General features: G+C 71.5%; 40 protein-coding genes, 1 tRNA gene and 1 pseudogene (1 of these 42 only partly in view). 17 read left to right on the top strand and 25 right to left on the bottom strand.

Annotated elements, in window-relative coordinates:
* Window positions 1-187 precede the first annotated feature (187 nt).
* From ACFV1J_RS27400 to ACFV1J_RS27370, 7 genes are all read right to left on the bottom strand, one after another.
* Window positions 188-1,393: a serine hydrolase domain-containing protein gene (locus ACFV1J_RS27400; RefSeq protein ID WP_385862338.1), complete on the bottom strand. Its 1,206-nt coding sequence runs from the start codon at window positions 1,391-1,393 to the stop codon at window positions 188-190.
* 144 nt (window positions 1,394-1,537) lie between these two features.
* Window positions 1,538-2,323 (bottom strand): energy-coupling factor ABC transporter ATP-binding protein, encoded by a 786-nt coding sequence (locus ACFV1J_RS27395; protein ID WP_385862336.1) that lies wholly within the window; start codon window positions 2,321-2,323, stop codon window positions 1,538-1,540.
* Window positions 2,311-3,072 (bottom strand): cobalt ECF transporter T component CbiQ, encoded by a 762-nt coding sequence (cbiQ, locus tag ACFV1J_RS27390; RefSeq protein WP_385862334.1) that lies wholly within the window; start codon window positions 3,070-3,072, stop codon window positions 2,311-2,313. The genes ACFV1J_RS27395 and cbiQ overlap by 13 nt, the downstream gene beginning before the upstream one ends.
* A gap of 1 nt (window position 3,073) precedes the next feature.
* Window positions 3,074-4,225 (bottom strand): energy-coupling factor ABC transporter permease, encoded by a 1,152-nt coding sequence (locus tag ACFV1J_RS27385; RefSeq protein ID WP_385862332.1) that lies wholly within the window; start codon window positions 4,223-4,225, stop codon window positions 3,074-3,076.
* Between the two features lie 144 nt (window positions 4,226-4,369).
* The gene (locus tag ACFV1J_RS27380; protein ID WP_385862330.1) at window positions 4,370-5,398 is read right to left on the bottom strand and encodes a methyltransferase domain-containing protein; all 1,029 of its coding nucleotides are present in this window, start codon (window positions 5,396-5,398) and stop codon (window positions 4,370-4,372) included.
* Window positions 5,399-5,544: 146 nt separating this feature from the next.
* A complete protein-coding gene (locus ACFV1J_RS27375; protein ID WP_267887940.1) occupies window positions 5,545-5,679 on the bottom strand; it encodes a hypothetical protein in 135 nt (44 codons plus the stop codon).
* Between the two features lie 282 nt (window positions 5,680-5,961).
* Window positions 5,962-6,171 carry a hypothetical protein gene (locus ACFV1J_RS27370; protein WP_385862327.1) on the bottom strand — a complete coding sequence of 70 codons (210 nt, stop codon included), beginning with the start codon at window positions 6,169-6,171 and terminating at the stop codon, window positions 5,962-5,964.
* A 186-nt stretch (window positions 6,172-6,357) separates the two neighbouring features.
* Between ACFV1J_RS27370 and ACFV1J_RS27365 the strand changes: the two genes are divergently transcribed.
* Together ACFV1J_RS27365 and ACFV1J_RS27360 are read left to right on the top strand one after the other, a co-directional pair.
* Window positions 6,358-7,611, top strand: a complete 1,254-nt coding sequence (locus tag ACFV1J_RS27365) for a helix-turn-helix transcriptional regulator (RefSeq protein WP_385862326.1) — start codon at window positions 6,358-6,360, stop codon at window positions 7,609-7,611.
* A gap of 13 nt (window positions 7,612-7,624) precedes the next feature.
* Complete coding sequence (locus ACFV1J_RS27360; protein WP_385862324.1) at window positions 7,625-7,990, top strand: hypothetical protein; 366 nt, start codon at window positions 7,625-7,627, stop codon at window positions 7,988-7,990.
* A 92-nt stretch (window positions 7,991-8,082) separates the two neighbouring features.
* Here ACFV1J_RS27360 and ACFV1J_RS27355 read toward each other — a convergent pair whose 3' ends face one another.
* Window positions 8,083-8,601 carry a DUF6879 family protein gene (locus ACFV1J_RS27355; RefSeq protein WP_385862322.1) on the bottom strand — a complete coding sequence of 173 codons (519 nt, stop codon included), beginning with the start codon at window positions 8,599-8,601 and terminating at the stop codon, window positions 8,083-8,085.
* Window positions 8,602-8,927: 326 nt separating this feature from the next.
* On the opposite strand from ACFV1J_RS27355, the gene ACFV1J_RS27350 reads away from it, so the two are divergent.
* Entirely contained in the window at window positions 8,928-12,293 is a 3,366-nt protein-coding gene (locus ACFV1J_RS27350; protein WP_385862348.1) for a S41 family peptidase, read from the top strand.
* Between the two features lie 43 nt (window positions 12,294-12,336).
* Here ACFV1J_RS27350 and ACFV1J_RS27345 read toward each other — a convergent pair whose 3' ends face one another.
* Complete coding sequence (locus ACFV1J_RS27345; protein WP_385862320.1) at window positions 12,337-13,350, bottom strand: RICIN domain-containing protein; 1,014 nt, start codon at window positions 13,348-13,350, stop codon at window positions 12,337-12,339.
* 245 nt (window positions 13,351-13,595) lie between these two features.
* On the opposite strand from ACFV1J_RS27345, the gene ACFV1J_RS27340 reads away from it, so the two are divergent.
* Window positions 13,596-14,225: a hypothetical protein gene (locus ACFV1J_RS27340; RefSeq protein ID WP_385862318.1), complete on the top strand. Its 630-nt coding sequence runs from the start codon at window positions 13,596-13,598 to the stop codon at window positions 14,223-14,225.
* Between the two features lie 137 nt (window positions 14,226-14,362).
* Here ACFV1J_RS27340 and ACFV1J_RS27335 read toward each other — a convergent pair whose 3' ends face one another.
* The 4 genes and pseudogenes from ACFV1J_RS27335 to ACFV1J_RS27320 form a co-directional block, all read right to left on the bottom strand.
* The gene (locus tag ACFV1J_RS27335; RefSeq protein WP_385862316.1) at window positions 14,363-14,608 is read right to left on the bottom strand and encodes a hypothetical protein; all 246 of its coding nucleotides are present in this window, start codon (window positions 14,606-14,608) and stop codon (window positions 14,363-14,365) included.
* Window positions 14,609-14,733: 125 nt separating this feature from the next.
* Window positions 14,734-15,645, bottom strand: coding sequence for an SDR family oxidoreductase (locus tag ACFV1J_RS27330; protein WP_385862313.1), 912 nt, complete (start codon window positions 15,643-15,645; stop codon window positions 14,734-14,736).
* A gap of 185 nt (window positions 15,646-15,830) precedes the next feature.
* Window positions 15,831-16,778: pseudogene (locus ACFV1J_RS27325) on the bottom strand (alpha/beta fold hydrolase); the annotation flags it as partial.
* A complete protein-coding gene (locus tag ACFV1J_RS27320) occupies window positions 16,775-18,313 on the bottom strand; it encodes a flavin-containing monooxygenase (protein ID WP_385862309.1) in 1,539 nt (512 codons plus the stop codon). The pseudogene ACFV1J_RS27325 and the gene ACFV1J_RS27320, both read right to left, overlap by 4 nt.
* Window positions 18,314-18,544: 231 nt before the next feature.
* On the opposite strand from ACFV1J_RS27320, the gene ACFV1J_RS27315 reads away from it, so the two are divergent.
* From ACFV1J_RS27315 to ACFV1J_RS27305, 3 genes are all read left to right on the top strand, one after another.
* Entirely contained in the window at window positions 18,545-19,366 is an 822-nt protein-coding gene (locus tag ACFV1J_RS27315; RefSeq protein ID WP_385862307.1) for a MerR family transcriptional regulator, read from the top strand.
* 99 nt (window positions 19,367-19,465) lie between these two features.
* Entirely contained in the window at window positions 19,466-20,002 is a 537-nt protein-coding gene (locus tag ACFV1J_RS27310) for a hypothetical protein (RefSeq protein WP_385862304.1), read from the top strand.
* Window positions 20,003-20,075: 73 nt separating this feature from the next.
* The gene (locus ACFV1J_RS27305; RefSeq protein WP_385862303.1) at window positions 20,076-20,987 is read left to right on the top strand and encodes a hypothetical protein; all 912 of its coding nucleotides are present in this window, start codon (window positions 20,076-20,078) and stop codon (window positions 20,985-20,987) included.
* Between the two features lie 756 nt (window positions 20,988-21,743).
* On the opposite strand, the gene ACFV1J_RS27300 is transcribed toward ACFV1J_RS27305, so the two are convergent.
* The 4 genes from ACFV1J_RS27300 to ACFV1J_RS27285 all read right to left on the bottom strand — a co-directional run bounded on the left by ACFV1J_RS27300 (window position 21,744) and on the right by ACFV1J_RS27285 (window position 24,524).
* Window positions 21,744-22,598, bottom strand: a complete 855-nt coding sequence (locus ACFV1J_RS27300) for a helix-turn-helix domain-containing protein (RefSeq protein WP_385862300.1) — start codon at window positions 22,596-22,598, stop codon at window positions 21,744-21,746.
* A gap of 28 nt (window positions 22,599-22,626) precedes the next feature.
* Entirely contained in the window at window positions 22,627-23,154 is a 528-nt protein-coding gene (locus tag ACFV1J_RS27295) for a DUF6879 family protein (RefSeq protein ID WP_385862298.1), read from the bottom strand.
* On the bottom strand, window positions 23,132-23,359 hold the full coding sequence (locus ACFV1J_RS27290; RefSeq protein ID WP_261950953.1) for a hypothetical protein: 228 nt from the start codon (window positions 23,357-23,359) through the stop codon (window positions 23,132-23,134). The genes ACFV1J_RS27295 and ACFV1J_RS27290 overlap by 23 nt, the downstream gene beginning before the upstream one ends.
* A gap of 361 nt (window positions 23,360-23,720) precedes the next feature.
* Window positions 23,721-24,524, bottom strand: a complete 804-nt coding sequence (locus ACFV1J_RS27285) for an exodeoxyribonuclease III (RefSeq protein WP_385862296.1) — start codon at window positions 24,522-24,524, stop codon at window positions 23,721-23,723.
* Between the two features lie 127 nt (window positions 24,525-24,651).
* Here ACFV1J_RS27285 and ACFV1J_RS27280 point away from each other — a divergent pair, with 127 nt between their 5' ends.
* The 8 genes from ACFV1J_RS27280 to ACFV1J_RS27245 all read left to right on the top strand — a co-directional run bounded on the left by ACFV1J_RS27280 (window position 24,652) and on the right by ACFV1J_RS27245 (window position 31,078).
* Window positions 24,652-25,170, top strand: coding sequence for a GNAT family N-acetyltransferase (locus tag ACFV1J_RS27280; protein WP_385862294.1), 519 nt, complete (start codon window positions 24,652-24,654; stop codon window positions 25,168-25,170).
* Window positions 25,171-25,294: 124 nt separating this feature from the next.
* Window positions 25,295-26,227, top strand: coding sequence for an ABC transporter ATP-binding protein (locus ACFV1J_RS27275; RefSeq protein ID WP_385862292.1), 933 nt, complete (start codon window positions 25,295-25,297; stop codon window positions 26,225-26,227).
* Window positions 26,224-27,213 (top strand): ABC transporter permease subunit, encoded by a 990-nt coding sequence (locus tag ACFV1J_RS27270; protein WP_385862290.1) that lies wholly within the window; start codon window positions 26,224-26,226, stop codon window positions 27,211-27,213. The genes ACFV1J_RS27275 and ACFV1J_RS27270 overlap by 4 nt, the downstream gene beginning before the upstream one ends.
* 151 nt (window positions 27,214-27,364) lie before the next feature.
* On the top strand, window positions 27,365-27,760 hold the full coding sequence (locus ACFV1J_RS27265; protein WP_385862288.1) for a GntR family transcriptional regulator: 396 nt from the start codon (window positions 27,365-27,367) through the stop codon (window positions 27,758-27,760).
* Between the two features lie 122 nt (window positions 27,761-27,882).
* A complete protein-coding gene (locus tag ACFV1J_RS27260) occupies window positions 27,883-28,668 on the top strand; it encodes a MerR family transcriptional regulator (RefSeq protein ID WP_385862286.1) in 786 nt (261 codons plus the stop codon).
* A 122-nt stretch (window positions 28,669-28,790) separates the two neighbouring features.
* Window positions 28,791-30,059, top strand: coding sequence for a glycosyltransferase (locus tag ACFV1J_RS27255; protein ID WP_385862284.1), 1,269 nt, complete (start codon window positions 28,791-28,793; stop codon window positions 30,057-30,059).
* 124 nt (window positions 30,060-30,183) lie between these two features.
* Window positions 30,184-30,714, top strand: a complete 531-nt coding sequence (locus ACFV1J_RS27250; protein WP_385862282.1) for a murein hydrolase activator EnvC family protein — start codon at window positions 30,184-30,186, stop codon at window positions 30,712-30,714.
* Window positions 30,715-30,898: 184 nt separating this feature from the next.
* On the top strand, window positions 30,899-31,078 hold the full coding sequence (locus ACFV1J_RS27245) for a hypothetical protein (RefSeq protein ID WP_385862280.1): 180 nt from the start codon (window positions 30,899-30,901) through the stop codon (window positions 31,076-31,078).
* Between the two features lie 76 nt (window positions 31,079-31,154).
* Here ACFV1J_RS27245 and ACFV1J_RS27240 read toward each other — a convergent pair.
* The 7 genes from ACFV1J_RS27240 to galU form a co-directional block, all read right to left on the bottom strand.
* Window positions 31,155-31,227, bottom strand: a tRNA-Ala gene (locus ACFV1J_RS27240).
* Between the two features lie 91 nt (window positions 31,228-31,318).
* Entirely contained in the window at window positions 31,319-32,365 is a 1,047-nt protein-coding gene (locus tag ACFV1J_RS27235) for a hypothetical protein (RefSeq protein WP_385862279.1), read from the bottom strand.
* 151 nt (window positions 32,366-32,516) lie between these two features.
* Complete coding sequence (locus ACFV1J_RS27230) at window positions 32,517-33,143, bottom strand: GNAT family N-acetyltransferase (RefSeq protein ID WP_385862276.1); 627 nt, start codon at window positions 33,141-33,143, stop codon at window positions 32,517-32,519.
* Between the two features lie 14 nt (window positions 33,144-33,157).
* A complete protein-coding gene (locus ACFV1J_RS27225) occupies window positions 33,158-33,661 on the bottom strand; it encodes a molybdenum cofactor biosynthesis protein B (protein ID WP_385862275.1) in 504 nt (167 codons plus the stop codon).
* Window positions 33,658-34,140: a cyclic pyranopterin monophosphate synthase MoaC gene (gene moaC / locus ACFV1J_RS27220; protein WP_385862273.1), complete on the bottom strand. Its 483-nt coding sequence runs from the start codon at window positions 34,138-34,140 to the stop codon at window positions 33,658-33,660. The genes ACFV1J_RS27225 and moaC overlap by 4 nt, the downstream gene beginning before the upstream one ends.
* 87 nt (window positions 34,141-34,227) lie before the next feature.
* Complete coding sequence (glp, locus tag ACFV1J_RS27215) at window positions 34,228-35,544, bottom strand: gephyrin-like molybdotransferase Glp (protein ID WP_385862271.1); 1,317 nt, start codon at window positions 35,542-35,544, stop codon at window positions 34,228-34,230.
* Between the two features lie 4 nt (window positions 35,545-35,548).
* On the bottom strand, window positions 35,549-36,451 hold the full coding sequence (gene galU, locus ACFV1J_RS27210; protein WP_385862269.1) for a UTP--glucose-1-phosphate uridylyltransferase GalU: 903 nt from the start codon (window positions 36,449-36,451) through the stop codon (window positions 35,549-35,551).
* 111 nt (window positions 36,452-36,562) lie between these two features.
* On the opposite strand from galU, the gene ACFV1J_RS27205 reads away from it, so the two are divergent.
* On the top strand, window positions 36,563-37,165 hold the full coding sequence (locus ACFV1J_RS27205) for a 5-formyltetrahydrofolate cyclo-ligase (RefSeq protein WP_385862267.1): 603 nt from the start codon (window positions 36,563-36,565) through the stop codon (window positions 37,163-37,165).
* A 128-nt stretch (window positions 37,166-37,293) separates the two neighbouring features.
* Here ACFV1J_RS27205 and ACFV1J_RS27200 read toward each other — a convergent pair whose 3' ends face one another.
* Complete coding sequence (locus ACFV1J_RS27200) at window positions 37,294-40,017, bottom strand: penicillin acylase family protein (protein ID WP_385862265.1); 2,724 nt, start codon at window positions 40,015-40,017, stop codon at window positions 37,294-37,296.
* Window positions 40,018-40,204: 187 nt separating this feature from the next.
* On the opposite strand from ACFV1J_RS27200, the gene ACFV1J_RS27195 reads away from it, so the two are divergent.
* Window positions 40,205-41,263 carry the 5' portion of a potassium/proton antiporter gene (locus tag ACFV1J_RS27195; protein WP_385862263.1) on the top strand. The gene runs 489 nt beyond the window's last position, so only the first 1,059 of its 1,548 coding nucleotides appear in the window; it begins with the start codon at window positions 40,205-40,207; its stop codon lies beyond the right edge, outside the window.

Below are 41,263 nucleotides of genomic sequence, written 5' to 3'. Positions count from 1 at the left end.
CCGGGGGGGGGGCGCCCCCCCGTACGCAGGGGGGCGGACCGGAGGCGCCTGTTGTGTGGACGTAAAGCGAAGCAGTCCACACAACAGGCGCCGGAGGGCCGAACCCGCAACCCAAAACCCACCAGGCGCCCCCGGCCCAACAACCCCACCCCGCCGAAGGCGGAAGAACAGCATCCCCCGCGGCGGGTCAGCCGACTACGTGGGCGACAGCCCCCAGCAGGGCCCGCGCTCGTGGGTCCGCCGTGACCCCCGGCTGCATCCCGTTCGTCACATAGCCGAAGGCGACCCCGCTCTCGGGGTCCGCGCAGGCAAGCGCGCCGCCGCGGCCGGGGTGGCCGAAGGAGCCGGGGGAGAGCAGCGGCGAGGCCGGGCCGTGGAGCATGAAGCCGAGGCCGAAGCGGGTGGAGACCAGGAGCGTGCGGTCCAGGCCCGCGGACTCCTCGGTGCGGGCGAGGGTGAGGGTCGCGGGGGCGAAGAGCCGCGGATGCCCGTCGACCGCGCCGATCAGCGCCGCGTAACAGCGGGCCAGCGCCCGGGCCGTGGCGACGCCCGCCGAGGCGGGCAGTTCGGCGGCGCGGTAGGCGGGGTCGTTCTCGTCGGGGCCCGGTGAGATCGCGGCGAAGGCCCGGCTCGTGAGGGAGGTCGGGTCCTCGTACGCCGCGGCGACGGTCCGCTTGGGGCGGACACGGAGGCCGCTGGCGGCGGGCGGCTGCGGGGGTGTGACGGGGGCGAGCCGGCCGACCCGGGACTGTTCGGCGTCCGGCAGGCCGATCCACAGGTCCAGGCCGAGCGGCCCGGATATCTCCTCGGCGACCCACGTGCCGAGGGTGCGGCCGGTGACCCGCAGCACCAGTTCGCCGAGCAGCCAGCTGTAGGTCTGGGCGTGGTAGCCGTGGTCCGTGCCCGGCTCCCAGGCGGGTGCCTGGGCGGCGATCGCGGCGGGGCCGCTGGTGCCGTCGAGGGCCTGGGCGGGGGTGAGCGGGGTGTCGAGGACGGGCAGTCCGGCGCGGTGGGAGAGGAGGTGGCGGACGAGGACGCGTTCCTTGCCGGCGGCTTTGAACTCGGGCCAGTACGTGCCGACCGGCGCGTCCAGGTCGAGCTGTCCGCGCTGGTGCAGCAGCAGCGGGACGACGGCGGCGATGCCCTTGGTCGCGGACCGGATCACCTGGGCGGTGCCGGCCTCCCAGGGTGCGGCCGTGCCGTCCGGCGCGCCGTCACCGTCCTTCGTACCGCCCCACAGGTCGACGACCTTCCGCCCGTGCCGGTAGACGGCGACCGCCGCCCCCCGCTCTCCGCGTCGCGCGAAGTTGGCCATGAAGGCGTCCCGGACCGGCTCGAAGCCGTCCTCGACCGTGCCCTGGACGTCCACCACTGATTCCCGCTTCCCATTCATCCGTCGCTTTGGTGACCCATCAATGGTGCAACGCGCGGATCGGTGCTGATGACCAGGGCCTCGGCCCGTGGCGTTCGTCACAGGGGAGCGGTGCCCGGAGGCGTCCTCACTGCGGGCGGGGGCTTCACTACGGACCGGGGGGCTTCACTGCGGGACGGTGACCGAGCGCGGGTCGAAGCCGAACGGCAGCTCCAGGCGGTGGCTGCGCATCAGCTCGTCGTCACACAGCAGCTCCTGGGTGGTGCCGTCGGCGACCAGCACGCCACCGGAGAGCACGACGGACCGCGGGCACAGCTCCAGCGCGTACGGCAGGTCGTGGGTGACCATCAGCACGGTGACGTCCAACGACCGCAGGATGTCGGCGAGTTCGCGACGGGAGGCCGGGTCGAGGTTGGAGGACGGCTCGTCGAGGACGAGGATCTCCGGGCGCATGGCCAGGACGGTGGCGACGGCCACCCGGCGGCGCTGGCCGAAGGAGAGGTGGTGCGGCGGGCGGTCGGCGAATTCGCCCATGCCGACGCGGTCGAGCGCCTCGGTGACCCGGGCGTCCAGTTCGGCGCCGCGCAGGCCCGCGGCGGCCGGGCCGAAGGCGACGTCCTCCCGGACGGTGGGCATGAACAGCTGGTCGTCGGGGTCCTGGAAGACGATGCCGACCCGGCGGCGGATCTCCGCGAGGTGCTGCTTGGCGACCGGGAGCCCGGCCACCGCGACGCTGCCGGCGCCGGCTTCGAGGATCCCGTTGAGGTGCAGGACCAGGGTGGTCTTGCCGGCGCCGTTGGGCCCGAGCAGGGCGACGCGTTCGCCGCGGGCGACGGTCAGGTCGACGCCGAAGAGCGCCTGGTGGCCGTCGGGGTAGGCGTAGGCGAGGCCGGAGACGGCGAGCGAGGGGGCGGGCGCGGCGGCGGGTGTTGCGGTGCTCAAAGGGTCCATCCCAGGAGGCAGACGGCGAGCGCGGCCACGGGGAGAGCGGCCGCGCGGGTCCATTGTGTGCGGGTGGCGGTGACGGCGTCGATGACGGGCATGGTGCCGGTGTAGCCGCGGCTGACCATGGCGAGGTGGACCCGTTCACCGCGCTCGTAGGAGCGGATGAACAGCGCTCCGGCGGACTTGGCGAGCACGCCCCAGTGGCGTACGCCGCGGGCCTCGAAGCCGCGGGAGATCCGGGCGATCCGCATCCGCCGCATCTCGTCGGTGATCACGTCGCCGTAGCGGATCATGAAGGAGGCGATCTGGACGAGCAGCGGCGGCATCCGCAGGCGCTGCAGGCCGAGGAGGAGTTCGCGCAGTTCGGTGGTGGCCGCGAGCAGCACGGACGCGGCGACGCCCAGCGTCCCCTTGGCGAGGATGTTCCAGGCGCCCCAGAGACCGGACCCGCTCAGGCTCAGCCCGAGCGCGTGGATCCGCGGGCCCTCGGCGACGAACGGCATCAGCACGGCGAAGGCGACGAACGGCACCTCGATCAGCAGCCGCTTGAGCAGGAACCCGGCCGGGACCCGGGCCGCCCCGGCGGCGGCCGCGATCAGCAGCGCGTAGAGCCCGAAGGCCCAGACCGCCTCGCGCGGGGTGGAGACGACGATCAGGACGAAACAGAAGACCGCGGCGATCTTGCAGTGCGCGGGCAGCCCGTGCACGGGCGAGTGCCCGTGCCGGTAGAGCTTGTGCGCGTGGCCGGCGCCCATGTCAGACGCTCCCGGTGCGCTCGGCGGCCGGCACGGCGCCCTTGCCCGGCGTTGCCTCGTTGCCCGGCGTTGCCTCGTTGCCCGGCACGGCGTTCTTGCGGCGGCGTACGACGACGAAGACACCGGTGCCGACGGCCAGGGTGGCGCCGACCCCGATGACCCCGGCGAGGCCGCCGGCCAGCCGCGGGTCGGTGATGTCCTTGACGCTGTAGTCGGCGAGCGGCGAGTCCTTGGTGGCGTGCTCCTCGGTCTTGGCGTCGATGCCCTGGTCGTGGGCGACCTTCTCCAGGCCGTCGGGGCTGGCGGAGGCGTAGTAGCTGAGACCGCCGGCGCACACCAGCGCCGCGGCGACCCCGGCCAGCCACACACGGCGAACGGAACGGCGCGGTGCGGCGGTCGTGGCGGCAGCGGCGGCCGGTACGGGTGTGCCCGCGCCCTCCGGGGCCAGCGGCGAGGTCCGCAGCTCCAACGGCTTGGCGAGACCACGCGCCCCGTACACCAGGTCGGGCCGCACCGCGATCACCGCACCCACCGTCAGCGCGGTGATCACCGCCTCACCGATCCCGATCACCACATGCACGCCGACCATCGCGGCGAACACCTTCCCGATCGGCACCTCGGCGGTCCCCCCGAGCGCGTAGACCCCGGTGAAGGCGATCGCGGCAGCGGGCACGGAAACCAACGCCGCAACGAACGAAGCCACGGTCACCGAGCTGCGCCGTCGCGGCAGCACCTTCACCAGCAGCCGGAACACCGCATAGGCGACCACGGTCGTCACGATCGCCATATCGGTGATGTTCACGCCCAGCGCGGTCAGCCCGCCGTCCGCGAAGAGCACCCCCTGCATGAGCAGCACGACCGAGACACACAGCACCCCGGTGTACGGCCCGACGAGGATCGCGGCGAGCGCCCCGCCGAGCAGATGCCCGCTGGTACCGGCCGCCACGGGGAAGTTCAGCATCTGCACGGCAAAGATGAACGCCGCCACCAGCCCGGCCAGCGGCGCGGTCCGCTCCGCCCCCGCCCCGACGCCCTGCCCCGCCCCCGCCAGCTCCCGCCGCGCCCCACGCAGGCTGACCGCAACCGCCACCGCAGCAACGGCGCCGGCCGCCACCGACACCGGCGCATTGATGAATCCATCGGGTACGTGCATCTCAGGCTCTCCGCTTCAGGGTCTACAACCAGCCAATGGTGGTGGTTACTGCAACCAAGTTGCAAGAGCGCCCGGGATGCGGAACGGGAGTGGGCACCCGGAGCGGGCGCCCACCTTGCCCTTACGTGGCCCCTCTCGGGAACGTCAGCCGAACGGGAGGGCCTGTGTCGGCCGCTCGAACCACGGGTGGAAGGTTCCGTCCGACGCGATCGTCAGCCCGAAACGATCAAGGCTGGGCTTGCCGCGATCACTCCACCAAGCGAGAGCTTGCTCCACCTCGTCCCAGAGGCGCCGGGGTCCCGACTGGTACACCACGGCGTCCGGCGTACCGCTCCGGAACTCGACGGCCGCCCACGACCGACTCGCCAGGTCGAAGAACCAAGCCTTCCCGGTCTCCTCGTCCGAGCGGTTGACGACGTGGGCGCAGCCGGGGACACACAACCCCGTTACGAACCGCACGGTCTCGTAGCGGTCCCCCAGGTCGACCAGGGCGATCCGAGTCCGTGACACGTCCGCTTCCCCGGGGAACTCCGGTACGTAGTCGTGGAACCGGCTCCAGTCGAGGCGCTGGTCCCGCAACTTCATGAACTCCACCATGCGGAGGAATGGCCCACTCGCACTTCCGTCCTCCCTCACGGACAGCCGGACCAATGCGTCCTGATCGGTGTAGTGGGTCCCCCATGGGGCGAGGATGATGCCGCCCGGCCCGGTCTGCTCCAGCCAGTCCGACGGAATCCCTCGTACGCCTGCCGTGACGATCACGCGGTCATACGGCGCCCCCGCCGACCACCCCGCCCGGCCGTCGCCATGGATCACCTCGGGGCTGAGTCCGGCGCGCTTGAGCGCGGCGCGGGCCCGCTCGGCCACGGTGGCGTCGATCTCGACGCTGACCACGTTGCTGCCGCCGAGCCGGTGGGCGAGCAGCCCGGCGTTCCAGCCGGTGCCGGTACCGATTTCGAGCACGCGCATACCGTCGGTCACGTCGAGATCACGGAGCATCGAGACCACGACCGACGGCATGCTCGCGGAACTGGTCGGCACACTGCCCGGCTGAGTGCCCGTATGCCTGCCGTCGTCCCACTGAGTGACGAGAGGAACGTTCGCATAGGCGGCGCGCTCCCACTCTTCCGGATCGTCGCTACGGGAAATGGGGACATTGCGGCCGGTGGCCATGTCATGTGACCAGACGAGATCCGGCAGGAACAGCGCGCGCGGTACTTCCCTGAAGGTCTCCGCCCACTGGGGCGTCAGGGCTCCGGACTCTACGAGAGACCGCGCCAGCTCGTCACCGGCGCGGCCTTCCTGCTCAGGGGTGCGCCTCACTTGCGGTGCTTCCCGTCGCCCTCGGGCATTTCACCGTCCGGGGGTGGCGGTGGAGGAGGTTCCCAGGGCTGACCGGGATGGCCGTCCCCGTTGCCGCCCTCACCGCCGTTCCACACGATCGCTCCCGTCATCACCGGATCCTCCTTCGACTCGTACGGAAACCGTCGGGCAGGACGCCCAACGGGGTCGTGCTGCCCCACCCTGACCGGGGCGGGAGTCTCACCACGGGTCACCTTCCGCGCTCCGCTGCTCCCGCGTCCGGACCACCCTCAGGCTTTCGAGATCTTCAGCCGGCCACTCCCGGCGTCCGGCGCACCGCAGGTAGGGAATGCCCTTCCTGATGTCTGTCACGATTGCGGAGCGACCGACGTCGTACTCGACCTCATCGCCGACCTCCGGCCACTGGCCAGTGCTCATCGGGGCATCCCTTCCCGCGCCGCCTTCCGCTTCGCAATGGCCCGCTCCAGCTGGAGCGCATACAGCTCCAGCTGTCCCGGGTCCATGACGAGAACGGCAGGTTCTGCAACGCCATGGCGGTGATGAACGGTCACGGGCAGGCCGGCCTGATGTGCTCGTTCGTCGTAGACGATGTCTCGTCGATCGGGCGTGATGTGCGAGATCACGGTGTAACTCCTCGAAGGGTTGAGGGAAGAGCCCGCCAACCCATCTCACCGGGGCTGGTGCTCACACCAACAAGGGAACCGCGATGACCCACACCACTCCACGGCATCCATGCGGCAGTCTTGAGGCATACCCGATGCACGCGGTGCACCTCGCCGAGGAGCGGGACGGACGAGAAGGGGGTCGGCGTGGGTCTTGCTGAACGACGGAAGGCCCTGGGCTACAGTCAGGAATCGTTGGCTCACACACTCGGCGTCGACCGCACAACGGTTGGCCGCTGGGAGAACGGAAAGACGGAGCCTCAGCCGCAGTTACGACCGAAACTGGCCGAGGTACTACACGTCGACCTTGGTGAACTTGACGTTCTGGTGGCCCAGTTACATGTCTCCCCACAGGAGTCCGCAGGGTTGCCGCCCCGCGACCCCTACGGCTCTAGGGACACCGACGACATGATCCGACGCGAATTTCTCCGTGCCGTAGCTGTGACCGGCGCACTGTCAGCTCTCCCCGTTGAAGAAGCGGACGCACTCGAAAGCGCAACACGCCGGCGATCCGCAGCAAGCTTCCTGCGCATGAACGACCACCTCTGGCAGGTGTACCAACTCGCCCGTACCAAGGGGTCGGTCCAACTGGTCGTTCGTGACCAGTTGGTGGCTCTCAACGCGGCTCTTGATGAGCGATCTGGCGGGGAGGGACGTGCGCTGTGCGGCGCTGCGGGTGAGCTGTTCCAGCTCGCCGGGGAGCTGGCCTTCGACAACAACCGCTACACAGACGCGGCAGCCTCCTACACTCTCGCCGCGACAGCCAGCAAAGAGGCCGGTGCGTATGACCTCTGTGCCTGCGCCCTGGTGCGGCTTGCCTATGTCGACGTGTACGAACGTCGGTACCGACAGGCCGTCGACATCCTTTCTGCCGCTGAGAAAGTCGCCAGGCGTGGAGACAGCACTCTCCCCACGCGGTATTGGATTGCTTCCGTCAAGGCAGAAGCACAGGCAGGGATGGGCGACTTGACGGCATGCGAGCAGGAACTCGACACGGCCGAGAAGGTCCTGGCCCTTGGCCCTGGCCGCAACAGGGGTTGGCTTCGGTTCGACGGCTCACGGCTGGCCGAGGAACGAGGAGCTCGCTATGTACAGCTGGAACGTCTCGACCTTGCCGAGAAAGCCCTCACCTCCGCCCTGGAACAGGATGGCCTTGCCGAGGGGCAGTCGTTTCGACGCCGCGGTGCCGTATTTGCCGATCTTGCAGCGATCGCCGCCAAGCGCCGCGACTGCGACCAACTTCTCGCCTTCGGCAGCACGGCCGTGCAACTCGCTCGTGCGTCCTCGTCAGGGTATGTCGCCCGTAGACTCCAAGGGCTGCGAGCTGAGTTCGGCCCTCTGGCCAGGAATGTTCGAGTGGCCGAGCTGAAGGCGGAGATAGACGCATTGAGCACGACGTGACGAGAGGGTAGGTATGTCACAGGTTGAAGGCGCGCGCCTGTTCCGTGAGGCATGGATCGCCGGTGTGCGAGAGCACTTTCCCGGCGAGCCGAAGCCCGGCTACGTGACTCCTTGGGAGGACACCCCGGAGTGGGAGCGTCAGGCTGCGGGCGCCGCCTACGAGCAGGTGCGCCAACTGCTGGAGGTGAGCGCCGGCCACGCGTCGCGGCTGACCCCCGAGCAGAAGAGCCGATTCGTCGCGACGTGCTGGACCGCTCAGATGTTCAAGCACTTCGAGGACCCGAAGCCCGGGTACGTGGCTGACTGGAGCGATCTGCCGGAGTGGCAGCAGAAGACCGACACGGACATCTTTGAAGCCATCGAAAAGTCACTGAACTGATCAACAGCGCTGGCCTCAGCGCCTATGGAGATCAGCAGAGAGTGAAGGAGCCCCTTCTCGCGGTGATGCCGTGAGAAGGGGCTTTTTATGGGTCAGACGGGCTTGTACTCCTCGTGCGGAATGGCTCGCTCCCACACCGCTTCGAATGCCAGACTCACGAACTCGATGACAGCTGGTTCGGTGCGCCATTCTCGGTCGACTACGTCGCCTGCACCTGAGAAGTACGTGAAGAGGACGGATTTCCTGTCGAACATCCACAGGTCAGTGCCGGGCAGCGGAATGTCAGCGGCCTTGCGGCGGGGGAGCCATCGGACCAGCTCGCCTGCCGCAACGTTGGCGAATGACATGTCGTGCTCGTACCGGATGTAGTCGGTGACTGGCTCCGAGACAATCCGGGCTCGCCTGATGACGACTCCGCGCGCTGTCGTCCCAGTCACCAGGTCACCCCACGATCCCCAGCAGTCCGGCAGCTTCGTCGGGTCGCTGTCGTACCGGTGGCCAGCTCGCCAACGTGCGAACTCGGGATCATCTGGCGTGTAGATGTCGCGCATCTCCAAGTGCACGGCGGAGTGCTGCGCCTTGGCGAGCCCTTCACGTACGGGGTACTTCACCGTCTCAGTCCTCCGATCGAGGGATGTACTTCAGCATCACGTGGGGGGTGGGGAGCCTGCTCGCTCCGCGCTCGCGGCTCCAGTCGCCCTCGGCCCGTACTCGTTCTCACCGGGCCGAGCCCCCCGCACGTACACCCAGCCGGGTCGCCCGCCCCCCGACCCGGCCGAGTCGCCCGTCCCCCGACCGGCCGTATCCCCGTCCCCCACCCGGCCGAGTTGCCACCCACTCCCCCGCCCGAAACCATGGGTGCGTGAGCGATGAACCCGAGGCCGTCGGGCCTCGCCAGGGGACGGATGTCGTCGAGACGGAGGGGCGGCTGCGTCGGGTGCCGGCCGGGCCGGGGGCGCAGCCCGGGGCGTACCTGCGCTTTCCGCATCTGCACGGGGATCTGCTGTGCTTCGCCGCCGAGGACGACCTGTGGGTGGCGCCGCTGGCCGCGGAGGGGGAGGAGCCGGGGCGGGCGTGGCGGCTGACCGTGGACCGGACCCGGGTCGGGCATCCGCGGTTCTCGCCGGACGGGAGACATATCGCCTTCACCACGTGGCGCAGCCTCGATCCGGAGGTGCATCTCGCACCGGTCGACGGGGGGCCGGCGCAGCGGCTGACGTACTGGGGCAGTACCGATGCCCGGGTGTGCGGGTGGACGCCGCCGGACCATGAGGGGCAGGCGCACATCCTCGCGGTGTCCTCGCACGGGCAGCCGTTCTCGTACTACTCGTGGGCCTACAGCCTGTCCCCCGACGGCAGCCCGGGCGGGAAGCTGCCCTGGGGCCCGGTCTCCGACATCGCGGTCGCCGACTTCGAGGGGGAGCGCCGCACGCTGCTGCTCACCGGCAAGCCGCCGCACGAACCCGCATCCTGGAAGCGCTACCGGGGCGGGGCGATGGGCCGGATGTGGCTGCACGGGACCCGGCTGCTGCCGGATCTGTACGGGCATCTGGACTCGGTGATGTTCGTGGGCGGGCGGATCGCGTTCCTGTCGGATCATGAGGGTGTCGGCAATGTCTATTCGTGCCTGGCGGACGGGACGGATCTGCGGCGGCACAGTGATCACGCCGATTTCTACGCCCGGCACGCCTCGACCGACGGCGAGCGGATCGTCTACCAGTGCGCCGGGGACCTCTGGCTGATCGACGACCTGGGGCCGGACGCCGTACCGCGGAAGCTGGCGGTGCGGCTGGGCGGGCCGCGGGCCGGCCGGCGCAGCTACCAGGTCCCGGCCGCCTCGCACGTCACCTCGCTCGCGGTGGACGCCACCGGGCGGGCCAGTGCGATCGGGGTCCGCGGCAGCCTGTACTGGCTCACCCACCGCGACGGCCCGGCCCGGGCGATCCACGACACCCCGGGCGTCCGCGTCCGGCTGCCCGAGATGCTGGGCTCCAGCGGCCGGATCGCCTACGTCACCGACGCCGAGGGCCCGGACGCCATCGAGATCGCCAATCTGCCGCGGGCCAGTGATCCGGGGCGGCCGCGCCGGCTGGCCGCCGGTGAGCTGGGCCGGGTCCACGAGATGACGTCGTCGCCGGACGGCGAGCGGCTGGCGGTGGCCTCCCACGACGGCCGGCTGCTGCTGGTGGACGTGACCCGGCCGGACGAGGAGACGACCGAGGAGGACCGTTCGGCGGAGGAGGAAGCCGCAGGTCCGGGCGGTGTCACCGAGCTGATCCGGTCCACCAACGGCCCGGTCCGCGACCTGTCCTTCTCCCCCGACTCGCGCTGGCTGACCTGGTCGCACCCCGGTATCGGCCGTTCGCTGCGGAAGATCAAGATGGCCCGGCTCTCCGACCGGCTCGTGGTGGACGTCACCAACGGCCGCTTCGAGGACGAGCAGCCGGTGTTCACCCGCGACGGCCGCTATCTGGCGTTCCTGTCCTGGCGCGGTTTCGACCCGGTCTACGACGTGCACACCGGCGATCTGTCGTTCCCGCTGGGCTGCCGTCCGCATCTGGTGCCGCTGTCGTCGGCGACGCCGTCGCCGTTCGCGCTGTCGCCGGAGGGCCGGCCCGCGGCGGGCGGGCTGGACCCGGACGAGAGTCCGCCGCCCACCGGCGAGGGAACGGTGCTGGTGGAGGTCGAGGGGCTGGAGAACCGCGTCACGCCGTTCCCGGTGGCCGCGTCCAAGTACTCCCACCTGGAACCGGTCAGCGGCGGCGGGCTGGTCTGGCTGCGCTGGCCGATCTCCGGCGCGCTGGGCGAGACCTTCGCCAGCCCCGACAACACCTCCGGCAAGCCGACCCTGGAGCACTTCGACCTGACCAAGGCGCGGCGCACCGAACTCACCAGCGCGATCGACGAGTTCGCACTCAGCGGCGACGGCTCGCGGCTGGTCGTCAACGACGACGGCGAACTGCGCGCGGTCCCGGCGACCGAGCTGGCGGACAGCGATTCGACGGTCTTCCTGGACCTGCGGCGCATCCTGCACGACGTCGATCCGGGCGCGGAGTGGCGGCAGGCGTACGAGGAGGCGGGCCGGCTCACCCGGGCGTACTTCTGGGAGCCGCGGATGTGCGGCATCGACTGGGACGCGGTGCTCGCGCAGTACCGGCCGCTGGTCGAACGGGTCGCCTCACCGGACGAGTTCGCCGATCTGCTGCGCGAGGTACTGGGCGAGCTGGGCACCTCGCACGCGTACGTCACCGGCGCCCGGCGCAACGAGGGGCCGCCGCACTACCAGCGCGCGATCGGTCTGCTCGGCGCCAACTTCGTGTGCCGGGACGGGCGGTGGGTGGTGCAGCGGATCCTGCCCGGTGAGTCCTCCGACCCCAAGGCCCGCTCCCCGCTGGCCGGTACGGGCATCCGGGAGGGCTCGGCGCTCACCCATGTCGACGGGCGGCCGGTGGACCCGGTCACCGGGCCGGGCCCCCTGCTGGCCGCGGCCGGCGGCACCACCGTCGAGCTGACCTTCGCCCCCGCGGAGGGCAATGGGCACGCCCGCCGGGTCGCGGTGGTGCCGCTGGTCGACGAACGGCCGCTGCGCTACCAGGACTGGGTGGCCAAGCGCCGTGCGGTGGTGCGGGAGCTGAGCGGCGGCCGGTGCGGCTATCTGCACATCCCGGACATGGGCGGCTCCGGCTGGGCGCAGTTCAACCGCGATGTGCGGATGGAGATGTCGATGCCCGCGCTGATCGTGGACGTACGGGGCAACGCCGGCGGCAACATCTCGGAGCTGGTGATCGAGAAGCTGACCCGCACCATCATGGGCTGGGACCTGACCCGGGACGCCGAGCCGGTGTCGTACACCAGCAACGCCCCGCGCGGCCCGGTCGTGGCGGTCGCCGACGAGATGACCTCGTCCGACGGCGACATGATCACCGCGGCCTTCAAGCTGCAGGGCATCGGCCCGGTGGTGGGCATGCGCACCTGGGGCGGGGTGGTCGGGATGACCGGCCGGCACCGGCTCGGTGACGGCACCACGATCACCGTCCCGATGAACGCGGCGTGGTTCCGGCTCTACGGCTGGGGCGTGGAGAACCACGGTGTCGAGGTGGACATCGAGGCGCTGCGCTCGCCGCTGCACTGGGCCGAGGGCCGGCATCCGACGCTGGGCGTGGCGGTGCGCACGGCACTGGAGCTGCTGGAGCGGCATCCGGCGGCGACGCCCCCGGACCTCTCGGACGTACCGGACCGGCGGCGTCCGGCGCTGCCGCCGCGGGGCGCGGGCGGCGGTGCCGAGGAGGCGGCGGGGGCCTGACTCACCCCGGGCCGTTCCTGACTCACCCCGGGCCGCATCCGACTCACCCCGGGCCGATCAGGAAGGTCTGGTCGTCCGCGTCGGTGCGGCACGGGACGCCGACGGCCGGGGTGCCCACCGCCCGGCCGCTGAGGCCGACGCACCGGTCGCCGTCGCGGAGCCGCAGCCGGTACGCCGGCCCGCCGCCGTCGGTCCGCCCGTCGACCGGTTCGATCCGGAACCGCTGTGCGGGCCCGTCCGCCGTGCAGTCGTTCTGCGGCTCCAGCAGCCCGGCCAGGCCCGGTGCGCGCAGCAGGACCAGACAGCCGGTGCCGTGGTCCGGGTGTGACCACTGGACGAGGTGACGGCCGCCGCCGGCCGCCGTCAGCCGGGTGTGCGGGGGCACCGCCTGCGCGCAGGGCCGCACCACCGCGACCGTGCGGTACTCGTGCGCCCTCAGCACCCGCCCGTCCGTCAGGCACAGTCCGGGCGCCCGCAGCGGACGGATCCGTACCTCGCCGGTGGGTAACGCGGTGGCGGCCGCCGCCCCGGGCTGCGCATCGCCGTCCCCGACCAGCAGCGGGATGCCGACGGCGAGCAGTACGGCGCCCAGCAGCGCGGCACCGGTCAGCAGCCGCCGCCGGCGGCCCGGGCGGCGGGCGGGGCCGGAGGAATGGGGTGCGGAAGCGGGCTCGGCAGCGGACTCGGGAGCGGACTCGGGAGCGGACTCGGGATCCGGAACGACGTCCGGCACCGGCTCCGGCTCGGCGGCGGGCGGGGCCGCCGTGCCCTCCTCGATGCGTCGCCGGGCCGTGAGCCACTCCTCGACCTCGTCCTCGGTGCGGCCGCAGGCCCGCAGGAACGCGCCGAGCACCTCGGCCCGCGGCAGGTACTTCCGGTTGAGCACGTCCGCGAGGGTGCTGCGGGCGAGCACCTCGCCGCGCTCGGCCGCCCGCTGTTCCAGCTGACGATAGGTCAGTTCACTGTCGTCCTTGAGGCGTTGCATCAGTGCGACGAGTGCGGCGGCGTCATGGGCCGCCGCGGGCCCCGCACCGCCGGTTCCCCCCGTGCGTGTCATGCCGGTCATTGAACCGTCGCCCGGCCACCGCCACAACACCCCCTCCGGTCAGTCCCGGACAAGCGCCCGTCACCCGTCGGACACACGCCGCATCCCCCGTCCGACCTGCCCGGACAGCGAGCGGCCTGTCCGGGATGGCCGGAGGGCCTTGCCGGACACCGGCCGGTCCAGCAAGGTCGTGTTCTGCCCGGCCGGGGCACACCGCAACAGCCACCAACTACCGCTCACCCAACGGGAGATGTTCGATGCGCATCCGTCACCGGATCGTTCCGCTCGCGGCCGCGGTCGCCCTCACCGGCGGCCTCGCGGCCACCGAGGCCGCCCCCGCGCTGGCCGCCCACCCGGCGCCCGGGAAGGCGCCATGGCGTGCCGCGGCCGGCGGTACGTACCTGTACTTCAACAAGAACTGGAGCAACCCCAGCAAGTCCAAGCTCTGGCTGGTGAAGAGCATCCCGAACGCCAAGGACAAGGTGCTCGCCAAGTACCGTGCCGGCTCCGGCAACGGCGGCCGCAACGGCACGAACGAGTGCGCCAGCATGCAGGGCTGGCTGCCCACCGGCAACTACCGGGTGCTGAACCACACCAAGCACCACAACGGCGGCCGCAGCGGCATCAACGGCTATGCGATCCAGGTGCAGGACAAGCTGTGCAAGAACCACCGGACCAAGCGCACCGAGCTGTTCGTGCACAGCGAGATGAACGTCAACGGCACCCAGGGCCCCCGCAAGCCCGGCCAGGACAGCCCCTACCGCTGGGACGGCGACAGCGACTACTACTCGCTGGGCTGCATCAAGCTGGCCCCGACGGACATCAAGAAGCTCTTCGCCAACGCGGCGCGCTACGGCTGGCCGACGAGGCTCAAGGTCGTCAACTGACCTCGTAGGGCACGACGGGGGACCACGGGGGACCACGGGGGAACAACGGGGGAAGCAGTTGGGGCGCACCCGGTCGACCGGGTGCGCCCCGCGCGCATGGCGCGTACGCCGCCACGCGTCACCTTCAGGACCGCGGATCAGCTCTGGAAGCGGTCCCGCTCGTCGCGCAGTTCGTCCATCGGGTCGGGGGCGGGGCGACGGCCCTGCTGACCGCGCTCACGCGCCTGCTGACCGCGCTCACGACCCTCCTGGCCACGCTGACGGGCGCGGTCCTGGCCCTGCCGGCCGCGCTCGTCCGCCTCTTCGCGAGCGCTGCCCATGGCCTTCTGCGCCTGGTCCTTGAGCTCGTTGGCCTTGTCCTGGAACTGGTCCTTGATGCCCATGCTGTTCACTCCTAGTGGGGCGTAGGGGGTGGGCCCCGGACCAGAGTGACACGCCCGGACATCGCTCGCATTTCGATCACGTTCGACTACCGGGAGTCACAAGCCCCTGGCCGGCGGGGGTCCGCCTACCGGCCCGCGCGGGCCTTCTCGTCCGCCTCACCGCCCGCGCGGGCCTTCTCGTCCGCCTCGCCGCCCGCGCCGACCAGACCGACCCGCATACCGTCCAGCCGGTCCCCGAACCGCCGCATCTCCCGCTGCCCCACCGATCCGATCACCGACGGCAGGTATCCGCGCAGCGACTGCATCCCGCGCAGCCACCACTGCCCGTAGACGTGCGCGGAGCGGCGTTCGATGCCCGCCACGATCCGGTCCACGGCGGGCCCCAGCGGATAGGTCTTGTTCGACGGCCAGGGCAGCCGGGAGCGCAGTTCGCGCATGATGTCGTCCTGGTCGGCGCCGCGCACCATGTCGGTGTCGGTCCAGCTCAGATAGCCGACCCCGACCCGTACGCCCTTGTGGCCGACCTCGGCGCGCAGGCTGTGCGCGAACGCCTCGACGCCCGACTTGGAGGCGCAGTACGCGGTCATCATCGGCGCCGGGGTGATCGCGGCGAGCGAGGCGATCTGCAGGAAGTAGCCGCGGGACTCCATGAGTACGGGCAGGAAGGCCCGGCCGGTGACCGCACCGCCTATGAGGTTGACCTCGATGACCCGCCGCCAGGAGACCGGGTCGGAGTCGACGAACGGGCCGCCGGTCGCCACCCCGGCGTTGGCGACGACCACGTCGACCTTGCCGAAGTGGTCCTTGACCTCGGCCGCGACCCGGGCCATCGCCTCGTGGTCGGTGACGTCGGCGTGCCAGTGGTGCGCCGGGCCGTGCAGCGCGGCGGCCACCTTCGCCAGCTCGTCCGGTTCCAGTCCGACCAGCGCCAGCGTCGCGCCGCGCGCCGACAGCTTGCGGGCCAGCAGCGCACCGACCCCGCGCGCCGCGCCGGTCACGACGACGACCTGCCCGTCCAGGCTCCTGCTCCCGCTCATGCCGTCTTCTCCTTCTTCTGCTTCTTCTGCGCGGACTGCGGCGCGTGGTGCTGCGCGTCGTTGCGCGGTGCGTCGTTCTGCGGTGCGTCGTTCTGCGGTGCGTCGTTCCGCCCGTCGTTCTGCGTCGGGTCCTGCTGCCGGGTGTTCTTCCGCGCCGCGTCCCGGGGCTTCTGGGCGGGGACGGCGGCGCCGGCGGTCGTCGCCGCGGAACGGTCGCCGTCGGCCCGGAGGTGGTCCCGGACGAGGTCCCGCAACAGGCCGGCGACCGCGCCGGGGTCCTCGATGGGCGTCATATGGCCCTTCCCCGGCAGCTCGGTCAGGCCGCGGAAGTCCGGGAGCACGGAGGCCAGCCGGCGGGACTGCACCGGCGGGGTCAGGCGGTCGGCGGTCCCCGCGAGCACCACCGTCGGGACCTCCAGCCGGCTGACGCCACCGGTCAGTTCGAGCACGGAGAGCACCTTCCCCCAGCGGGCCCGTACGGCCGGCGGGCAGGCGTGCACGATACGGGCGCACGCCTCGACCTGCTCGGGAGTGGCCTCGGGGCTCATGGTGGCGTACTTCAGCGCGCGCCGGGTGAGCGGCGAGACCGGGCCGAGCGGGGCCCGGGAGCCCAGCAGCAGCCGGTGCGCGAGACGCCGGGCACCCTCGCTGCGGAACGGGAACACCTGGGATGCGGCGGGCAGCCGGGCGCAGCCCGTACTGCACAGCATGGCGGCGGCGGCCCGGGCGCGCAGTTCCGGGCGCTCGGCGGCGGCCATGATCGTCATGCCGCCCATGGAGTGGCCGCCCACCACGGCGCGTTCGTCCGGGCCGAGGGTCGCCTCCAGTACGGCCACCAGGTCGTCGGCGAGCGCCGTCGTGCCGTAGCCCGCCGGACCGGTGGCCGGGGTGCGGCCGTGGCCCCGCTGGTCGTAGACGACGACCTTGTGGTCGGTGGCGAGGTCGCGGACGACCGGGGCCCAGAAGGCGGTGGAGCAGGTCCAGCCGTGGGCCAGCACCACGGCCGGGGCGTCCTCGGGGCCGTGCGTCTCGGCGTGGATGCGGGCGCCGTCGGCCGAGGTGACCTCGGTCGTCGTGCGCGGGACCGGCGGCGCGTACGGGCCGCTGGTGACGTGTCCGGGCCGGCGGCTCATGCGGCCACCTCCGCCCGGGCGTCGGCCGAGGCGCCCACGGGGCGGGCCGCGGTGCCGGTCCTCGGGCGCAGCACCTCGTACTCGGCGAGGTCGACCTGGCGGGTCAGCCGCTTGAACTCGCCGGTGGTCCCGGGCCAGGCGGTGGTGTTCCGTCCGTTGGCGTCGAGGTACCAGCTGTCGCAGCCACCGGTGTTCCACACGGTGCGCTTCATCCTCTCCTGGATCATGCGGTTCCAGTCCTCCACCGCCTCGGGGCGGGCGCTCAGCGCGGTCCTTCCGCCGAGCAGGTCCAGTTGGCGGAGGTAGTCGGCCAGGTAATTCAGCTGGGCCTCGATCATCAGGATCATCGAGCTGTTCCCGAGTCCGGTGTTGGGCCCGATGAGGGTGAGGAAATTCGGGAATCCGGCCGCACTGGCGCCGCGCAGCGAGGCCATGCCGTCCTTCCATTCCTCGGCGAGGGTGGTGCCCTTGGCGCCGGTCACCCGCTGGGCGATGGGCATGTCCGTCACATGGAATCCGGTCCCGAAGACGATGGCGTCGGCCTCGACCTCGCTGCCGTCGGCGCCGATGAGGGTGTTTCCGCGCACTTCCTTGAGCCCGGAGGTCACCAGGTCCACATTCGGCCGGGCGAGCGCCGGATAGTACGCGTTGGAGAGCAGGATCCGCTTGCAGCCGATGCGGTAGTCGGGCGTCAGCGCGGCCCGCAGCGCCGGGTCCTTGATCGCCCTCTTCATGTGGTTCCGGGCCAGGAACTCGATCAGGCCCAGCTCGTCGGGGCGCTTGGTGAACGCGCTGACCTGCAACTCCCGGATACCCCAGAGCAGTTGGCGGCGGGCCGCGCGGGTCGCCGGGACCTTGGTGTGCAGCCATTTCTCGACGGCGCTGATCCGGCGGTCGGCGCGCGGCAGCACCCATGGCGGGGTGCGCTGGAACAGCGTGAGCCGCCGTACCTCCGGCTGGATGGCGGGCACGATCTGGATCGCCGAGGCACCGGTGCCGATCATGGCGACGCGCTTGCCGCGCAGCTCGTAGTCATGGTCCCAGCGCGCGGAGTGGAAGACCTTCCCCGGAAAGGAATCCAGCCCCGGAATGTCCGGGACCTTCGGGTCGGACAACGGGCCGGTGGCCGACACCACCACATCGGCGGTGAGGCCCCCGTTCGCCGTCTCGATCTCCCAGTGCAGCGCATCGCCGTTCCACCGCAGGTGCCGTACCTCGGAACGGAAGCGGATATGCGGCCGCAGCCCGAAGATGTCCGTCACCCGCTCCAGGTACGCCCGGATATGGGGCTGTCCGGAGAAATTCCGCGGCCACTCCGGATTGGGCGCGAAGGAGAACGAGTACAGGTGCGAGGGCACGTCGCACGCGCACCCCGGATAGCTGTTGTCCCGCCAGGTCCCGCCCACCGAGTCGGCCCGCTCCAGGACCACGAAGTCGGTGATCCCCTGGCGGCGCAGCCGTACGGCCGCCCCCAGACCACCGAATCCCGATCCGATCACCGCGACCCGCACGTGCTGCTCTTCGCGCCCGGCCATCCGCCGCCTCCCGAGTCCGACGCTCTTCCTGCCCGCCCCGCCGCCCACGCATACCGCGGCCACGGGCGGTTCCGCACACCACCCGTGAATCGCGCCAGCAATCACTGGCACGATTGGACACAAGGGGGAGCGTAGGGCAGCCACGTACCGAGCGGTAGGGGTCGGGCGGCAGGAAGTTACCGGCAGTTGCACCTCAGAGTTCTGTCACACCCCCGGCATAGGCTGACCCTCGTGGCAGCGAACGAGAAGCCGAAGGACGACCGCGCGGAGCCCGGGGACGACCGCCGCCCCGCGCGCGAATTCCGCATGACCGAGCTGGCCGAGGAGGCCGGCATCACGGTCCGCACGCTGCGCTTCTACCGCGAACGCAAGCTCATCCCGCCGCCCCGCCGCGAGGGCCGGATCGCCTGGTACAACGAGCACCACCTCGCCCGCCTGCGCACCATCGGCGCCCTCCTGGAGCGCGGCCACACCCTCGGCGGGATCGCCGAGCTCCTCGCCGCCTTCGAGTCGGGCCGCGACGTCGGCGAACTCCTCGGTCTGCGACCGCCGTTGCTCCCCCCGTGGTCGGAGGAGACCCCGGTCCGTCTCAGCCCGGAGCAGCTCGCCGACCACTTCAGCGAGGACATCACCCCGGAGAACCTCTCCGCCTCCCTCGACATCGGCTATCTCGCCGTCGACGGCGACGAGTTCGTGCACATCAGCCGCCGCCTCCTGGACGCCTCCACCGAGCTCGTCCACAAGGGCATCCCGCTGGCCGCCGTCCTGGAAGCCGGCCGCAAGGTGCGCGCGCACGCCGACGCCCTCGCCGACGTCTTCACCACCCTCATCCGGACCCACGTCCTGTCCGACATCCTCGAACGCGCCACGGCGACGAACCCGCCCACCGCGCAGGAGGTCGAGCAGATAGCCCGCACCATCGAGGCCCTCCGGCCGCTCTCCAAGGGCGTCGTCGAGGCCGAACTCTCGATGGCGATGGACCGCCGCGTCCAGGCGGAACTGGAGCAGTGGCTGAAGGAACAGAGCCGGGACGAAAACGCGGACTCCAACTGACGCTCCATCACGACACTGAGCGAATAGGGCTGTTGCCCCACCCTGTCCCAGAGGCCAATTGCCCGTGGATCGACCGCGTGGTTGGGTGCGGCGTCAGGCATGACACGACCGCACATCAAGGGGGACATTCACGTGCGCATCCGTACGGGGGCCGCTTCCGCTGCCCTGGCCGGCCTGCTGGCCGTCGCCGCAACCGCCCCGGCACAGGCCGACGACCGCGAACCGACGCAGCCGCCGAGCAGCACCTACAGCAACGGCCACGGCCCGGGCCTGGCGGCCGGCGGGGGCGTCGGGGCCTTCGTGACCGAGGGCGACCGGGTGCACTTCTCGCACACGGTGCACGGGAACATCAACGCGCACGGCTGGTGGAAGCGGCTGAACGGCCCGGCGAAGAAGGCCAAGGTCACGGTCTGGCTCCAGGTCAAGAACAACGGCCACTGGTACACCCTCAACAAGGGCGTGAAGACCGTCTACTCCGGCGGCGGCAGCGGCAAGCGGGCATCGGCCGCCTGGAAGTGCACGAACCTGATCGCGAAGTACTCGTTCCGCAGCGTCATCGACGTGGACATCATCGGCTACCCCGACGACGCGCACAAGAAGATCACCGACACGCAGACGCTGTTCTGCGGCACCTGATCAACGGCTGACGGCGGCGCTGGAAGGTACCCTTCCGGCGCCGTCCGTCTTTCCGGGAGTGCCTGTGTTCCCCGTGTTTCCCCCCACCGTGATCATCGGCCTGCACGGCGTCCTCCGGCGCGCCCCGTGGTTCGACCGCGCCGTCGAAGCCTTCACCGCAGAGGACGCCGCCGAAGAGGACACCGTCGAAGGGGACTCCCCCGAGGAGGGATCCGACGAGGAGAACTCCCCCGAGGAGTCCTCCGTCGAAGAGGCGGTGCTCAGCAGCCTCGCGGTCGAACGGGCCGGTGCCCACGGCTGGCAGACCGTGACCAGCTGGCTGACCGAGAACGGTCGGGTCACCGCCCGCCATGAGCCCACCGCCTGGGCGCACGAGGAGGTCGGCGGCGACTGGACACCGGACGGCCGGGTGCACCAACTGGCCTGGCTACAGGCCGGAGTTCGCACCGACCCGCCGCGCCCCGGCCTGCCCGTCCGGCCGATCGCCCAGGTGCTGGCCGAAACGCTGGCCCGCGTGGGCACGATGACGTTCACCGGTCTGCACGCCCTGCTGCCGTTGTCGGCGGCCAGGCGCAACACGGCGTTCCACCAGAGCGAGTTGGCGCCGTGGTTCGCCCTGGCGGATCCGGACGCCCGGCACGAGGTCGTGGTGACGGTCTCCTGCCACCCCCGAAAGGGCGCGCCGACCGCGGACGATACGGCGGCCGTCCGCCAGGCGGTGCGGGAGATGGCGGACGGTGCGCTGGAGATCTCCTCGTCCGCACCGGCCCGGCCCCCGGCCGTCCCGCCCGGCCTGGACCTCGATCTCGGCCGCGGGGTGCACACCGAGGGCATGCGCGAGGCGTTCCGGTTCGGCTGCACCACCCGGGAGTGGTCGCCGGACCTCGCGGTCTGGCTGGTGGAGATGGTCGCCGACGCCCTGCGCGCGGCGGGACGTGCGGTACCGGTGGTGGTGACGGCCTCACGGGTCCCTCCGCCGGCCTGAACCGAGAGGCACGGCTGTTGCCGCTGAGGGGCCGACTCCCACGATTGCGAAAGTCGGCCCCGGACCGACTCATCCGGAACCCGTCCCTACCGGCCTGGCGCCGCCGCCATCTCGGGAGGACGGGAGTCTCAGGAGGCCGGCTTACTTGTCTCCACCGCTGGGCTGCGGGGCCGGGTCGCGGGGCGCCTCCGGGGGCATCGGGCCACCGTCGTGCTTCCCGCCGTCTGCCTCCATATCGGCAGGGTGCCGAAACGGGACGCCGTGCCAGCCTTCGGCATCAGGGGTGCGCGTCTGGAACGTCTCCACCGCTACAGCGCTCATCTCTCAACCTCCTCTTCCGTGAGGGGCCGCGCCGCCATACCGTCGAAGGCACGCCCCGAGGGTCCGCAGGGTTCCTGCGGTGGGGTCACCCGCCCCGGCTGCTCGACTGTCCAGGTTTCCGCCGCCGGGGCGGGAGTTCGGTGTCAGTGGCTTTGGCGGTGACTGCGGATGTCCCGAGCGGCAGCGCAGGCCGCCCGCCAATCGTTCTGCTTCAACGCCCGACTGCGCTCCTCGTCCGATGCGGCGCATTGCTTGCAGCCGGGGACTCGAATCCCTTCTAGCAGCCATCCGTCAAGGGGCAGTTCCACGGCCTGTTGGCTGTACCGAATGGGACTTGTCATGGCATCCCCGCGGTTTGCCCTCGTGCGTTATCTCGCTTCAGTCAACGGCTACGTGCCGACGGGGCTCAACGAACTTCTACGGACTTGCATGAATTCACCCAAGGGCGTTGATTGCTGACGTGATCAGATTCCTGGCGGAGGCTCCATAGACGGCGATACCTGCCAGCTCGCTGAAGGTCTTCGCGTACTCGGCGACCTCGCGTGGCTGCGTCACGGTGAGGCCGGCGGACACAAGCTCTGCGGATACCTGTTTGTCGTCGTACATGGAGAAGGCTTCGGCAGGCCACGCGTTGCCTCGCACAACGCCCATGGGGATCACACCAAGGCTCAGAGCGGGGGCGGCGGTCATCCCAATGAGGTGGCCGAGTTGCTCCGCCATCGTGGCGTGTGTGCCGATGATGGAGCGAAGGACCCATTCCTCAATCAGGAAGGCGAAGCGACGCCCTCCCCTGTGCAGAACGCGCTGACGGTTCATGCGTGCGGCAACGGCCTCTTCGACGTCGTCAGGCGTCTGCCTCATCGCAACGACCGTGTTGAGGATGGCTCGGGTGTAGTCCTCCGTCTGGAGCAGGCCGGGAACGACCTGGGACTGGTAGAAGCGGAACCAGACGGTTCGCTCGAACAGTGGCAGTACAGACTCCTGGACGCGTTTCAGGCCGGCGCTCTCCAGGCGGCGCCACTCGACGTACATGCCGTCGATGCCACGAGCTGTGGCAATGAGGTCCGCGGCTTCTTCCTCGGCGTGGCAGATGCGGGTCCAGACCCGAATGTCCTCATCGGAAGGGGAGGTCCTGCCGTTCTCAAGCCGTGAACTCTTCGATTCGTGCCACCCCGCCGCCGCTGCCAGGGCACGAGCAGTCAGACCGGAGCCTTTACGGATCTCTCGGAGGCGCTTCCCGAGCGCTTGCCTGGCCTCCTGGACGCTGGAGGGCGGCGACGACGAGGACACAGGTGTTCAGCCTTGGGCGAGCGATGGTTCAGACCGGCCTGTACTCCTCATGAGGCACCGCGCGTCGCCAAACCGAATCGAAGGCAGCGGAGCACAGACGCACCACTGACGGCTCGGTGGTTCGCTCCTCATCGCCCTCGGGGGATAGTTCCCCTTCGCCGGTGAAGTGCAGGAACACGACGAGGCCGTCATCGAAGAGCCAGAAGTCGTTGCCGGGGAGAGTCAGATCCGAAGCCCTGCGGCGCGGGAGCCACCGAACCTGTTCTCCGGCCGCAATGTTGGCCGGCGTGAGGTAGTGCTCAAAGCGAAGGTAGTCGCTCATCGGCTCCGAGAAGACCCGGGCGCGACGAACCTCCACCCCGCGGTCGGTGATCTCCTGCATCAGTGCAAGCCAGGGGCGCGACTTCGGATCCCACTCGGACAGGAGGCTGCCGGGATCGTGCTGCCAGGAGATGAAGCTTGGGTCAGATCGCATGTAGCCGTCCCGCATCTCCAGATGCACGGCGGAGTGCTTGGCCTGTCGGAACAGGTCTTCAAACGTCGGTTCCTCGACCACCGCTCACCTCCGGGAAGAACTGCATCATGCGCTTGGGGATCTCGACAACCGTCTCGTGGGAGGGGAGGTCGAGCTGGGACAGCCGCTCGTCGTCCAGGACCTTCCACCCTTGTACTACGTAGTTGTCGGTCTGGTCGTCGTAGTACACGGTCGGCGACTTGCCCTCGGGCGACTCTGGGTCCTTGCCGAGCATGTGCAGAGCCATGGTGACCTCCCTCGTTCGCGGTGGACGATCTGTACGAGCTTGCACTCAATTCACCATGTAGCGCACCGGACTTGCATGGACTTGCACGGGCTTAAGGTTCCCGTGATGGGGCCATCCGCAGTTCCGCACCAGAACCGCGGACGGCCTCCGCGCTCCCCGCCTCTCACGGCATCGTCCCCGTCCGTGACAGCAAGGCGCCGCAGCGCCGGCCCGCTCCCTTTCCACCACGTCCTTCTCCGCCTTCATCGCGGCCCTCAAGGACGACGCGCTCTGATCCCGGAGCCCCCCGTGAGCGCAGCAGAACGACCCTCTTCACCAGATGGCGAAGAGGGCCGTTTCCGTAGCTCCGGACCCGCCCCGGCTACTGCCCGTACACCACCGTCACCGGCGCATGGTCGCTCCACCGCTGGTCGTACGCCGCCGCCCGCTCCACGTACGCCTTCACCGCGCGCTCGGCCAGGGCCGGTGTCGCCAGCTGGTAGTCGATGCGCCAGCCGGCGTCGTTGTCGAAGGCGCGGCCGCGGTAGGACCACCAGGAGTAGGGGCCCTCGGTGTCGGGGTGCAGGGCGCGGACGACATCGACGTAGCCGCCGCGGGTCTCGCTGAGGACGTCGGTGAGCCAGGCGCGCTCCTCGGGGAGGAAGCCGGACTTCTTCTGGTTAGCCTTCCAGTTCTTGAGGTCGGCCTCCTGGTGGGCGATGTTCCAGTCGCCGCAGACCACGACCTCACGCCCGTCGGCCGCGGCGCGCTTGCGCAGGTCGACGAGGTAGGGCAGGAATTCCGCCATGAAGCGTTCCTTCTCGTCCTGGCGCTCGGTGCCGACCTCTCCGGACGGCAGGTAGAGGCTGGCGACGGTCACGCCGGGCAGGTCCGCCTCGACGTAACGGCCGCTGCTGTCGAACTCGGACGAGCCGAAGCCGATCCCGACCCGGTCCGGCTCGCGGCGGGTGTAGAGGGAGACGCCGGCCCGGCCCTTGGCGGCGGCCGGGGCGTGCACGGTGAACCAGCCGGCCGGCTCGCGGACCTCGTCCGGCAGCTGGCCGGTCTCGGCCCGTACCTCCTGCAGGCAGAGCACATCGGCCGTGGTCTCCGCCAGCCACGGGACGAAGCCCTTCTTGGCCGCGGCGCGCAGCCCGTTCACATTCACAGAGGTCACGGTGAGCATCCGGGCACGATACCCAGACCGGGGCGTTGATCGTCTTCAGGTCCGGGGGCGCGGACCGCCGCCCCGGTGGGGGCCCCGGCCGCCGCCCCTCGTCGGGCGTGGCGCCCCGGCCGTACCCTTCCTCGGTATGGAGACCCGCCCCGCCCGGACCGGCACGGTCGAGATACGCCCGGTCCGCTACGACCACCCCGACGCCGTGACGCTCGACGCCCTGGTGCAGCAGGAGTACGTCCGCCGCTACGGCGACGGGGACATGACACCGCTGGACCCCGAGATGTTCGTGCCGCCGCGCGGGACGTTCCTGGTCGCGTACGGGGATGAGCGTCCGCTGGCCACCGGCGGCTGGCGGGTGCAGGAGGACGCCGCCGAGGGGTACGCCGTCGGGGACGCCGAGATCAAGCGGATGTTCGTGCTGCCGGAGGCGCGCGGACTGGGCCTCGCGCGGCGGATCCTGGCCGCCCTGGAGGCGGACGCCCGGGCCGCGGGGCGGTCGCGGATGGTGCTGGAGACCGGCATCAAGCAGCCCGAGGCGCTGGCGCTGTACGCCTCCAGCGGCTATCTGCCGGTGGCGAAGTTCGGGCTGTACCGGACGTACGAGGACAGCCGGTGCCTGGCGAAGGTGCTGGGGGGCGCGGCGGCCGGCTGAGCCGCCGCGGGAGGTGCGCGCCCGCCGGGTGACACGGCCGTAGGGGCGCGACGGCCGCCGTTTGACAGTGATCGCGACCCCTCCCATACTCATTCCACTAATCAACTAGCTAAAGGGGGGATCCGTGAGCGACGACCCGAGCCCGTGGGCCATCGAGGCCGTAGGCCTGGGGAAGAAGTACCGCCGCGGCTGGGCGCTGCGGGACTGCTCCTTCCGGCTCCCCGCCGGCCGTATCTGCGCCCTCGTCGGGCCGAACGGCGCCGGCAAGAGCACCTTCCTCGGCACCGCGACCCGGCTGGTGACGCCGACCACCGGAACGCTGCGGCTGTTCGGCGTCCCGGTGACCGACCCGGCCGTCATGGCGCGGACCGCGTACCTCGCCCAGGACAAGCCGCTCTACGCCCGCTTCACGGTCGCCGAGATGCTGCGGCTGGGCCTCGAGCTGAACCCGCGCTGGGACCAGGCACTGGCCGAACGGGTCGTACGGTCCGGCGATGTGCCGCTCACCGCCCGGATCGGCACCCTCTCCGGCGGCCAGCGCACCCGGGTCGCCTTCGCCCTGGCCTTCGGCAAGCGGCCCGATCTGCTGCTGCTCGACGAGCCGATGGCCGACCTCGACCCGCTGGCCCGGCACGAGCTGTCCGGCCTGCTGATGGCCGAGGCCGCCGAGCACGGCACGACCGTGGTGATGTCCTCCCACCTGGTCTCCGAGATGGAGGAGATGTGTGACTACCTCCTGCTCCTCGCGGAGGGCCGGCTGCGGATGGCCGGGCCCACCGACGCCCTGATACCCGCGCACCTGCTCGTGACCGGGGTGGCCGCCGGCGACGACGGGGTGCCCGAGGAACTGCGCGAGCAGCACACCGTGGTCGAATCGCGGGTGACCGGGCGGCAGTTCACCGCCCTGGTCCGGCCCGGCGGTCCGCTCTCCGACAGTTGGGAGGCCCTGGCGCCGAGCATGGAAGAAGTACTGCTGGCCTATCTGCGGTCGCCCGGCGCACCGGACCTGATCGCCGGCGAAGCGCGGCTCGACGCCTCCGGGGAGGTGGCGGCATGACGACCACCACCGCCCCCGCCCCCACCACGGCCGCCCCGGGCCGCGGCCCGCTGCGCGGACTGCCCTGGGTGGTCTGGCGCCGGCACCGCACGTTCCTGCGCGCCGCCCTGCTGCTCACCCTCGCCGGCTGTGCGCTCTTCCTCTACCAGCGCATCGGCGTCATGGACTTCCTGCACGGCAAGGGCACCGCGCCGGGGGACGACGACAAGCTGCTGACCGAGTTCCAGAGCCGCTTCGGCCCGGACTTCGCACGCGACATGGAGTACCTGCTGTACGTGCCGCTCGTCGTCGGCGTCTTCCTCGGCGCACCGATGATCGCGAGCGAGCAGGAGCAGGGCACCCTCAAGCTGGTCACCACCCAGTCGGTCAGCCGCAGCCGCTGGCTCGCCGCCACGCTCGGCCTGCCGCTGGCCGTCGTCGTGGGCTGCTCCGCGCTGCTGTCGGCCGTCTTCACCTGGGTGTGGACACCGGTCCACGGCCTGGCCGCGAGCGGGGACTGGCTGACCGGCGGCGCCTTCGAGGCCACCGGCCCGGTGCCGGCCGCCCGGACCCTCTTCCTGGCCTCCTGCGGTATCGCGCTGGGCATGCTGATCAAGCGGGTGGTGGCGGCCATGGCCGCCACCGCCTTCGTCGCCCTGGCCACCTCCGTGGTGTGGGACAAGTTCCGGGGCCACCTCGGTACCGTCCGCAGCGTCACCTCCCCCTACAACGGCGACGGGCCGAACCTGCCGTTCGACGCCGCCCGGTTCGACGACTGGGTCGCCACCGCCGACGGGAAGCTCTACGGCTTCGGCACCTGCGTCAGCACCGACAGCGGGGCCGACCGTGCCTGCCGGGCCAAGCTGGGCATCGTCCACCGCGTCACCCAGTACTTCGACTACGAGCAGATGGCCGGAATGCAGTGGATCGGCGCGGCGATCCTGGTGGTGCTGGCCGCCCTGGTGCTGGCGTTCGTCGTCTGGCGCACCCGGAGGCGGCCGCTCTGAACGGCACGGCCCGGCGCCACGCCACGGGCGGCGCTTTGACACCCCGCACGGGCGGCCCGATGATCAATCGGTCGGGCCGCACGGCCCCGGCGCCGCCCGGAAGGGGCGCGGTGGCGGTCCCGGCGGCACGGGGGAAAGCAGTAGCAGAGAGGTGGTGAGCGCCGTGGAATTCCGCATCGACCGCCGCAGCGGCGTCGCCACCTACCTCCAGATCGTCCAGCAGGTCCAGCAGGCGCTGCGGCTGGGCATCCTCGTCGAGGGCGACCGGCTGCCGACCGCGGCACAGGTCGCCGCGACGACCAAGGTCAACCCCAACACGACCCTGAAGGCCTACCGCGAGCTGGAGCGCGAGGGCCTGGTCGAACCGCGCCCCGGCCTCGGCACGTTCGTCAGCCGCACCCTCGCCCGCCCCCGGTCCGCGGCGGACGCCCGGCTGCGCGAGGAGCTGCGCGCCTGGATGGAGCGGGCCCGCGCGGAGGGGCTGGCCCGGGAGGACGTTCAGGCGCTGATGAACTCCCTGCTGGAGGAGCGGTATCCGCACGGCTGAGCCGAGCCGGTCCGCTCCGGCCGGGGCGGACCGGTCCCGGGAACCGGCCGCCCGCTTGACCCTCACGTCACGTCAGGCCGCACCCTGAAGCGGTACGGCACCACGGGACGAAAGGCGCTGCGATGAGCTACTCGGTCGGTCAGGTCTCCGGCTTCGCCGGGATCACGGTGCGCACCCTGCACCACTACGACAAGACCGGCCTGCTCTGCCCCAGCGACCGCAGCCCCGCCGGCTACCGCCAATACAGCGACGCCGACCTCGCCCGGCTGCAGCAGATCCTCTTCTACCGGGAGCTCGGCTTCCCGCTGGAGGAGATCGCCGCCATCCTGGCGGACCCCCAGGCCAACGCCCTCGACCACCTCCGCGCCCGGCACCGGCTCCTCAACGAGCAGATCGGCAAGCTGCAGCGGCTGGTCGAGGTCGCCGAGCGGGCCATGGAGGTGCAGCAGACCGGGGTCGGGCTGACCCCGCAGGAGCGGTTCGAGGTCTTCGGCGAGGTGGCCTTCGACCTCACCTACGCCACCCAGGCCCATCTGAAGTGGCAGCACAGCGAGGGCCACCAGCGCTCGATGGCGCGGGCCGCCGCGCACTCCAAGGAGGACTGGGCCACGCTGATGGCCGAGGCCGCCGACTGGCGCCGGCGGCTGCTCGCCGCCTTCGACGCCGAGGAGCCCGCGGACGGCGAGCGCGCCATGGACCTCGCGGAGGAACAACGGCAGCACATCAGCCGCTGGTTCACCCCGTGCCCCACCGCCATGCACGGCCGGATCGCCGATGACTTCGCCGCCGATCCCCGCGCGTTCGCCCTGATCGTCCCGCCCACCGAACAGCGGCCCGGCCTCGCCCCGTACCTGCGCACCGCCGTCCACGCCAACGCCGTACGCCACCCGGACGGCGAGGGCTCCTGAGCGCCTGCGCCTGCTGAGCGCCTGCCTCTCCTGAGCCCCGCCGCGTCCTGAGGGGCGCGCCCCTCAGCCGTCCTCGGTATCCCCGCCCCCCCGAACACCCGCACCTTGAAGGCTGCCCACCCATGCCCAACATCCTGCTCACCGCCGCCGGCTCGTACGGCGACGTCGCCCCCTACACCGGCGTCGGCGCCCGGCTCCGCGCCGCCGGCCACGACGTCACGCTCGCCACCCACGACACCTACGAGCCCCTGGTCCGCGCCGCCGGCCTGACGTTCCGCCGGCTGCCCGCCGACCCGCGCGGCCGGCGCCCGGCCGACGGCACCGCACCACCGCAGGGCGCCCCGCCCGGCCGCCGCGAGCTGATGCGCCGGGCCGCCGCCTTCATCGAGGAGCTGGGCGGGGGCATGGCCGACGCCGCCGACGACGACACCGACCTCCTGCTGCTCTCCGCCACCACCGCACCCCTCGGCCACCACCTCGCCGAGGCGCACGGCATCCCGTCGCTGGGCCTGTTCCTCGTCCCGCAGGCCCCCACCGGCGACTTCGCCCCCGTCGTCAGCGGCGGCCGCGCCCTGGGCCGCTGGGGCAACCGCGCCCTGGGCCGCCTCTCCCTCCGCGTCATCGACCGCCTCTACGCCGGCGCCACCCGCACCCTGCGCGCCCGCCTCGGCCTGCCGCCCGCCACCCCCGCCACGGTCCGGCGCCGCGCCGAAGCGGCCGGCTGGCCCGTCCTGCACGGCTTCAGCGAGACCCTGCTCCCCCGCCCCGCCGACTGGCGCCCCGGCCTGGACGTGGTCGGAAACTGGTGGCCCTGGCACGCCCCCGACGCCCAACTCCCGCCCACCGTGCGGGACTTCCTCGCCGCCGGCCCGCCCCCGGTCTTCCTCGGCTTCGGCAGCATGGCGGGCGGCGAGGGGGAGCGCCTGGGCGAGCTGGCGGTACGGGCCCTGCGCCGCGCCGGGGTCCGCGGCATCCTCCAGTCCGGCTGGGCCGGCCTGTCCACCGCGCACGCATCCGGCGCGGACGACGTCCTCACCATCGGCGAGGTGCCACACGCCCTGCTCTTCCCGCACATGGCCGCGGTCGTCCACCACTGCGGCGCGGGCACCACCGCGGCCGGACTGCGTGCCGGGGTGCCCACCGTCCCCGTCCCCGTCACCGCCGACCAGCCCTTCTGGGCCGCCCGCCTGGCCGCCTCCGGCGTCGCCACCGCCCCGATCCCCTTCGCCCAGCTCACCGGCGACACCGGCGTGGCCCGCCTGGCCCACGCCCTCACCCAGGCCACCACCGGTCCCGAACGCCACGCCCGCGCCCGCGCCGCGGCCACCCGCCTCGCCGCGGAGGACGGCGCCGGCGCCGTCGCGAAGACGGTCGACCGCCTCACCGGCTGAGCCCCCGGGACGACGGCCCCCGGACCGGGACGAGGGCGCGCTTCACGGGGCCCGCCACCCGATCGGGGGCCCGTCGCCCCGTCCCGGGATGCGACCGACGGCCACAGGGCATGGGCTCGCAACTATGACCACGTTCCGCAAAAGCACCCCGCTTCGCAGAGCGCTCCTTCGTGCCGCCCTGCTGGCGGCCGCGGGCCCCGCCGTCACCGTGACGGCGGCCCAGGTCGCCCTCGCCGCCCCCGCCGGCCACTGGGCCCACCCGGTGGCCGCCCACTACCGCATCAGCGCGCCCTACGGCGTACCCGGCGCCTGGCAGGCCGGACACCACACCGGCATCGACCTCGCGGTCCGCTCCGGGGCCAAGGTCAGGTCCGTAGGGCCCGGCACCGTCGTCCTCGCCCGGCGCTCGGGCGCGTACGGCAAGGCCGTCACGGTCCGGATGCGGGACGGCCACTACACGCTCTTCGGCCACCTCTCCCGGATCACCGTCCACCCCGGCCAGCGGGTCCGCGCCCGCACCCGCCTCGGCTACGCCGGCGCCACCGGCCGGGCCACCGGCCCCCACCTCCACTTCGAGGTCCGCACCCGCCGCCACTACGGCTCCGACATCAACCCCCTCGCCTACCTGGCCCGCCACGGCATCCACCTGATGTGACGTCCGGCACCACGGCCACGGCCACGAACTCCCCCTGTCGCAGGCGCAGTTCCCTCCCCATGCAAGAATCCCGCCCGATCGAACCGGTCGGGCGGGATGCGCGCAGCGCGTACGGGCTGTACCGCCTCCCGATCCGGGGCCGCGCAGCAAGTAGGGCGACCAGGAGCCCTCGTGGACGTGGTTGATGGCCTACAACGTGGGCCCGTCGTGGACCTCGGTGATACTGGCGGGCGGCTTCCTGTCCGCGTCCGGCCACGCCTATGAAGTCGTATGGGACACGGAAGACAACTGCTACCGGCTTCTGACGAACTACGAGACGGCCACCTGGAAGCGGAGGCGGCCCGCGACCGGGAAGCGCCGCTGACCCATGCGGTACTTCACTGCGGTACGACGCGAAAAAGCCCCCACCGGATCATCCCGGCGGGGGCTCTGACGTGCGGTGGACCTGAGGGGATTCGAACCCCTGACCCCCTCGTTGCGAACGAGGTGCGCTACCAGCTGCGCCACAGGCCCTTGCGACGAGTGAAACTCTAGCATCCCGGTCGCGGTGCCCGGAAATCGCTTCCGGTGCTGGTCAGCGGAGGAACGGCCGTTGTGGCGCGGGTCACTCGTTGGCGGCCCGGGGGCGGTCCTCGTCCTCGTACTGGTCGAAGAGGGGGGTGCGGCCGCGGGTGCGGCGGCCGCGGGTCGGGCGGTCCTGCTGGGGGGTGTCGGGCTGGGGGCGTTCGGGGGCGGCGCTGGAGCGGGCGGAGCTCCACGCGTCCTCGGCGTCGAGGTCGACGTGGCTGGTGGCTCGCGGGGCGACCGGGGCGGTGACGTAGGTGGGGAGCGGGACCGGGACCGGGTCCCAGCTGCCGGCGGCCGGGCGCGGGCGCTCGCGTTCACGCTGCTGGTCGACCCACTCGGCGTGGTCGGTCTCCTCGACGACGGCGCGGCGGCCGGCGGTGGGGGAAGGACGGGACGGGGCTGCCGGACGGGGCGCTTCCGGGGCGGCGTCGGCCGGGTGGTCGGCGCGGGCGTCGGCCGGGTGCTCGTCGGCGGGCGGCTGGTCGGCGGCCTGGCGGGGGCGGCGGCCCTCGCGCAGGCGCTGGGCCGCGGCCTCCGCGCGACGCTGGTCCATGGTGAAGGTGAAGCGGCGGCGCTCCTGGGCGCGCAGGTAAATGATGTACGCGGTCAGCAGGAGGGCGGGGAGGGCGGGCGCCCAGAGGAAAGGGGTCCCGCCGACGGCCGCGACGATGGCGCCGGTGGTGAAGGCGAGGAACAGCATGGTGATGGTGCGGCGGCGTCGGGCGAGAACCTTGGCGCGCTTGGTCCGCTCGGCGAGCGAGGGCCGCGGCGGGGCGGGCTGCACCCGGGTGGGCGGGGCTTCAAGTTCCTCGGCGGCGACGGGGTCGGCGAAGGGCCCGGCGTCCTCGTCGGCCGGGGCGTCCGGATCCCGATCGTCGTCCGACTCGTCGGCGGGGTAGTCCCCGCGCTCCTTGTCGTAGCGGCGCTGCATGGCCGCGCGTCCGGACAGCAGCCGGATGGCGGTGCTGAAGCGCTCGGTCGGACGGGCCTCGTTGAGCTCATCCTGTCTACGGAGCCACATCGGCACCAAGTAGGCGGCCCAGGCCCCGACGATGACTGCGTAGATGAGGCCGCTGCTTCTCACAACTCACACGGTAGAGGGGTTTGCAGGGGGCCATCCGCCAATTGGGCCGGTGTGTCGCACGATCTGGCTGATATCTCGAACTTTTTTGTGATGGTAGAGATCCGCACCCACCCCAATCCGGCCAATCACGGATTGCATTCGAACATTTATTTTATTTGTGGGGTGTGCCGGGGGCGGTGCCGGGCCTACTGCGTTTCTCCCGGCGCCAGCGGTTGAGCAGGCCCTCGGGCACTTCTTCCGCGGTGAGCGCGTAAACCGCGTGGTCCCGCCAGGCGCCGTCGATGTGGAGGTAGCGCGGGCGGATGCCTTCCTCGCGAAAACCGAGCTTTTCCACCACCCGCCGGCTCGGGATGTTCTCCGGGCGAATACAGACCTCGATGCGGTGCAGTCCGACGGCGTGGAAGCAGTGGTCGACGGCGAGCGCCACGGCGGTCGGGATGACACCGCGACCGGCGACTTCCTGGTCGACCCAGTAGCCGATATGGCCGGAGCACATCGAGCCCCAGGTGATGCCGGCGACGGTGAGTTGGCCGACGAGGCGGCCCTGGTATTCCACGACGAACGGGAGCATCCGGCCGGCGTGCGCCTCCGCCCGCAGATGGCGGACCATCTGCCGGTAGGTGGGCCGGTGCGGCGGGACGAGACCGGGCGGGGGCGGCGGAATGGTGGCTTCCCAGGGGCGCAGCCAGTCGCGGTTGCGGCGGTTGACCTCGCGCCAGGCGCGTTGGTCGCGCAGCTTTATGGGGCGGAGGGTGATCTCACCGTCCGTCAGGACCACGGGCCAGGGCGCGTTCAGCTCGTGCTCCCGGAGGGTCTGGGGTGGTCGCCGCCCCGGATCTGGTCGACGGCGTGCGGCAGCAGGTCGGCCAGTACGGCGAGGCCGTCGCGGACCCCGCCGGAGGAGCCGGGGAGGTTGACGATCAGGGTCGTGCCGGCGACGCCGGCGAGGCCGCGGGAGAGCGCCGCGGTGGGGACCTTCTCGCGGCCGGCGGCGCGGATCGCCTCGGGGATGCCGGGGACCTCGTAATCCAGGACCCGGGCGGTGGCCTCGGGGGTGCGGTCGGTGGGCGAGATGCCGGTGCCGCCGGTGGTGAGGACGACGGCGTACCGGGAGGAGTCGACGGCCCGGCGCAGGGCGGCCTCGACCGGGTCGCCGTCGGGGACGACCTCGGGGCCGTCGACCTCGAAGCCCATGGCGGCCAGGCCCTCGGCGAGCAGCGGGCCGCCCTTGTCCTCGTAGACGCCGGCGGCGGCGCGGTTGGAGGCGGTGACGACCAGGGCGCGGGCGGTGGTCATGACCGGCTCCAGTCGCCGGACTTGCCGCCGGTCTTCTCCTCGACGCGGATGTCGGAGATCACCGCGGCCTTGTCGACCGCCTTGATCATGTCCACCACGGTGAGAGCGGCGACGGAGACGGCGGTGAGCGCCTCCATCTCGACGCCGGTGCGGTCGGTGGTCTTGACGGTGGCGGTGATCTCCACGGCCTCGTCGGTCACGGCGAGGTCCACCTTCACACCGGAGACGGCCAGCGGGTGGCAGAGCGGGATCAGCTCGGGGGTGCGCTTGGCGCCCATGATCCCGGCGATCCGGGCGGTGGCCAGGGCGTCGCCCTTGGGCATGCCCTCGCCCCGCAGCAACTCGATGACCTGCGGTGACACCAGGACCCGGCCGCGGGCGCGGGCGGTGCGGGCGGTGACGTCCTTGGCCGAGACGTCGACCATCCGGGCCGCCCCCGCCGCGTCGAGGTGGGTGAGGTGTTGCTGGCCGCTGCTCATCGTTCTCCCGGTCCAAACTGCCGCCTGTGGGACGACACCGTACCTCCGGTGGCCGCGGAGCACCCGGTACGGGTTTTCGGGGGCCGGTTATCCGAGCGGGACGACCTCCACGTCGGCGCCCTCGGGGACCTCGGTGGTGTCCTCGGGGACCACGATCAGTGCGTTGGCGTGCGCCATGGCCTTGATCAGGTGGGAGCCGGCGCCGCCGACCGGGGTGACGGTGCCGGCGTCGGCGTCGTAGGAGCCGCGCAGGAACTGCCGCTTGCCCCGGGGTGAGGAGGCGAGGGCGGCGGTGCAGCGGGCCGTGGTCGTCGTGCGGTGGACGTCCGGCAGGCCCATCAGGGCGCGGATGACCGGGCGGACGAACAGCTCGAAGGAGACGTAACTGCTGACGGGGTTGCCGGGCAGGGCCAGCAGCGGGATGCGGTCGGGGCCGATGAGGCCGAAGCCCTGGGGCTTGCCGGGCTGCATGGCGAGCTTGCGGAATTCGACCTCCCCCTCGTCCGCGGAGAGGCCGGCCAGGGTCTCCTTGACCACGTCGTACGCGCCGACGCTGACGCCGCCGCTGGTGACGAGGACGTCGGCCCGGATGAGTTGGTCCTCCAGGGTGGCGCGCAGGGTTTCGGCGTCGTCGGCGACCGCGCCGACGCGGTAGGCGAGGGCGCCGGCGGCCCGGGCCGCGGCGGTGAGCTGGAAGCTGTTGGAGTCGTGGATCCGGCCGGGGCCCAACTCCTCGCCGGGCTGGACGAGTTCGCTGCCGGTGGAGAGCACCACGACGCGGGGGCGCGGGCGGACCCGGACCGTGCCGCGGCCGAGGGCGGCGAGCAGGCCGATCTGGGAGGGGCCGAGGAAGGTGCCGGCCCGCAGCGCGAGCTCGCCTTCGGTGACGTCGCTGCCGCGGGCGCGGATGTGGGCGCCGGCCGCGGCCGGGCGGTGGACACGGACCTCGCCGCCGGCGTCCTCGGGGGCGGCGCTGGCCGCCCGCATCGTCGCGGCCGGGCCCGCTCCGGCGCCGCCGTCGGTCCATTCGACGGGGACGACGGCCTCGGCGCCGGGCGGGAGGGGGGCGCCGGTCATGATGCGGGCGGCCTGGCCGGGGCCGACCTCGGGGAGCTCGCCGCTGCCGGCCGCGACGTCCCCGATGACGGTGAGGGTGACCGGGGCGGCCTCGGTGGCCTGCGCGACGTCGGAGGCGCGGACCGCGTAGCCGTCCATGGAGCTGTTGTCGAAGGGCGGCAGGGGGGCGGTGACGGTGATGTCCTCGACCAGGACGCAGCCCTGGGCGTCGAGGAGCTGCAACTCGATCGGGTCCAGCGGGACGATCTTCGACAGGACGTCGTCGAGGTGCTCGGCCACCGACCAGACGCGGTCCGGGTGGCTGGTCTGGCCGGTGGCGTGGTTCAACGTCCTACATCTCCTCGGTGACGTAACTGCGAAGCCAGGCCCGGAAGTCGGGGCCCAGGTCTTCACGTTCGCATGCCAGTCTGACAATGGCACGCAGGTAGTCGCCACGGTCACCGGTGTCATAGCGCCGGCCCTTGAAGACGACGCCGTGCACCGGGCCGCCGAGCGACGGGTCGGCGGCGAGTGCCTGCAGGGCGTCGGTGAGCTGGATCTCGCCGCCGCGGCCGGGGTCGGTCTTGCGCAGCACCTCGAAGACGGCCGGGTCGAGGACGTAGCGGCCGATGATCGCGAGGTTGCTGGGGGCCTCGGACGGGTCGGGCTTCTCGACCAGGTCGGAGACGGTGACCACGTCGTCGTCACCGGTGGGGGCGGCGGCCGCGCAGCCGTAGAGGTGGATCTGCGCCGGGTCGACCTCCATGAGGGCGATGACCGAGCCGCCGTGCTGTTCCTGCACCTCGACCATGCGGGCCAGCAGGGGGTCGCGGGGGTCGATCAGGTCGTCACCGAGGAGCACGGCGAAGGGCTGGTCGCCGACGTGGGGCGCGGCGCACAGCACCGCGTGGCCGAGGCCCTTGGGGTCGCCCTGGCGGACGTAGTGCATGGTCGCGAGGTCGCTGGATTCCTGGACCTTGGCGAGCCGGGACTCGTCGCCCTTGCGGTGCAGGGCCTCTTCGAGTTCGTAGTTGCGGTCGAAGTGGTCCTCGAGGGGGCGCTTGTTGCGGCCGGTGACCATCAGGACGTCGGAGAGCCCGGCGGCGGCCGCCTCCTCCACCACGTACTGGATGGCGGGCTTGTCGACGACCGGGAGCATCTCCTTGGGTGTGGCCTTCGTAGCGGGGAGAAACCGGGTGCCGAGGCCGGCTGCCGGAATGACAGCCTTGCTGATCCGTGTGTGCGATGGAGTCATGCGCGACACCATAACCGGCTCATTCGGAACGATGATGAGGGTCCGGTGAATAGAGCATGAGAGCGGGAGCAAGGGCGCACAGTGAGCAAGCAGCACGATAGGAAACGAAGGTTGCGGCGGGATCTCCAGGAGGTAAGGAGATCATTGCCACCGGATGTCGTCTCGGCGGCGGGCGAGGCGCTGGCCCGACGGACCCTGGAACTGGAGGAGTTGGCGCCGTTCCTCGCCCCCTCGACGGCGGGCGAGGGTGCCGCCCGCCGCCCGACCGTGGCGGCGTATGTGTCGATGGGCTCGGAGCCGCCCACCGGGGCGCTGCTGGACCGGCTGCGGGACGCGGGGGTGCGGGTGCTGCTGCCGGTGCTGATGCCGGACAACGACCTCGACTGGGCGCCGTACGAGGGCGCCGACCGTCTGGTGCCGGCGGGCTGGGGGCTGCACGAGCCGGCCGGTGAGCGGCTGGGCCCGCAGGCGGTCACGCAGGCGGACGTGGTGCTGCTGCCGGGGCTGGCGGTGGACCGCGACGGGGTGCGGCTGGGCCGCGGCGGCGGCTCGTACGACCGGGTGCTGGAGCGGCTGGACCGGGCCGGGGCGCCGACGCATCTGGTGGTGCTGCTGTTCGACGCGGAGGTGCTGGACGAGGTGCCGGCCGAGCCGCACGACCGGCGGGTGCATGCCGCGGTGACCCCGTCGGGGGTGCACCGGTTCCGGCACTGAGTACGCCGGGACCGAACGGGCGCACCGGCGCCGCCGTCCGCGCCTCGGCCCCGAATGCCGCCGGGCGGGCCGGAGATCGTCCCGTGGGAGATCTCCGGCCCGCCCGGCGGTTCGTGGCGGCGGCGGCCTTACGGCGACAGCGTCAGGGTGTCCTTGCCGGACTGCTTGACGGCGTCCTCGCTGTACGCCCAGGGCAGCAGCTCGCCCTTGGCCCACTTGTCGGTCTGGTCGTAGTAGTGGGTGTCGTAGGCGTGCCCGGAGGCGCCGGTGAGGTTGATCCAGCGGGACTTGTCCAGGTCGGCGAGGTTGACGATCATCCGCATGGACGGGACCCAGGTGACCTTGTAGCCGCCGGCCGCGTTCCAGCCGGTGGCGTCGACCGCGGCCTCCCCGCCGCCGAGGTTCCACGGGCCGCGGTTGAACAGGCCCTGCAGCATCCCGGGGCCGTCGGTGCCCAGGGTCTGGTTCTTCAGGAACATCTGGTGCAGCCGGCCCCAGGTCCAGTTGTCGATGTTCTTGCCCAGTTTGGAGGTCAGCTCGTAGCGGGCGTCCTTCATGGCGTGCGCGAGGAGCTGGTCGCGGTTCTTGTCGCCGGGGCGGCCGGGCCGGTCCTCGGTCTTCCACCAGTCGTTGCCGGGGTCGTCGAGGAGGGTGCGGACGACCTCGTACCAGCGGTCGCCGCCGTCGGGCTGGGCGGTGTCGCCGGCCCGCTCGCCGCATTCGCGCACGTACGTGTCGTTCTCGTCGGCGGGGCCGGTCTCGTCGGCCGGGCGGACGGTGAGGCACTGGCCCTCGGGACGCAGTTCCTTGGGCATCTTGTTGCCGAAGGCGAGCTTGAGGGTGTTGCGCCAGACGGCGTTGAAGTAGGCGGCCGCGGCGGAGTCGGGCTCCTGGGTGAAGTCCCAGCCCTCCAGCAGCTGCTGGGCGTCGCGGACGTACTTGTCCTTGATGTCGATCTTGGTGAGGTAGGGCGTCAGCAGCCGGGCGATCTCACTGCTGTTGTCCTTCTGGAAGGCCTGCATGTCGTCGGTGGAGACCTTGCCGCCGTCCTTGATCTTCGACTGGATCAGGTCGTTGATCCGCTGGCTGCGGGAGCCGTAGCCCCAGTCCTTGGTGATCAGGTACGGGTACTTCTCGTCGGTGACGGCCTGGTTGGCGGTGACGATGTAGCCGCGCTGGGGGTTGTACTCGTACGGCAGGGCGGCGGGCGGGATGTAGCCCTTCCACTGGTAGCGGGGGTCCCAGCCGGGCGCCGGGTAGGTGCCGTCGAAGTGGCCGTCGCCCTTGCCGCGGACCGGGATCCGGCCGGGCGCCTGGTAGCCGATGTTGCCCTTGGTGTCGGCGTAGATCAGGTTCTGCGAGGGCACCTCGAAGTGCGCGGCGGCCTTGCGGAAGCCGGTCCAGTCGTGGGCGCGGTTGAGCTCGAAGACGGCGTCCATGGAGCGGCCGGGGTCGAGCGCGGTCCAGCGGAGCGAGACGGCGTAGCCGTCGCCGCGGTCGGGGGCGGCGTTGCCCACGGGGGCGTCCTTGCCGACGTTGCCGAGCTCGTCGTCGCGGTCGGAGACGATCGGGCCGTTGTTGGTGGCGCGGACGGTGATGTGGTGGCTCTCGCCGCCGGCGACCTTGATGGTCTCCTTGCGCGTGCGGAACGGCCGCTGCTTGTCGTCGTAGAGGTAGCCGTCGGCGCTGACCTTCTCCAGGTACAGGTCGGTGACGTCGGCGCCGAGGTTGGTCATGCCCCAGGAGATGTCCTGGTTGTGGCCGATGACGACGCCGGGCATCCCGGAGAAGGTGAAGCCGGAGACGTCGTAGCCGCACTTGGGGCCGGTGTTACGGCAGTGCAGGCCCATCTGGTACCAGAGCGAGGGCATCTGCGGTGCCAGGTGCGGGTCGTTGGCGAGCAGCGGCTTGCCGGTGGTGGTGTGCGCGCCGGAGACGACCCAGGAGTTGGAGCCGATGCCGTTGCCGTTGGGGCCGAGCAGCGCCGGGACCTCGTTCACCGTCCTGGACAGCGAGGACAGCTGGGAGCGCAGTCCGTTGACGGCGCTGCCGGGGCCGGCCGGGGTGGCGTTCGCCGAGCCCTTGGGCGTGAACTTCTTGGTGGCCGGGTCGACCGCACCGCCGTCCACGATCGGCTTGTTCCGCTTGTACGGGTATGCCGGGTACAGCCCGGCGATCTGCTGCGGGGTGAACCGGCTGGTCATCAGGGACCGGTCGATCTCCTCCTGCATGTTGCCGCGCAGGTCCCAGGCCATCGCCTTGAGCCAGGCCACCGAGTCGGCCGGCGTCCACTTCTCGGGCTTGTAGTCGTTCTCCAGGTCCAGCGCCGCGTACTCCAGGGAGAGCGTCGAGCCCTCGTGGTCCTTGAGGTAGGCGTTGACACCGGCGGAGTAGGCCTGGAGGTACTTCTTGGTGCCGGGCGAGAGCTTGGTGTCGTACTCCTGCTGCGCGACCCGGTGCCAGCCCAGCGTGCGCAGGAACTCATCGGTCTTGACCTGGCCCTTGCCGAACATCTCGGACAGCCGGCCGGCGGTCATGTGGCGCCGGACGTCCATCTCCCAGAAGCGGTCCTGGGCCTGGACGTAGCCCTGGGCGCGGAAGAGGTCCTCATCGGTGTCGGCGTAGATCTGCGGGATGCCGTTGGCGTCGCGGACGACGTCCACCGGGTCGGCCAGGCCGGGGAGTTTGAGTGAGCCGGTGGTCTGCGGGAACGAGGCCCGGACGGTACTGACTCCCCAGAACGCGCCGCAGCCGATGCCCGCCACGAGCAGCAGCACGACCGTGATGGCGACGAGGCGGCCGCGCCGCCCCTTCTTCTTCCTGGGGACTGGGCCGGACTTGTTGGCGGGCATCTCTGTCCTTCGAGGGGCAGGGTGGGAGTGCTGGAGCAACCATAGGCGCACGGGTTCGGCGACCCCTACGCGGAGTCACCGCCAGCACCCCCAACCTTCAAGTAATGGTAAATTGTTAGTCTCAGTAACTAGATACGGTAAGGAAAGAGCGCCCAAAGACCACCCCCGGACCGTCGTTTTCGGACCCGTGCGAGGAAGGACCAGCTCCCTGACTGTCGAGCACCTCAATCAACTCCTGCTGCTCTGCTCGCTGGTACTGCTCATCGCGGTCGCCGCGGTACGGCTCTCCTCGCGCAGCGGGCTCCCCAGCCTGCTCATCTACCTGGGGATAGGCATCGCCATAGGGCAGGACGGCTTCGGCGGCGTCGTCTTCCACGACGCCGAGCTGACCCAACTCATGGGCTACGCCGCGCTGGTCGTGATCCTCGCCGAGGGCGGTCTGGGCACCAAATGGAAAGAGATCAAGCCGGCACTGCCCCAGGCGGCGGTGCTGTCGACGGTCGGCGTCGCGGTGAGCGTGGGGGTCACCGCGGCCGGAGCGCACTATCTGGCCGGCCTCGGCTGGCGCCAGGCGCTGCTGATCGGTGCCGTGGTCTCGTCCACGGACGCCGCGGCGGTCTTCTCCGTCCTGCGCAGCGTGCCGCTGCCGGCCCGGCTGACGGGTGTCCTCGAAGCGGAGTCCGGCTTCAACGACGCCCCGGTGGTCATCCTGGTCGTCGCCTTCTCCAGCCAGCAACCGGTCGACCATTGGTACGTCCTCCTCGGCGTGATCGCCCTGGAACTGGCGATCGGTGCCGCGCTCGGCCTGGCGATCGGCTGGCTCGGCGCCTACTGCATGCGGCACGTGGCACTGCCTGCCTCCGGTCTCTACCCCATCGCCGTCATGGCCATCGCGGTCTCCGCCTACGCCGCCGGCGCACTGGCGCACGGCTCGGGCTTCCTCGCCGTCTACGTGGCCGCGATGATCCTCGGCAACGCCAAACTGCCGCACGCCCCGGCCACCCGCGGCTTCGCCGAGGGGCTCGGCTGGATCGGCCAGATCGGCATGTTCGTCCTGCTGGGCCTGCTGGTCACCCCGCACAACCTCCTCGACGACGTGGTACCGGCCCTGGTCATCGGCATGATCCTCACCCTCGTCGCCCGGCCGACGTCCGTGTTCGTCTCGCTGCTGCCGTTCCGGGTGCCCTGGCAGGAGAAGACCCTGCTGTCCTGGGCCGGCCTGCGCGGCGCGGTCCCCATCGTGCTG

This window comes from Streptomyces sp. NPDC059649 (assembly GCF_042734445.1).
GTDB lineage: Bacteria > Actinomycetota > Actinomycetes > Streptomycetales > Streptomycetaceae > Streptomyces.
Note: the sequence above shows the minus strand (reverse complement) of the source record. Positions and strands in the feature narration are given on the sequence as shown.

What these genes read in the sequence shown, in the direction of transcription:
- ACFV1J_RS27400 (WP_385862338.1), bottom strand. Translation starts at nt 1,393, where the DNA reads ATGAATGGGAAGCGGGAATCAGTGGTGGACGTCCAGGGCACGGTCGAG.
- ACFV1J_RS27320 (WP_385862309.1), bottom strand. Translation starts at nt 18,313, where the DNA reads ATGGCCGGGCGCGAAGAGCAGCACGTGCGGGTCGCGGTGATCGGATCG.
- ACFV1J_RS27330 (WP_385862313.1), bottom strand. Translation starts at nt 15,645, where the DNA reads ATGAGCGGGAGCAGGAGCCTGGACGGGCAGGTCGTCGTCGTGACCGGC.
- ACFV1J_RS27255 (WP_385862284.1), top strand. Translation starts at nt 28,791, where the DNA reads ATGCCCAACATCCTGCTCACCGCCGCCGGCTCGTACGGCGACGTCGCC.
- galU (WP_385862269.1), bottom strand. Translation starts at nt 36,451, where the DNA reads ATGACTCCATCGCACACACGGATCAGCAAGGCTGTCATTCCGGCAGCC.
- ACFV1J_RS27340 (WP_385862318.1), top strand. Translation starts at nt 13,596, where the DNA reads ATGCGCATCCGTCACCGGATCGTTCCGCTCGCGGCCGCGGTCGCCCTC.
- ACFV1J_RS27385 (WP_385862332.1), bottom strand. Translation starts at nt 4,225, where the DNA reads ATGCACGTACCCGATGGATTCATCAATGCGCCGGTGTCGGTGGCGGCC.
- ACFV1J_RS27380 (WP_385862330.1), bottom strand. Translation starts at nt 5,398, where the DNA reads ATGGCCACCGGCCGCAATGTCCCCATTTCCCGTAGCGACGATCCGGAA.
- ACFV1J_RS27335 (WP_385862316.1), bottom strand. Translation starts at nt 14,608, where the DNA reads ATGGGCATCAAGGACCAGTTCCAGGACAAGGCCAACGAGCTCAAGGAC.
- moaC (WP_385862273.1), bottom strand. Translation starts at nt 34,140, where the DNA reads ATGAGCAGCGGCCAGCAACACCTCACCCACCTCGACGCGGCGGGGGCG.
- ACFV1J_RS27260 (WP_385862286.1), top strand. Translation starts at nt 27,883, where the DNA reads ATGAGCTACTCGGTCGGTCAGGTCTCCGGCTTCGCCGGGATCACGGTG.
- ACFV1J_RS27395 (WP_385862336.1), bottom strand. Translation starts at nt 2,323, where the DNA reads ATGGACCCTTTGAGCACCGCAACACCCGCCGCCGCGCCCGCCCCCTCG.
- ACFV1J_RS27245 (WP_385862280.1), top strand. Translation starts at nt 30,899, where the DNA reads ATGGCCTACAACGTGGGCCCGTCGTGGACCTCGGTGATACTGGCGGGC.
- ACFV1J_RS27375 (WP_267887940.1), bottom strand. Translation starts at nt 5,679, where the DNA reads ATGACGGGAGCGATCGTGTGGAACGGCGGTGAGGGCGGCAACGGGGAC.
- ACFV1J_RS27225 (WP_385862275.1), bottom strand. Translation starts at nt 33,661, where the DNA reads ATGACCACCGCCCGCGCCCTGGTCGTCACCGCCTCCAACCGCGCCGCC.
- ACFV1J_RS27280 (WP_385862294.1), top strand. Translation starts at nt 24,652, where the DNA reads ATGGAGACCCGCCCCGCCCGGACCGGCACGGTCGAGATACGCCCGGTC.
- ACFV1J_RS27290 (WP_261950953.1), bottom strand. Translation starts at nt 23,359, where the DNA reads ATGGCTCTGCACATGCTCGGCAAGGACCCAGAGTCGCCCGAGGGCAAG.
- ACFV1J_RS27200 (WP_385862265.1), bottom strand. Translation starts at nt 40,017, where the DNA reads ATGCCCGCCAACAAGTCCGGCCCAGTCCCCAGGAAGAAGAAGGGGCGG.
- ACFV1J_RS27345 (WP_385862320.1), bottom strand. Translation starts at nt 13,350, where the DNA reads ATGACACGCACGGGGGGAACCGGCGGTGCGGGGCCCGCGGCGGCCCAT.
- ACFV1J_RS27310 (WP_385862304.1), top strand. Translation starts at nt 19,466, where the DNA reads ATGACACGACCGCACATCAAGGGGGACATTCACGTGCGCATCCGTACG.
- ACFV1J_RS27360 (WP_385862324.1), top strand. Translation starts at nt 7,625, where the DNA reads ATGTCACAGGTTGAAGGCGCGCGCCTGTTCCGTGAGGCATGGATCGCC.
- ACFV1J_RS27285 (WP_385862296.1), bottom strand. Translation starts at nt 24,524, where the DNA reads ATGCTCACCGTGACCTCTGTGAATGTGAACGGGCTGCGCGCCGCGGCC.
- cbiQ (WP_385862334.1), bottom strand. Translation starts at nt 3,072, where the DNA reads ATGGGCGCCGGCCACGCGCACAAGCTCTACCGGCACGGGCACTCGCCC.
- ACFV1J_RS27270 (WP_385862290.1), top strand. Translation starts at nt 26,224, where the DNA reads ATGACGACCACCACCGCCCCCGCCCCCACCACGGCCGCCCCGGGCCGC.
- ACFV1J_RS27250 (WP_385862282.1), top strand. Translation starts at nt 30,184, where the DNA reads ATGACCACGTTCCGCAAAAGCACCCCGCTTCGCAGAGCGCTCCTTCGT.